Origin of the sequence: Streptomyces sp. RKAG290 (assembly GCF_023701695.1) — a bacterium.
Taxonomy (GTDB): Bacteria; Actinomycetota; Actinomycetes; order Streptomycetales; family Streptomycetaceae; genus Streptomyces.
In genome coordinates, this window is sequence record NZ_JAJOZC010000001.1 from 3,265,068 (window position 1) to 3,322,738 (window position 57,671).

Annotated in this window: 38 protein-coding genes, 8 tRNA genes, 1 other RNA gene and 10 pseudogenes (1 of these 57 only partly in view); 28 read left to right on the plus strand and 29 right to left on the minus strand. The window is 70.2% G+C overall.

The window, feature by feature from the left end; all coding sequences use genetic code 11:
- The 4 genes and pseudogenes from LNW71_RS14140 to LNW71_RS14155 form a co-directional block, all read right to left on the minus strand.
- Positions 1 to 2,225, minus strand: partial view of an FG-GAP-like repeat-containing protein gene (locus LNW71_RS14140; RefSeq protein ID WP_250968565.1) — the 5' portion only. Its footprint begins 826 nt before the window's first position; 2,225 of the gene's 3,051 nt are visible here — the first part of the coding sequence; it begins with the start codon at positions 2,223 to 2,225; its stop codon lies beyond the left edge, outside the window.
- A 187-nt stretch (positions 2,226 to 2,412) separates the two neighbouring features.
- Positions 2,413 to 4,643: pseudogene (locus LNW71_RS14145) on the minus strand (DEAD/DEAH box helicase).
- Between the two features lie 209 nt (positions 4,644 to 4,852).
- On the minus strand, positions 4,853 to 5,275 hold the full coding sequence (locus LNW71_RS14150) for a hypothetical protein (protein WP_308294486.1): 423 nt from the start codon (positions 5,273 to 5,275) through the stop codon (positions 4,853 to 4,855).
- A gap of 275 nt (positions 5,276 to 5,550) precedes the next feature.
- Complete coding sequence (locus LNW71_RS14155; RefSeq protein ID WP_250968566.1) at positions 5,551 to 5,901, minus strand: metallopeptidase family protein; 351 nt, start codon at positions 5,899 to 5,901, stop codon at positions 5,551 to 5,553.
- 85 nt (positions 5,902 to 5,986) lie between these two features.
- Between LNW71_RS14155 and LNW71_RS14160 the strand changes: the two genes are divergently transcribed.
- The 4 genes from LNW71_RS14160 (at position 5,987) to LNW71_RS14175 (ending at position 7,896) form a co-directional block, all read left to right on the plus strand.
- Complete coding sequence (locus LNW71_RS14160; RefSeq protein WP_250968567.1) at positions 5,987 to 7,534, plus strand: metallophosphoesterase; 1,548 nt, start codon at positions 5,987 to 5,989, stop codon at positions 7,532 to 7,534.
- Positions 7,535 to 7,614: 80 nt separating this feature from the next.
- A tRNA-Glu gene (locus LNW71_RS14165) sits at positions 7,615 to 7,687 on the plus strand.
- A gap of 38 nt (positions 7,688 to 7,725) precedes the next feature.
- Positions 7,726 to 7,800: transfer RNA gene (locus LNW71_RS14170), tRNA-Asp, on the plus strand.
- Between the two features lie 22 nt (positions 7,801 to 7,822).
- A tRNA-Phe gene (locus tag LNW71_RS14175) sits at positions 7,823 to 7,896 on the plus strand.
- Positions 7,897 to 7,966: 70 nt separating this feature from the next.
- Here the strand turns inward: LNW71_RS14175 and LNW71_RS36920 are convergent.
- From LNW71_RS36920 to LNW71_RS14185, 3 genes are all read right to left on the minus strand, one after another.
- Positions 7,967 to 8,434 carry a helix-turn-helix transcriptional regulator gene (locus tag LNW71_RS36920; RefSeq protein ID WP_374119410.1) on the minus strand — a complete coding sequence of 156 codons (468 nt, stop codon included), beginning with the start codon at positions 8,432 to 8,434 and terminating at the stop codon, positions 7,967 to 7,969.
- A gap of 80 nt (positions 8,435 to 8,514) precedes the next feature.
- Positions 8,515 to 9,477 (minus strand): hypothetical protein, encoded by a 963-nt coding sequence (locus tag LNW71_RS14180; RefSeq protein WP_250968568.1) that lies wholly within the window; start codon positions 9,475 to 9,477, stop codon positions 8,515 to 8,517.
- Positions 9,478 to 9,628: 151 nt separating this feature from the next.
- A complete protein-coding gene (locus tag LNW71_RS14185) occupies positions 9,629 to 10,075 on the minus strand; it encodes a hypothetical protein (RefSeq protein WP_250968569.1) in 447 nt (148 codons plus the stop codon).
- A 246-nt stretch (positions 10,076 to 10,321) separates the two neighbouring features.
- Here LNW71_RS14185 and LNW71_RS14190 point away from each other — a divergent pair, with 246 nt between their 5' ends.
- The 4 genes and pseudogenes from LNW71_RS14190 to LNW71_RS14205 all read left to right on the plus strand — a co-directional run bounded on the left by LNW71_RS14190 (position 10,322) and on the right by LNW71_RS14205 (position 14,254).
- On the plus strand, positions 10,322 to 10,813 hold the full coding sequence (locus tag LNW71_RS14190; RefSeq protein WP_250968570.1) for a hypothetical protein: 492 nt from the start codon (positions 10,322 to 10,324) through the stop codon (positions 10,811 to 10,813).
- A gap of 201 nt (positions 10,814 to 11,014) precedes the next feature.
- Entirely contained in the window at positions 11,015 to 12,331 is a 1,317-nt protein-coding gene (locus LNW71_RS14195; RefSeq protein WP_250968571.1) for a peptidoglycan-binding protein, read from the plus strand.
- The gene (locus LNW71_RS14200) at positions 12,328 to 13,011 is read left to right on the plus strand and encodes an ABC transporter ATP-binding protein (RefSeq protein ID WP_250968572.1); all 684 of its coding nucleotides are present in this window, start codon (positions 12,328 to 12,330) and stop codon (positions 13,009 to 13,011) included. The genes LNW71_RS14195 and LNW71_RS14200 overlap by 4 nt, the downstream gene beginning before the upstream one ends.
- A gap of 89 nt (positions 13,012 to 13,100) precedes the next feature.
- A pseudogene (locus LNW71_RS14205) lies at positions 13,101 to 14,254 on the plus strand (ABC transporter permease).
- Positions 14,255 to 14,425: 171 nt separating this feature from the next.
- On the opposite strand, the gene LNW71_RS14210 reads toward LNW71_RS14205, so the two are convergent.
- The 3 genes from LNW71_RS14210 to LNW71_RS14220 are packed head-to-tail and all read right to left on the minus strand — an operon-like array spanning position 14,426 to position 16,653.
- Entirely contained in the window at positions 14,426 to 15,292 is an 867-nt protein-coding gene (locus LNW71_RS14210; RefSeq protein WP_250968573.1) for a cytochrome c biogenesis CcdA family protein, read from the minus strand.
- Entirely contained in the window at positions 15,289 to 16,197 is a 909-nt protein-coding gene (locus LNW71_RS14215) for a DsbA family protein (protein WP_250968574.1), read from the minus strand. The genes LNW71_RS14210 and LNW71_RS14215 overlap by 4 nt, the downstream gene beginning before the upstream one ends.
- Before the next feature lie 60 nt (positions 16,198 to 16,257).
- A complete protein-coding gene (locus LNW71_RS14220) occupies positions 16,258 to 16,653 on the minus strand; it encodes a hypothetical protein (RefSeq protein WP_250968575.1) in 396 nt (131 codons plus the stop codon).
- Between the two features lie 169 nt (positions 16,654 to 16,822).
- On the opposite strand from LNW71_RS14220, the gene hrpA reads away from it, so the two are divergent.
- From hrpA to LNW71_RS36925, 3 genes are all read left to right on the plus strand, one after another.
- Positions 16,823 to 20,755 (plus strand): ATP-dependent RNA helicase HrpA, encoded by a 3,933-nt coding sequence (hrpA, locus tag LNW71_RS14225; protein WP_250968576.1) that lies wholly within the window; start codon positions 16,823 to 16,825, stop codon positions 20,753 to 20,755.
- A gap of 114 nt (positions 20,756 to 20,869) precedes the next feature.
- Positions 20,870 to 20,944, plus strand: a tRNA-Asp gene (locus tag LNW71_RS14230).
- A gap of 140 nt (positions 20,945 to 21,084) precedes the next feature.
- Positions 21,085 to 21,600 carry a DUF6274 family protein gene (locus tag LNW71_RS36925; protein WP_374119411.1) on the plus strand — a complete coding sequence of 172 codons (516 nt, stop codon included), beginning with the start codon at positions 21,085 to 21,087 and terminating at the stop codon, positions 21,598 to 21,600.
- 448 nt (positions 21,601 to 22,048) lie between these two features.
- On the opposite strand, the gene bldC is transcribed toward LNW71_RS36925, so the two are convergent.
- Together bldC and LNW71_RS14245 are read right to left on the minus strand one after the other, a co-directional pair.
- Positions 22,049 to 22,255 (minus strand): developmental transcriptional regulator BldC, encoded by a 207-nt coding sequence (gene bldC / locus LNW71_RS14240; protein WP_003949541.1) that lies wholly within the window; start codon positions 22,253 to 22,255, stop codon positions 22,049 to 22,051.
- 512 nt (positions 22,256 to 22,767) lie between these two features.
- Positions 22,768 to 23,613, minus strand: coding sequence for a hypothetical protein (locus LNW71_RS14245; protein ID WP_250968577.1), 846 nt, complete (start codon positions 23,611 to 23,613; stop codon positions 22,768 to 22,770).
- 183 nt (positions 23,614 to 23,796) lie between these two features.
- Between LNW71_RS14245 and LNW71_RS14250 the strand changes: the two are divergent.
- Both LNW71_RS14250 and LNW71_RS14255 read left to right on the plus strand, forming a co-directional pair.
- Positions 23,797 to 24,887: pseudogene (locus LNW71_RS14250) on the plus strand (Leu/Phe/Val dehydrogenase).
- Between the two features lie 316 nt (positions 24,888 to 25,203).
- Complete coding sequence (locus tag LNW71_RS14255) at positions 25,204 to 25,461, plus strand: DUF3073 domain-containing protein (RefSeq protein ID WP_250968578.1); 258 nt, start codon at positions 25,204 to 25,206, stop codon at positions 25,459 to 25,461.
- Between the two features lie 164 nt (positions 25,462 to 25,625).
- Here LNW71_RS14255 and purM read toward each other — a convergent pair whose 3' ends face one another.
- Together purM and purF are read right to left on the minus strand one after the other, a co-directional pair.
- Positions 25,626 to 26,699, minus strand: a complete 1,074-nt coding sequence (purM, locus tag LNW71_RS14260) for a phosphoribosylformylglycinamidine cyclo-ligase (protein ID WP_250968579.1) — start codon at positions 26,697 to 26,699, stop codon at positions 25,626 to 25,628.
- A gap of 60 nt (positions 26,700 to 26,759) precedes the next feature.
- Entirely contained in the window at positions 26,760 to 28,286 is a 1,527-nt protein-coding gene (purF, locus tag LNW71_RS14265) for an amidophosphoribosyltransferase (protein WP_250968580.1), read from the minus strand.
- A gap of 575 nt (positions 28,287 to 28,861) precedes the next feature.
- Between purF and LNW71_RS36930 the strand changes: the two genes are divergently transcribed.
- Positions 28,862 to 28,954 carry a putative leader peptide gene (locus LNW71_RS36930; RefSeq protein WP_365397685.1) on the plus strand — a complete coding sequence of 31 codons (93 nt, stop codon included), beginning with the start codon at positions 28,862 to 28,864 and terminating at the stop codon, positions 28,952 to 28,954.
- A gap of 452 nt (positions 28,955 to 29,406) precedes the next feature.
- The gene (locus LNW71_RS14270) at positions 29,407 to 30,852 is read left to right on the plus strand and encodes a sulfatase-like hydrolase/transferase (RefSeq protein WP_250968581.1); all 1,446 of its coding nucleotides are present in this window, start codon (positions 29,407 to 29,409) and stop codon (positions 30,850 to 30,852) included.
- Between the two features lie 46 nt (positions 30,853 to 30,898).
- Here LNW71_RS14270 and LNW71_RS36485 read toward each other — a convergent pair whose 3' ends face one another.
- The 4 genes and pseudogenes from LNW71_RS36485 to LNW71_RS14285 form a co-directional block, all read right to left on the minus strand.
- On the minus strand, positions 30,899 to 31,390 hold the full coding sequence (locus LNW71_RS36485) for an META domain-containing protein (RefSeq protein ID WP_308294566.1): 492 nt from the start codon (positions 31,388 to 31,390) through the stop codon (positions 30,899 to 30,901).
- Positions 31,330 to 31,713 (minus strand): annotated as a pseudogene (locus LNW71_RS36490) (META domain-containing protein); the annotation flags it as partial. The gene LNW71_RS36485 and the pseudogene LNW71_RS36490, both read right to left, overlap by 61 nt.
- Positions 31,714 to 31,744: 31 nt before the next feature.
- A complete protein-coding gene (locus tag LNW71_RS14280; protein ID WP_250968582.1) occupies positions 31,745 to 32,545 on the minus strand; it encodes a maleylpyruvate isomerase family mycothiol-dependent enzyme in 801 nt (266 codons plus the stop codon).
- A 311-nt stretch (positions 32,546 to 32,856) separates the two neighbouring features.
- Entirely contained in the window at positions 32,857 to 33,498 is a 642-nt protein-coding gene (locus LNW71_RS14285) for a TetR/AcrR family transcriptional regulator (protein WP_250968583.1), read from the minus strand.
- 119 nt (positions 33,499 to 33,617) lie between these two features.
- Between LNW71_RS14285 and LNW71_RS14290 the strand changes: the two are divergent.
- Positions 33,618 to 35,221 (plus strand): annotated as a pseudogene (locus LNW71_RS14290) (MFS transporter).
- Here the strand turns inward: LNW71_RS14290 and LNW71_RS14295 are convergent.
- From LNW71_RS14295 to purS, 5 genes and pseudogenes are all read right to left on the minus strand, one after another.
- The gene (locus LNW71_RS14295; protein WP_250968584.1) at positions 35,209 to 36,204 is read right to left on the minus strand and encodes a peptidoglycan DD-metalloendopeptidase family protein; all 996 of its coding nucleotides are present in this window, start codon (positions 36,202 to 36,204) and stop codon (positions 35,209 to 35,211) included. The pseudogene LNW71_RS14290 and the gene LNW71_RS14295 overlap by 13 nt on opposite strands.
- Positions 36,205 to 36,244: 40 nt before the next feature.
- Positions 36,245 to 36,807 (minus strand): annotated as a pseudogene (locus LNW71_RS14300) (ArsR/SmtB family transcription factor).
- Between the two features lie 164 nt (positions 36,808 to 36,971).
- Positions 36,972 to 39,236, minus strand: a complete 2,265-nt coding sequence (gene purL / locus LNW71_RS14305) for a phosphoribosylformylglycinamidine synthase subunit PurL (protein WP_250968585.1) — start codon at positions 39,234 to 39,236, stop codon at positions 36,972 to 36,974.
- On the minus strand, positions 39,233 to 39,913 hold the full coding sequence (gene purQ / locus LNW71_RS14310) for a phosphoribosylformylglycinamidine synthase subunit PurQ (RefSeq protein WP_250968586.1): 681 nt from the start codon (positions 39,911 to 39,913) through the stop codon (positions 39,233 to 39,235). The genes purL and purQ overlap by 4 nt, the downstream gene beginning before the upstream one ends.
- Positions 39,910 to 40,176, minus strand: a complete 267-nt coding sequence (gene purS, locus LNW71_RS14315) for a phosphoribosylformylglycinamidine synthase subunit PurS (RefSeq protein ID WP_308294487.1) — start codon at positions 40,174 to 40,176, stop codon at positions 39,910 to 39,912. The genes purQ and purS overlap by 4 nt, the downstream gene beginning before the upstream one ends.
- Before the next feature lie 377 nt (positions 40,177 to 40,553).
- Between purS and LNW71_RS14320 the strand changes: the two genes are divergently transcribed.
- From LNW71_RS14320 to LNW71_RS14355, 8 genes and pseudogenes are all read left to right on the plus strand, one after another.
- Complete coding sequence (locus tag LNW71_RS14320) at positions 40,554 to 40,889, plus strand: Lsr2 family protein (RefSeq protein WP_199884437.1); 336 nt, start codon at positions 40,554 to 40,556, stop codon at positions 40,887 to 40,889.
- Positions 40,890 to 41,053: 164 nt separating this feature from the next.
- Positions 41,054 to 41,125 (plus strand) — tRNA-Gly (locus LNW71_RS14325).
- A gap of 81 nt (positions 41,126 to 41,206) precedes the next feature.
- Positions 41,207 to 41,279 (plus strand) — tRNA-Gly (locus LNW71_RS14330).
- Positions 41,280 to 41,423: 144 nt separating this feature from the next.
- Positions 41,424 to 42,364, plus strand: a pseudogene (locus LNW71_RS14335) (ABC transporter ATP-binding protein).
- Entirely contained in the window at positions 42,364 to 43,176 is an 813-nt protein-coding gene (locus LNW71_RS14340) for an ABC transporter permease (RefSeq protein WP_250968588.1), read from the plus strand. The pseudogene LNW71_RS14335 and the gene LNW71_RS14340 overlap by 1 nt, the downstream one beginning before the upstream one ends.
- Positions 43,177 to 43,196: 20 nt before the next feature.
- On the plus strand, positions 43,197 to 44,486 hold the full coding sequence (locus LNW71_RS14345; RefSeq protein ID WP_250971998.1) for a histidine kinase: 1,290 nt from the start codon (positions 43,197 to 43,199) through the stop codon (positions 44,484 to 44,486).
- Positions 44,483 to 45,093, plus strand: a pseudogene (locus LNW71_RS14350) (response regulator). The gene LNW71_RS14345 and the pseudogene LNW71_RS14350 overlap by 4 nt, the downstream one beginning before the upstream one ends.
- A 22-nt stretch (positions 45,094 to 45,115) precedes the next feature.
- Positions 45,116 to 45,188, plus strand: a tRNA-Gly gene (locus tag LNW71_RS14355).
- Positions 45,189 to 45,248: 60 nt separating this feature from the next.
- Here LNW71_RS14355 and LNW71_RS14360 read toward each other — a convergent pair.
- The 6 genes and pseudogenes from LNW71_RS14360 to ffs form a co-directional block, all read right to left on the minus strand.
- The gene (locus LNW71_RS14360; RefSeq protein ID WP_250968589.1) at positions 45,249 to 46,163 is read right to left on the minus strand and encodes a phosphoribosylaminoimidazolesuccinocarboxamide synthase; all 915 of its coding nucleotides are present in this window, start codon (positions 46,161 to 46,163) and stop codon (positions 45,249 to 45,251) included.
- Between the two features lie 116 nt (positions 46,164 to 46,279).
- Positions 46,280 to 47,742: pseudogene (locus LNW71_RS14365) on the minus strand (N,N-dimethylformamidase beta subunit family domain-containing protein).
- Positions 47,743 to 47,977: 235 nt separating this feature from the next.
- On the minus strand, positions 47,978 to 49,702 hold the full coding sequence (locus LNW71_RS14370; RefSeq protein WP_250968590.1) for a hypothetical protein: 1,725 nt from the start codon (positions 49,700 to 49,702) through the stop codon (positions 47,978 to 47,980).
- A 293-nt stretch (positions 49,703 to 49,995) separates the two neighbouring features.
- Positions 49,996 to 51,246, minus strand: coding sequence for a phosphoribosylamine--glycine ligase (purD, locus tag LNW71_RS14375; protein ID WP_250968591.1), 1,251 nt, complete (start codon positions 51,244 to 51,246; stop codon positions 49,996 to 49,998).
- Between the two features lie 389 nt (positions 51,247 to 51,635).
- Entirely contained in the window at positions 51,636 to 53,816 is a 2,181-nt protein-coding gene (locus tag LNW71_RS14380) for a DNA polymerase III subunit gamma and tau (protein WP_250968592.1), read from the minus strand.
- A 128-nt stretch (positions 53,817 to 53,944) separates the two neighbouring features.
- Positions 53,945 to 54,041: signal recognition particle sRNA small type (gene ffs / locus LNW71_RS14385), an RNA gene on the minus strand.
- A 119-nt stretch (positions 54,042 to 54,160) separates the two neighbouring features.
- Between ffs and LNW71_RS14390 the strand changes: the two genes are divergently transcribed.
- The 4 genes and pseudogenes from LNW71_RS14390 to LNW71_RS36935 all read left to right on the plus strand — a co-directional run.
- Positions 54,161 to 54,248 (plus strand) — tRNA-Ser (locus LNW71_RS14390).
- Between the two features lie 483 nt (positions 54,249 to 54,731).
- On the plus strand, positions 54,732 to 55,523 hold the full coding sequence (locus LNW71_RS14395) for a hypothetical protein (protein ID WP_250968593.1): 792 nt from the start codon (positions 54,732 to 54,734) through the stop codon (positions 55,521 to 55,523).
- Entirely contained in the window at positions 55,520 to 56,806 is a 1,287-nt protein-coding gene (locus LNW71_RS14400; RefSeq protein WP_250968594.1) for a 7-cyano-7-deazaguanine synthase, read from the plus strand. The genes LNW71_RS14395 and LNW71_RS14400 overlap by 4 nt, the downstream gene beginning before the upstream one ends.
- Before the next feature lie 664 nt (positions 56,807 to 57,470).
- Positions 57,471 to 57,620 (plus strand): annotated as a pseudogene (locus LNW71_RS36935) (PaeR7I family type II restriction endonuclease); the annotation flags it as partial.
- Positions 57,621 to 57,671: the final 51 nt, after the last annotated feature.

A 57,671-nucleotide genomic window follows, 5' to 3' on the forward strand; every position in this document is an offset into this window, starting at 1 on the left:
TGGCCGTCGGCCGGCTTCGCGGTGAGGGTCCAGGTGTAGGCGCCGTTGGGCGCGTATCCACCGGCGGAGTTCTTCCCGTTCCAGGACGTCGATACCGTCCCGCCGCCTGCGCTCGGACTGCCGGCCAGGGTGCGTACGGCCGTCCCGGTGGCGCGGTTCCTGATGACGATCTGCCAGGAGGCCACCGGCTTGGACATCAGCCAGCGCGCGTTCCAACTGCCGTAGCCCACCTCGAAGGTGGTATCCACCTCGGTCTCGATGGGCGCGACCCGTTCCGTGGCCACTCCGCTCGGCACCAGATGAACACGCTGGTCGGCCGCGACATACGCAACGGGTCCGCCGAACTTGTCGACCGTCCAGTTCACGCCTCGCTCGTGCGCCGATGTACTCGGCAGGTCACCGATGGCGTGGGTGTCATCGGCCGTACCGTCGCGGAACCCGGTCAGCATCAGCTTTCCGGTCGCCTTGTCGTACCGGACCAGGTACCCGTCCCCGATCAGGGCCTCGCCGCTCGGGACGGAGATGTTCTTCCCGGCCGTTCGGTCCCAGACACCCGCGGGGCCGGTCGGACCACAGGACCAGTACAGCCAACGCCCGACCGCCTGGACCTCCTTGGCCACACAGGAGGAACCCGTCGTGACGGTGGAGAGGGTCTTCTGTGTTTCGACGTCAATCGCGGTCAGGACTCCGGGCGTCTTGGTGGAGGACCAGACCGTGTCATCCCAGACCGAGGCGCCTCTGATGGTGCGCGAGAAGGGGTGGGTGTCGTACGCGCCGAGATCACCCACGAACTGCATGTCCGGCCCGGTTCCGTTGAGAATCACGTACCGGCCGGTGAGGTCGACCAGGGAGCCCATCTCGGCGTCCATGCGGAACCAGCGCGGGTCCTCGACCTTCTCGATGGAGCCGACGCCCGTCTCGTTCACGTGATCGGTCTCCACATGAATCAGGTGACCGTCGCCCGACGACCAGAGGCCCTGCTCATCGGGGTAGACCCACCCCCGGTACACGGGATCACTCACCGCAAGGGCACCCGGCTTCGTCGTCACCGTGCGCTCGTAGTAGGACGGGAGGAACATGCTGTCCGGCTCGGTCGTCGCCATGACCCCGTTGGCGAGGGAGATCCGTGAGATACGTCCTGCGACGGCGGCCACGGGCGTCACGTCAGAGAGGGCAAGAGTGTCCGGCGCGACCTTCCGCAGCGCCCAGTGAGCGGAGTCCTCGCCGCCTGCGAAGACGAGACTGCCGTCGGGGGCGCCTGCCATCACCGAGGAGGAGTGCCTCAGCAAGGTGACCGGTTCTCCGCCCGCCGGCGGATAGGCCGTCAAACGGAATCCCGACTGGTCGGCCGAGTCGCCCGAATCGCTTCCGTCGTACCACGTGACCAACAGGGCGTTGCCCGCGGCAGCGATGACGGGAACCTCCCCGTACCGGGCCTGCAGAGCGATCGAGCCCGGGGTCGCCGTCGGACTCTTCCTGGGAACCCAGCGGGCCTCGCCTTTGCCGGGAAGCCAGTACAGCCGGTCGGCGGTCAGCACGATCTGCTTCACGGTGCTGAGAACCGCCGGGCCGGCCGTGAAGTGGCCGGTCGCGATGTCGATCATCCCGAGGTGGTAGCCCCCTCCCGCCTCGGCGTACCGCACCACCAGAGTCGACCCGTCCGCAGCGACTATGCCGTTCACCTGGGCGACTTCGGCCGGCAGGTCGAGCGGCGCCCGCGCTGCGGCCGTCTCCCCTCCGTCCCACTCGGCCAGTTGAAAGCCGTAGCTGCCGAAGGTGCCGGTCCGGGTCAGGAGGTGCGGGCCGGCCCAGGCCACCGCGGTGTGACCCGCCGGCAGTTGAAAGGCGCTCGACCGGCCGGTACTCAGATCCGTGCCGCGAAACTCGCCCGCGACATCGGTGATGATCGTGTCCGAGCCGGCCGGGAACCACTTGGGGCTCCCCAGCCTGTACGCCGCGTCGTACGTCGTGAGCGGGGCGGCGTCGGGCACGTCAACCGTCTTGGTGGTTCCGTGCCAGTCGGTCCACAGCAGTCCGGCGTGGCCCTCCTGCCGGTAGAGCACACCCGACGTTCCCGCCCCGTACGGGATCGTCACCCGCGGCACGTACTGACTGGCCGTGAAAGATACGGATCCGGGCGGCGGTTCCGTGCCCTCGGCCGTGGCCTGCCCCCCGGCAGCCAGTCCGAGCCCCGCTGCCAGTCCGATCGCCAGAGTGGCCGACATGGTTCTTCGGGCGCGACGACGCCTCATGTGCGATTCCCTCCCCAGGGCCCTCACGGGCAAGGAGCGGATCGTAGCAGCGCCCCCACCAGGAACGGAAGCATTATTCGAACCCGTTCAAAACAAAGCAGGGCCCGCACACCACCGAGGTGGTGTGCGGGCCCTGATCAGCAGTCAGGCGACCGGACGATCAGCCGTTGCGCTTCCAGCGCGGCTTGTCGTCGCGGCGGCCGAAGGAGCCGGTGCTCGTGCCGGTTCCGGTGGAACGGTGGTCGTCACGGCGACCGGTCGGGCGGTCGCTGCCGCCGCCGGAGCGGAAGCCGCCCGACGGGCGGTCGTCACGACGGTCACGGTTGAACGGACGGTCGCCGCCACCGGAGCGGAAGCCACCGGACGGACGCTCGTCACGACGGTCACGGTTGAACGCCGGACGGTCGTTGTCGCGGTTGAACGCCGGGCGGTCGTTGTCGCGACGCTCGAAGGAGCGGCCGCCACGGTCGCCGCCGCGGTCGTCACGACGGTCGTTGCCGCCGGAGCGGAAACCACCGGACGGACGGTCGTCGCGACGCTGGAAACCACCACGGTCGCCACCGCGGTCGTCACGACGGTCGTTGCCGCCGGAGCGGAAGCCGCCACCGACCGGACGGTCCTCACGACGGTCGTTGCTGCCGCGGAACGACGGGCGGTCGCTGCTGCCCCGGTAGCCGTTGCTGCCGGCGGGACGGCCACTGCGCTCGCCGGTACGGTCGTTGCCACCGCGGTAGCCACCACGGTCGCCGCCGCGGTTGTCCCGGCGCTCGTAGTTGCCGCGGTCGTCGCGGCGCTCCTCGCGCGCGGCCTGCTGCTCCGGCACGGAAGCGGCGGCCACGAGAGCGGCCTCCGCCTCGGCGGCGACCTCGGCCACTGCGGCCTCGGGTCGTCGCCCCGCTCGCGGGCGGCACGGGCGACCAGGCGGTCGGCCTCCTCGCGCAGCTCCACGGCACGGCGCTGGATGCGCTCCAGCTGCTTGGTCAGGTCGGCGGCCTCGCGCTCGGCCTGCTTGGCGGCGTTGTTCGCGGAGTCCGCCTGGACCTCGGTGAGCGAGCGGGCACCGGTGATCTCGGCGACCTCCGGCTCGAAGACGCCCGCGCCCTGCACGATGTGGCGCGAGGCGTCCACGCCCGCGTCCTCCATGAGGCGGAAGATCTGGCGACGCTGGTGCGGCAGCGCCAGCGAGACCACGACACCGGACTTGCCGGCCCGGGCGGTACGGCCCGAACGGTGCAGGTAGTCCTTGTGGTCACCGGCCGGGTCCACGTTCAGGACCAGGTCGATGCCGTCGACGTGGATACCGCGGGCGGCGACGTCGGTCGCGACCAGCGCGTTCACGTAACCCTTCTTGAAGTCCTCAAGAACGCGGGTACGGGCGCCCTGGGTCATGCCGCCGTGCAGTGCGTCCGCCTTGACGCCCGCCTCGACGAGCTGCTCGGCGATGCGGTCGGCGCCCAGCTGGGTGCGGACGAAGATGATCGTGCGGCCCTTGCGGGCGGCGATGGCGGAGGTGACCGGCGCCTTGTCCTTCGGCTTCACGACGAGGACGTGGTGCGACATGGTCGAGACGTTGCCCTGGGCGGAGTCGACCTCATGGGTGACCGGGTTGCTCAGGTAGCGCTTGACCAGGGTGCCGATCTCGTTCTCCATGGTGGCGGAGAAGAGCATGCGCTGGCCGCCACCGGGGATCTGGTCGAGCAGCTCGGTGACCTCGGGCAGGAAGCCCAGGTCGGACATCTGGTCGGCCTCGTCGAGGACGGCGACCTGGACGTTCTCCAGGGAGCAGGCGCCCCGGTTGATGATGTCGCGCAGCCGGCCCGGGGTGGCGACGAGGACGTCGACACCGCGCTCCAGCGCGTAGATCTGGTTGCCCATCGACGTACCGCCGCAGACGACCTTCATCTTCAGGCCGAGCACGTCGCCGTAGGGCTGCAGTGCGTCCGCGACCTGCATCGCGAGCTCACGGGTCGGGGTGAGGATGATCGCGCGGGGCTTCTTCTTCTCGGTGTGACCGCCGGCCAGCGAGGCCAGGGTCGGAAGACCGAAGGAGAGGGTCTTGCCGGAGCCGGTACGGCCACGGCCGAGGATGTCCTTGCCGGCCAGGGCGTCCGGGATGGTCGCTGCCTGGATCGGGAAGGGCGCGGTCACGCCGTTCTGCGCGAGCTTGCGGACGATGCCCTCGGGCAGGCCCAGGCTGGCGAAGGTGACGGTCGGCTCGGCGTCGGCGTCGGCCTCGACGGCGGCGGAGTCGGTGTCGGCCTGCTCGGCCTGGGGGGCGTCGGCCACGAGGGAGACGGCGGACTCGGCGACAACGGCCTCTGCGGCCTCGACGAGCTCGTTGTTCTCGATGTTCTCGGGCAGCACGGTGTGGTCAGAACTGGAAATTGACATGCGAAATGCGAAACCTTCCGGAGTCTCGGCACGCGCCCGTAACTCCGTGATTCGCAATTTCGACCGCCTCAATGCGGTCCAGCCACGGCAAGGGAGAGTACGCGCCACACGGCGCTCTTCTGTGTCGGCGCCGGGCAATGGATCAAACGATCTACTACCATACGCACTATCCCCCACATTGCGCAAGCGGCCCGCTGCCGGCGGCCTCGTCAAGCGGGTCCCACCTGCGGTGATGCCTGTGGAGTCCGCAGCGATTCCACCGCGTCCGGCGCACCGAGGGCTTGGTGACGAAGCTGAGCGGCGGGCGACGCCGAAGGCACCGGCGGCGGCTGTGAGGGTTCCGGATCGGGCACGGGCGGGGCCGGCGGCTCCGGCGTCTGGGGAGCGGACGGAGCGGGCGGATCCGGCTGCTGCGGAACCCCGGGGCCCGGCTGGGACAGCGTCGGCGTCGGCAGGTGGCCGGCCCGGTCCGGACCGGGCCTGTCGCCCTTCTTCTTGCCCGGGCGGCCGGAGGGGTCGGCCGAGGAGCTCGGGCCGCCGGACTTGCCGGCCTTCCGCTCGGAGTGCCCCTGGGACCCGCCCGTACGGGCCCGGCCGGTGCCGGCCACCGTGGAGTCGTCCGGCTCGGCCACCGCCCCTTGGACGCCGCGGACCGCGAGGGCGCAGGTTTCCCGCCGTCGTCGCCGATGCTCATGCAGCCTGTGGACGCGGCGATCGTCACTGCGGTGACGGCCGCCCAGCGGACGGGGACGGACAACTGGCGCACGGGGGCACCTCCGGGGGCGCGAAGGACGAGGCGGTACGGAAACGAGCCGGGGAGCGCTGTGCCCAACTCCCCTCGCCCCGGAAGGGACACGCCCGCGGGCCCGGCCCGCACACCTCATTCACACCTCGCGCCCGCGGCGCCTCACCCGTAACCCAGGGCGTGCAGCCTCTCGTCGTCGATGCCGAAATGGTGGGCGATCTCGTGCACCACGGTGATCTCCGTCTCGGCGACCACGTCCTCGCGCGACTCGCACATCCGCAGCGTCGGCCCGCGATAGATGGTGATCCGGTCCGGCAGGACTCCCGCGTACCACTCACCGCGCTCGGTCAGCGGTGTGCCCTCGTAGAGCCCGAGCAGTTCCGGATCCTCGGTTTCGGGCTCGTCCTCGACGAACACCGCGACGTTGTCCATCAGCCGGGTGAGTTCCGGCGGGATCCGGTCCAGGGCCTCGCCGACCAGTTCCTCGAACGCTTCCCGCGTCATCTCCAGCACCCCGCCATTGTCACGTACCGCCGCCGGATGCGCCGCGGAGCGGCCGGAGCGCATATCTCGCTCCCGACCGGGGCATAGGCGCCCAATGGCCCGCGACCCGTTCCGTGCCGCAACAGCCCGTGTCCGCCACCACCTCCGACCCCGGCCCCGCTCCGGCCTCATCGGCGCCGCGCCGGCCGGCGCGGCGCGCCCGTTCGTCCGGGCGCTCGGCCTGGTGACCGTCGTGCTGTTCGGCGCCTGGCTCGGCCTGCTGGTCGTCGGGAGCGTGCGTACGCCCGTCGGCCCGATGGACACGACGATGACCCTGCGCCCCTCCTTCAGCGGCGGCACCAAGATCAACGTTTCCCCGCTCGGCGCGCTGGAACTGGACTCGCACCACGCACCGGTCCGGCTCGACGTGGACGTCGACCGGCTCGACCCGGTCCGCTCCCAGGCCCTGGTCCAGCACCCCGAACGGCTGTCCGGCCTGGAGGACGAGGTCACCGGCGACGTCTCCACGGGCGCCCGCGAGCTCGCCGTGCGCTCCTGCGTCGCGGTCGTCTCCGGGGCCACCGCACTCGGCCTCGCCGTGTACCGCAGGCCCCGCCGCGCCTTGGCCGCCGGGGGGCTCGCACTCGCGCTGCTGGCCGCTTCCGGCGTCAGCGCGTACGCCACCTGGAACCCGGAGTCGGTCCTGGAGCCACGGTTCTCCGGCCTGCTCTCCAGCGCCCCGTCCGTCGTCGGTGACGCCCGCTCGATCGTCACGGACTTCGACGTCTACCAGCAGGAGCTGGCCCGGCTGGTCACCAACGTCACCAAGCTGTACGACGCCACCTCGACGCTCCCCGTCTACAGCCCGGACCCCGCCACGCTCCGCGTCCTGCACGTCTCCGACACCCACCTCAACCCCGCGGCCTGGCACATCATCGGCTCGCTCGTCGAGCAGTACGACATCGACGTGATCATCGATTCGGGCGACACGATGGACCACGGCGCCGCCGTCGAGAACAGCTTCCTCGACCCGGTCGCCGATCTGGGCGCGCCCTACGTCTGGGTCCGCGGCAACCACGACTCCGCGGTCACCCAGCGGTACCTGGAGAACTCCAAGCGGTTCAGGAACGTGCACGTGCTGGACGAGGGCCGGGCGGTGAACGTCGGCGGGCTGCGGGTGGCGGGCATCGGGGACCCCCAGTTCACCCCGGACCGCACCGGGCCCGAGCAGGCCGGGAGCGTCGAGCGGGCGGCAGGCCAACGGCTCGCCGCCGCCCTGCGCGTCCAGCGGCGGGCCGGCACCCCGGTCGACATCGCCGTCACCCATGAGCCGGAGGCGGCCCGCCAGACGGACGGTTCGGTCCCGCTCGTCCTCGCCGGCCACGTGCACCACCGGCAGAACCAGATGCTGAAACTGCGCACCCGGCTGATGGTCGAGGGCTCCACGGGCGGCGGCGGACTGCGGGCCGTGCAGAACAAGAAGCCGGAGCAGGTGCTCGCCTCGGTGCTCTATCTCGACCGCTCCACCCGCCGCCTGCAGGCCTGGGACGAGATCACCCTGGGCGGCCTCGGCCTGACGACGGCCGAGGTCAGCCGCCATCTCCCGGAGAAGAAGCCGGCCGGACCGACCCCGCCCGCGTCGCCGCCGACGGCGTCCCCGTAAACCGTTTTGGCGATAGCCGCTGCCATCCCATATGCTTCTGACGTCCCCGACGCGCTGGAAAGCGCGCAGGTGGGCCCTTAGCCCTCATCGTCTAGTGGCCCAGGACGCCGCCCTTTCAAGGCGGTAGCACGGGTTCGAATCCCGTTGGGGGCACGCTTTAACGTGTGCGAGACTCGTCTCGCACATTGCTTGGTCCTGTGGAGCAGTTTGGAGTGCTCGCCACCCTGTCAAGGTGGAGGCCGCGGGTTCAAATCCCGTCAGGACCGCTGCAGCCCTTGTGAGCTGCGTGGCTGGGTAGCTCAGTTGGTACGAGCGATCGCCTGAAAAGCGATAGGTCGCCGGTTCGATCCCGGCCCCAGCCACTGCGTTGAAAACGCCCCGGACATGCTGTCCGGGGCGTTTTCGTGCTGCCGCGCGGGCGGACGAGAGGTCCTAGGTGAGGAGTCCCACTCCTCCAGGGCCCGTGGCTCGTCGGGCCGGAGGGGGCCGGCGCCGCCGTGCACCGGCCGGTGACGGCGGCAGATGTCCATCGGCGCCGGATGTGTCGCACGCCGCGGACCCCGTCGTTCGCTTCTGACCGGTTGGTCCCACGGCGGTCCCAGCCGCCACAGGGTCCAGTCGGCGCAATGTGGCCAGCAGGCAGAGCTGGAGGCGGGAGAGCCCGCAGTGCTTCACCCGGAGGTTCGACACATGGAACTTCACCGTACGGGTCGTGATACCCAGGTGGGTGGCGATCTCCGCGTTGGTCGGCCCACCCCGCAACAGGTCGAGGATCTTCTCCTCGGTCTCGGTGAGAGGGGGATCGAGGGCGAGCGCGCGGAGGAGCAAGTCCGCCGCTGCCGCGGTACCACCGACCCCGTCCAGCAAACAGTCCCCGTCCACCTGATCAACAGAACGCATGAATCCCCCCGGGCTTCAATAGCCGCACGGCTCGTCAGAGCTCGCGCAATCCTGATGCGAGTGAATCGTAACTGATCGGGTCAGCCGTTGAGTTGGGCTGCGAGACGGAGCCGGTCCTGGGTCTGCTGCTGGAACAGGGCGAGGGTCTCGGCGTGCTCCTCCACCAGACGCTTCTCGTACGCGCTCTGCACGGCGTAGCGGATGCCGATGTAGTTGGCCTGGGTCTTGCAGGCGACGTCCGCCTTGGCGATGGTGATGGCCTCGGGGCTGGAGAGCGCGCCTTCCTTCAGGCCCAGGTCCGACTGGACGCTGTCGGGACTGGAGGTGGTGAAGCCGGAATCAGCCATGCACTGCGACCACTTGGTCGTGGCCTTCCGAACCCTGGAGTCCTCCAGCGCCCTGGACTCGGCCTCACCACCCAGATTGAAGACGAAGAGGATGTCGACGCTTCCCGGCTTCGGGGAGTACAGCTTCAGAGCCGACTCGCGACCGCAGCCGCCGACGGGCACTTCCTTGCCGTTGACGATGATGCCGCTGCCCGGCGCCTTCGCCGCCTCGGCCTGCGACATGGGTTCATCGGTGGGGGCAGCTGCCTTGCCCTTTGCCTTCGCCGCAGCCTCGGCAACGGGGTCCACCCCGTTGAGCACCGTCTGGCCGGTCCTGCTGAGAGCGGCCGGCGACTGTCTCTTGGCGGGTGCCGGGTCGGTTGCCTGGCTAGGGCTCGCGTAGCCGAACTGGGCGGCGTCCTTCGCGCTGGCCAGCCCGAAGACCCGTGATTTCGAGTCATTCCGGCTCGGAGGCGTCGGGGCGGGGAGGGCGTAATCGAAGCCGAAGCGCTTCATGCATTGCTCGATCAGGAGGTTCTGGGCCTTTTTCACCTGATACTGCTGATCGGAGGTGACCTCGTATGCCGCGACAGGGAACTCCAGGCCTTCGGTGCTGCTCATTTTCTCGACGCTGCCGATGGCCGGCTCCTTTCCCGCGCCGTCGGCTGCGGTCTCCTTGCCTGCGCAGCTGCTGAGGGTCAGCGCGGCAACGCTCACCAGACAGGTGGTAGCCAGGAGTCGGGCTGGCAGAGCCATGGCGGGGATCCTCGCGGTCGGTGCGGGTGGCGTGGGGGACCGCTGTCCCGCGCGGTAACGGCGAGCGGGACAGCGAGCAGTGAGAGGCCGGGCGTGTGCCGCCCGGTGCGGTCTAGTAGGGGGCGCAGTACTCGACCACCCAGCAGACCGACTCGATGTTGTTCTTGAAGTTGGCGGTCGCGTTACCGACGTAGTAGGCGGGAATCTCGCCGTGGTACGTACCTCCGCTGTTGGGGCCGGTATGGACGTACCAGTCGTCGCCGCTACGGTTCTTGTAGGAGGCGGTGTTGTTGCCGACGACCTGTCCCTTGCCGTTGCACGAGCCAGAGCTCGGGAAGGCCTTGAAATAGTCGTTGTTGAAGTTCTGGTCCTTGTCGAACAGGTCGAAGACGCAGCCGGCCTCGTCCGAGTTGTAGTAGAAGCCGATCTCCTCCGGGTCCAGGTAGCCGTCGTAGGCGACCTGCGCGGCGGATGCGGTGCCGGCAGTGGCCAGACCGAAGCCGCCGAGGGCGGAGACGGCCAGCGCGACTGTGGCTACGCGGCGGGTGAGGTGGGTCATGAGCAGAACTCCTCGCTGCAGAAGCGTTGTTGCGTACAGCTGTGCGATACGCCGTGTGATTACAGATCGTCAATTGACCGCTGTCTACTGGCCCTTGGGCCAGTAGACAGCGGTTGCCATCACGTGGTGGGGTCAATCGTGGCTGGACCCGTTCTGCGGCGGACGATCCCGGGGGAAGACGGCCGGGCGTGACGTGACGCAGAGCAACTACGCCGCCCCCCTTCCCACAGAATGCCGGAGTTGCCCATGCCCTCCCCCACTCGCGTCACGCAATCACTGTGCGCAGCACTGCTGGCAGCCGCTGTCCTGGCCGGATGCGGCGGTGCCGAGAAGGACAGCGCGGGCAGCGGGAGTGCTTCCGGCACGAAGCCCGCAGCGGGTGGGGCGTCCTCGTCGGCGAGTGACTCGGAGCGTGACTACTACGGGTGCCTGAAGGAGAACGGGGTCAAGATCGAGACCACCCCTGACGGTGAACTCCGTGTGGTCAAGGACGGTGGGAACGAGACGGCACTGACCAAGGCCGAGGGGAAGTGTGCGAATCTCCTGCCTGCGCAGGACACCGCCGAGGACAAGGGTGGGACAGCGAAGGCAGACCCGGCCTTCGTCGCATGCATGAAGGCCGAGGGCTTCACCACATACGACAGGTCCAAAAATGGCGATAACGACGCCCTCGCCGCGGCCCTGAAGAAGTGCAGCCCTGTCGGGAAGGATGACAAGGACATCACCGTCGGCGGCTGACCGACCCCGGTGGAACACGGTGAAGCAGGCCTGCAGGGCGCGACGAGGAAATGTGATCAAGTGACTGCGCAACCGGATGCGGGGAACGAACCCGACGCGAAGACGACGCACGAGGTCGGGGAGACTGCCGCCGCAGCCGGGGGTCCCGCCGGCGGGCTTGCGCGTAGGCGCCGTTGGATCGCCGCTGTCGCAGGTGGAGCGGTGTTGCTTGCGGGGGCCGGGGTGGTGGCTGCCACGCTGATCAAGTCGCCGGCGCAGGCGGCGGCGGAGGCGGGGCCGCCCGCGCGGTCGGTGCTGACGTCACCGGTGGAACATCGGGTGTTGACGTCGTCGGTGATCGTGCGCGGGCAGGTCGTTGCCGGACAGAGCGTGGATGTGGCGCCGCAGGTGGCCGGCGGGGAGGACGGTGCCGCACCCGTCGTGACCAAGTTGCCGGTCAAGCAGGGCGATCGGCTGAAGGCCGGGCAGGTGCTGCTCGAGGTCTCCGGGCGGCCGGTGTTCGTCCTGCCCGGGCGGATACCCGTCTACCGCGACCTCAAGCCCGGCGCGAAGGGCAACGACGTGAGGCAGCTGCAGGAGGCACTGCAAGAGCTGGGGCACGGCACGGGCGGCGATACCGCCGGGACCTTCGGAGCAGGGACCAAGACCGCCCTCAACGCCTTCTACGCCGCGATAGGTTACGACCCGCTGCCGGCTGTGGACGACAACGGGGCAGGGTTGAAGACGGCCGAGGGTGCGGTAACGGCGGCCGAGCGGGCGGTGGAGGAGGCCGGGGACGCCGAGGGCAAGGGATCGGCGCATGCGGTGCAGTACGCGCAGGATGATCTGGCTGAGGCGCAGGCTGATCTGGCGGCCGCGCAGGCCGCTTCGGGTCCTCGGCTGCCGGCCGGCGAAGTGGTCTTCCTGCAGGGCTTTCCCGCCCGGGTGGATGCGGTTCCGGGGCGGGTGGGTGCACCCGTGGACGGGACGATGCTGACGGTCTCCGGCGGGAAGCTCGCGGTACAGGCCTATCTGCAGGAGCATCAAAAGGGCCTGGTACGCAAGGGGCAGCGGGTGCAGATCTATTCAGAGCTCACCGGCATCGAGGCGCAGGCGAGGGTGGGTTCGCTGGCCGATTCGCTGACTGCGCCGGACAGCGGCAGCGGCGGTGGCGGCGGGAGTGGTGGCGGCGAGGACGAGCCGGGCGGTGGGGCGCCGGGGCAGAGCGGCTATCTCCTGCGGGTCGATCCGGACAAGACGTTGGATGCCCAGCTGGCCGGGCAGGATGTGCGGCTGACCATCGAGGCGGCCCGTACCGACGGCAAGGCGCTGGTCGTGCCGATCACCGCGCTGACCGCGGGCGCCGACGGCCGGACCACGGTCACGGTGCTCCAGCCGGACGGCGAGCAGCGTCGGGTGGAGGTGCGCACGGGCACCGCGGGCGACGGCTTCGTTGCCGTGGAGCCGGTGGGGGCTGCCCGGCTGGACAAGGGCGAGCAGGTCATCACGGGTGTGAAGAAGGGGGCGGCGGGGCAGTGACGCCGGTCATCGAGTTCCGCCAGGTCGGCCTCACCTATCCGGGGCCGCCGCCCGTGCCTGCCCTCAAGCCGTGTGAACTGCTCGTTGAGCCGGGGGATTTCGTCACCGTCGTCGGGCCTTCGGGCTCGGGCAAGTCCACCTTCCTCAACATAGCCGGGCTACTGGACGCCCCCACCCATGGCACGTACCTCCTCGACGGCTACGACACCGGCGCGCTGAGTGACGCCGATCGAACCGCGCTGCGCGGTCGTCGCATCGGCTTCGTCTTCCAGGCCTTCCATCTGCTGCCGCACCGCTCGGCGTTGGAGAACGTCACCCTGGCCATGGTCTACAACGGCGTCCCCCGCGCCGAGCGGGCACCGCGCGCTCGCGACGCCCTGGTCCGCGTGGGCCTCGGCCACCGGATCGACTCGCTGCCCACCCGGCTCTCCGGCGGTGAGCGCCAACGCGTCGCCATCGCCCGGGCGCTGGCCGCCGGCCCCTCTCTGCTGCTGTGCGACGAGCCCACCGGCAACCTCGACACCGCCAGCGCCGGGGCGGTCCTGGGGCTGCTGGACGAACTGCACGCCGATGGGATGACCATCTTGCTGATCACGCACGATCTGGAGGTGGCCGCCCGCGGTGCCCGCACCGTAGTCATCCGCGACGGTGTCCTTCGTGAGCAGCAGGTGGCCGCGTGAAGCTGCGCATCCGGCGTGGACGCGCCGCCGCCGGCGTCATACCCTCCACCTTCGCCCCCCGCGACCTGATCGCCGAGGCCACGGCCGGGATGCTGCAGCGGCCCGCCCGCTCCGCGCTGACCGCGCTCGGCACGGTGCTCGGCGTCGGCACGTTCGTGGCGATCCTCGGGCTGACCGCGACCACCTCGTCCCAGATCGACGCCCGGTTCAACGCGCTGACCGCCACCGAGGTGACGATCGAGGAGACGGTGAACGACGCCGACCAGCTCACCGGGCCAGCCTTCCCCGCGGACGCCGACGCCCGGATGCGCAGGGTGAACGGGGTCAAGGCCGCAGGGGTCTACTGGACCGTACGGGACGACCGGGCGGGCAGCGTCCGCTCCGCGCCCATCGGCGACAACGGCGGAGGCGAGCGGATCGATGTGGTCGCAGCCTCGCCCGGCGTCCTGAAGGCCGCCGTGCCGACCCTGGCCGAGGGGCGGCTGTACGACGACCGGATGGCCCAGGCCGGCCGGGTCGCCGTGATCGGCGCAGGAACCGCGAGCCGGCTGGGCATCACCACCCTGGAAACCCATCCCGCGCTGTTCATCGGCGAAGAGTCGTTCACCGTCGTCGGTATCGTCGACGATGTGGAGCGCAAGGCCGACCTGCTGCTTTCCGTCGTCGTCCCGCGCACCACCGCCGAGCAGATCTGGGGCGCCCCCGGCCCCACCGAGTCCGGCATGCTGATCGCCACCGAACTGGGTGCCGCCCAGCAGGTCGCCACCGAAGCGGCCACCGCGCTGCGCCCCGACCACCCCGAGTACTTCAAGGCGATCCCGCCCCGGACCCCAAGACCCTGCGCTCGACCGTGGGCTCCGACCTGAGTCAGCTCTTTTTGCTGCTGGCCGGGATCTGCCTGATCATCGGCGCGGTCGGCATCGCCAACACCACCCTGGTCGCGGTGCTGGAGCGGACCGGCGAGATCGGGCTGCGCCGCGCCCTGGGCGCCCGCGCCCGGCACATCACCGCCCAGTTCCTGGCCGAGTCCGGAGCCCTCGGCGCCCTCGGCGGCCTGGTGGGCACCAGCCTGGGCACCGTGACGGTGGTCGCCGTCGCTCTGGCCCGGGACTGGACGCCGGTCGTGCACCCCGCAACCGTCGCCGCCGCCCCGCTGATCGGGCTGGTCACCGGCGTGCTGGCCGGCCTCTATCCGGCCTGGCGGGCCTCGCGCATCCAGCCGGTGGAGGCCCTTCGGCGCTGACCGGTGAGGCCTGCGGAGCCTACCCAGAATGCCTACCGCGCCCCTGAAGGTTCTTCCTTTCAGGGGCGCGGCTTCTTTCCCGGCGCTCCTGGGTCACGCCGGCCCATGGCCGTCCCCAGATCAACGGACCCAGGTCTGCGGCTGCCTCCGTTGGACGGGGCCTTCGCCGTGTCAGGCGCCCTCCCCGTCGACGGTGTTCGGCGCCTCCGCGGTGGCCGCGCGGCGCTGCCGGCCGGCCCGTACCCCGAGCACCAGCAGCACCACTGCCACCACCGCGACCAGCAGCACCGCGTCCGGCACGCGCTCGCCGACGCCCTTGGCCCATTGCTCGACGGCGAACGACCGGTCCACGTCCAGCAGTCCGGGCAGCGCGGTCGTCCCGTCGTACGCCAGGAACATGGCACCGAGGCCGATGAAGAAGAGTCCCGACAGCAGCGTCGTGGTGTGCAGCTCGAACCGGCCGAGCCGCAGGACCCGCCCGCGCAGCCAGGCCCGGCGGCCCAGCTCGAAGCGTTCCCACAGGAGCGCGAGGAGGAAGAGCGGTACCGCCATGCCCAGGGCGTAGACGGCGAGGAGCAGTCCGCCGTACGCCGGGCTCCCGCTGACCGCCGCGACGGTGAGCACGCTCCCTAGGATCGGTCCGGCACAGAAGCCGGCCAGGCCGTAGACCGCACCGAGCGCGTAGACGGACGCGGCGGTGGTGGGGCGGATCCGGCCGCTGAGCGCCGTCATCCGGCGCGAGGCGAAGCCGAGCCCGACGATCTGGGCGGCGCCGAGCCCGATGACGAGCCAGCCGGCGCCGAGGACGAGGGCGTCACGGTGGCTGTAGAAGAGCCGCCCGGCGTACGAACCCGCCGCGCCCAGCGGGACGAGCGTCGTGGCCAGGCCCGCGTAGAAGATCCCGGTCCTGGCGAGCAGCCGTGACGTGGAGTCGATGGAGTACGCGAAGAAGGCGGGGAGCAGCAGGGCGCTGCACGGGCTGACCAGAGCCAGCAGTCCGCCGAGCAGCGCGGCGAAGTAGCCGATGTCCGCCGTCACTTCGCGGAGCCCTGGGGGTCCTGGGAGCGCGGAGAGCCCTGGGGGTCCTGGGTGCCTTGGGAGCTCTGCGGGTGCCCGGAGCCCTGCGAGCCCTCGGAGGGCTTGGCGTCCGCCGGGCCGCCGCCCGCGTTGCCGAGGTTCTTCGCCCGGTCCGCCGCCTGCTCGATGAGCTGGGCGAAGGTCTGCGCCGACTGGGCGCCGGCGATCGGACGGCCGTTGATCAGGAACGACGGGGTGGACGTCGCGCCGATGCCGTACCCCTGCTCCTGGTCCTTGCTCACCGCGGCCGCGGACGCCGCACCGTCCGTGTCGGCCACGAAGCGGTCCAGGTCGGCCACCCCGGCCTGTCGGGCGAGCGCCTTCAGCCGGTCCTTGCCGAACCCCTTCTCCTTGACCCCTTCGGCGTACGCGGCGTGCTGGAACTGCCAGAAGCGGCCCTGCTGACCCGCCGCCCAGGAGGCGCGCGCGGCGGCCTCGGACTCGGCGCCGAAGATGGGGAAATTGCGCCACTCGATGCGCAGGGTGCCGTTGTCGACGTACTTCTTCACCAGAGCGGGTTCGGTGTCGCGGGCGAACTTCGCGCAGTAGCCGCACTTGAAGTCGGCGTACTCGATGAGGACGACGGGCGCGTCCGCCCGACCCCGTGCCAGCCGGTCGCCGGCGTCGCGGCGGGCCAGCTTCGCCAGCTCGGGGTAGACACCGGCGTCGGGGTCCGCGGTGACATCGGCGACCACCGAGGAGCCGGAGCCGGCGGAATCGGGCGCGGTGGCCCGGTAGGAGACGTAGCCGAACAGTGCGGCGACGAGGACGATCCCGGCGCCGTAGGCGAGCGGCTTCCTGGACTTCGGGGAGGGCGACTGCGGGGAGGGCGACTGCGGGGACGGCTTGGACGTGGACCTGGGCATGCGGAACTCCGTGCTGGTGCTGCGGGAGAGGTGCGGGGACGGCCGAGGGGCGCGGGCCGTCTACACCCGTAGTACGGAGAGTTCCACCGGGGTCGGCGCGGCCGCGTCGGGCCCGCGCTGCGCCGTCGGAGCGGGCGGGCGGACCGGTCCCGGCCCGGTGGCGACGGGCAGGCCCCATTCGGCGAGGCCCGGCGCCTGGTCATGAGCCGCCCGGGCCCGCCCGGGAACTGCGGGCTCGGTCCCGTCGCGCTTCCCGCCCCTGCAGCCCGGCACCCCGTGTCCGCCGTCCGCGGCGGCGGCCGCGACCGGCGCCGGTGCGGGCTTCGCGGCCGCCGCCGGGGCTGCCGTCGGGACCGGCGTCGAGGCTGCCGTCGGGGCTGCCGTCGATGGTCCGCAGAAGAGTCCCAGGGCGACCGCGAGCGCCGCCACCAGGCAGCACCACTGCGAACGGGACACGGCTACGGGCCTTCCTGTGCTGCTCTGCGGCTGTCGCGCCGAGGGAGATCAACTGTCCGGAATGGTACGTGCTGTGACCGCGCCATCCCCCACCGTGCGGACGGAGTGACCGAGCCCGCGCGAAATAGGTTCGCCGTTCCTCGGGCCCGGGTGAGATCCTGGAACCCGTATGTCTACTTCCTTTGCCGATCTCCAGTCCCAGCTCGGGCAGCTCTCGCTGCGCGACGCCCACCGGCTCGGCCGTCGTCTCGAAGGCGCGCGCCGCATTCGTAAGCCCGAGGCCCAGCGAGGCGTGCTGGACGAGATCGCCGCCCAGGCCACGAAGGCAGCCGGGCGGCTCGCGCTGCGGGCCGGGCGGCTGCCTGCCCTCACGTACCCCGAACAGCTGCCGGTCAGCCAGAAGAAGGACGAGATCCTGGAGGCGATACGGGACCACCAGGTCGTGATCGTCGCCGGTGAGACCGGCTCCGGCAAGACCACCCAGATCCCCAAGATCTGTATGGAGCTGGGCCGTGGCGTCCGCGGCATGATCGGGCACACCCAGCCGCGCCGGATCGCGGCCCGCACGGTGGCCGAGCGCATCGCCGAGGAGCTGAAGACCCCGCTGGGCGAGGCGGTGGGCTGGAAGGTCCGCTTCACCGACCAGGTCAATCAGGACGCGACCTTCGTCAAGCTGATGACGGACGGCATCCTGCTCGCCGAGATCCAGACGGACCGCGAGCTGCTCGCGTACGACACGATCATCATCGACGAGGCCCACGAGCGTTCGCTGAACATCGACTTCCTGCTCGGCTACCTGGCCCGGCTGCTGCCCAAGCGCCCGGACCTGAAGGTCGTCATCACCTCGGCGACCATCGACCCCGAGCGCTTCGCCCGCCACTTCGGCGAGGCGCCGATCGTCGAGGTCAGCGGCCGTACCTATCCCGTCGACGTGCGCTACCGGCCGCTCCTCGAAGAGGACAGCGAGGACTCCGACCGCGACCAGATCACCGCGATCTGCGACGCCGTCGACGAGCTCCAGTCGGAGGGACCGGGCGATGTGCTGGTCTTCCTGTCCGGGGAGCGGGAGATCCGCGACACCGCGGACGCGCTGGGCAAACGCAACCTCAGACACACCGAGGTGCTCCCCCTCTACGCACGCCTGTCGCACGCCGAGCAGCACCGGGTGTTCCAGCGCCACACGGGACGCCGGGTCGTGCTCGCGACCAACGTCGCCGAGACCTCGCTGACCGTCCCCGGCATCAAGTACGTGATCGACCCGGGCAACGCCCGCATCTCCCGCTACAGCCACCGCACCAAGGTCCAGCGGCTGCCGATCGAGCGGATCTCGCAGGCCAGCGCCAACCAGCGCAAGGGCCGCTGCGGCCGTACCTCGGACGGCATCTGCATCCGGCTGTACTCCGAGGACGACTTCCTGACCCGCCCGGAGTTCACCGACCCGGAGATCCTGCGGACCAACCTGGCCTCCGTCATCCTGCAGATGACCGCGGCCGGCCTGGGCGACATCGAGAAGTTCCCCTTCATCGACCCGCCGGACCACCGCAACATCCGCGACGGCGTGCAGCTCCTCCAGGAACTGGGCGCGCTGGACCCGGAGGAGAAGGATCCGAAGAAGCGGCTCACCCCGCTCGGCCGGCAGCTCTCGCAGCTGCCGGTGGACCCGCGCCTCGCCCGGATGGTCATCGAGGCCGACCGCAACGGCTGCGTCCGCGAGGTCATGGTCATCGCCGCCGCGCTCTCCATCCAGGACCCGCGCGAGCGGCCGTCCGAGAAGCAGACGCAGGCCGATCAGCAGCACGCCAGGTTCAAGGACGAGACGTCCGACTTCCTGGCGTTCCTGAACCTGTGGCGCTACGTCCGCGAGCAGCAGAAGGAGCGCGGCTCCTCCAGCTTCCGCCGGATGTGCAAGCAGGAGTACCTGAACTTCCTGCGCATCCGCGAATGGCAGGACATCTACGCGCAGCTCCGTACGGTCGCCAAGCAGATGGGCCTCGATGTCGAGGAGTCCTCGACGGGTGCTGCCGCTCCCGAGCAGTCGGTGCACACCTCGCTGCTCGCCGGTCTGCTGTCGCACATCGGGCTGAAGGACACCGAGAAGAACGAGTACCTGGGCGCCCGCAGCGCCAAGTTCGCGATCTTCCCGGGCTCGGCGCTCTTCAAGAAGCAGCCGCGTTTCGTGATGTCGGCCGAGCTGGTGGAGACGTCCCGGCTGTGGGCGCGGGTCAATGCCCGGGTCGAGCCGGAGTGGATCGAACCGCTGGCCGCGCACCTCCTGAAGCGCACCTACAGCGAACCGCACTGGGAGAAGGACCAGGCGGCCGTGATGGCGTACGAGCGGGTCACGCTGTACGGCGTACCGATCGTGGCCCAGCGCAAGATCAATTTCGGCCGTATCGACCAGGAGACCTCACGGGACCTCTTCATCCGTAACGCCCTGGTCGAGGGCGACTGGCGCACGCACCACCAGTTCTTCCACGACAACCGCAAACTCCTCGGCGAGGTCGAGGAGCTGGAGCACCGCGCCCGGCGCCGCGACATCCTCGTGGACGACGAGACGCTCTTCGACTTCTACGACCAGCGGATCCCGGAGCACGTCGTCTCGGGTGCGCACTTCGACTCCTGGTGGAAGCACAAGCGCCGCGACGAGCCGGACGCGCTGGACTTCGAGCGCTCGATGCTCATCAACGAGAAGGCCGGGACCGTCACCAAGGACGACTACCCGGACTCCTGGCGGCAGGGCAAGCTCAAATTCCGGGTGACGTACCAGTTCGAACCCGGTGCGGACGCCGACGGCGTGACCGTCCACATCCCGCTCCAGGTGCTCAACCAGGTCACCTCGGAAGGCTTCGACTGGCAGATCCCGGGCCTGCGCGAGGAAGTGGTCACCGAGCTGATCCGCTCCCTGCCCAAGCCGATCCGCCGGCACTACGTCCCCGCACCCAACTACGCGGACAAGTTCCTGGACCGGGCCGTGCCCCTGCAGGAGCCACTGCCTTTCACCCTGGCGCGTGAGCTGCAGCGGATGGTCGGCGTCCCGGTCACGGCAGCCGACTTCGACCTGACCCGGATCCCGGACCACCTGAAGATCACCTTCCGGATCGTCGACGAACGCCGCCGCAAGGTCGCCGAGGACAAGGACCTGGAGGCGCTGAAGATCCAGCTGCGCCCCAAGGCCCGCCAGGCCCTCTCCAAGGCCGCCGCGGAGACCGCGGGGCCCTCGGGCGAGTCCATCGAACGTTCGGGCCTCACGGACTGGAAGATCGGCACGCTGGACCGGGTGTTCGAGACCCGGCGCGCGGGCCAGCCGGTGAAGGCGTACCCGGCCCTCGTGGACCAGGGCGAGACCGTGGCCGTACGGCTCTTCGACACCGAGGCCGAGCAGCAGCAGGCGATGTGGCGCGGCACCCGGAAGCTGATCCTGCTGAACATCCCGGTGAACCCGGCGAAGTTCGCCTCGGACAAGCTGACGAACCAGCAGAAGCTGGCCCTGTCCCGCAATCCGCACGGCTCCATCCAGGCGCTCTTCGACGACTGCGCGACCGCCGCCGCCGACCGCCTGATCGCCGCGCACGGCGGCCCCGCCTGGGACGAGGCGTCGTTCCGGAAGCTGTACGACAAAGTGCGCGCCGACCTGGTGGACCTCACTGTCCGCACGATCGGCCAGGTGCAGCAGATCCTGGCGGCCTGGCAGGCGTGCGAGCGACGGCTGAAGGCCACCAACAGCCTGGTGCTGATCAACAACGTCACCGATGCGCGGGAGCACCTCGCCCGTCTCGTGCCGCCCGGGTTCGTCACCGCGACCGGGCTGCGCAGGCTGCCCGACCTGATGCGCTACCTGGTGGCCGAGGACCGCCGGCTGCAGCAGATGCCGACGAACGTGCAGCGGGACACCACGCGCATGGAGAAGGTCCACGAGATGCAGGACGAGTACGCCTGGCTGCTGGAACAGCTGCCGCAGGGCAGGCCCGTTCCGCAGGAGGTCCTGGACATCCGCTGGATGCTCGAGGAGCTGCGCGTCAGCTATTTCGCGCACGCGCTGGGCACCGCGTTCCCCGTCTCCGACAAGCGGATCGTGAAGGCGATCGACGCTGCCGCCCCGTAGGCCGCCGCCGGTGGCTGCGTAACCGCTCAGCCACCGGAAGTGAGGTCGACCGCACCCTCTGACCTCCTGTACAGTCTGTCTTCGCAGCCAGCCGCAAGGCAGCCGCGAAAACGAGGTCCTGTGGAGCAGTTTGGAGTGCTCGCCACCCTGTCAAGGTGGAGGCCGCGGGTTCAAATCCCGTCAGGACCGCAGTAACGAAAGCCCGGATCCCCTGGATCCGGGCTTTCGCGCGTATTGACTCCGGTGTCTGCCGACGAGTACTCAGAAAACAGGGGCTACGCCTGTTTTCCCGGCTCGGGCCAGCGCACATCCACCAGGAGGTGGCGCGGATGACGGCATCCACGGACGAGGGTTCCCGGTCGGAGCAGGCCGGCCCCCGCGAGCCGGCCGCGGCGCACAGAAGGACGCCCCGGCACGAGATCCGTGCGCTGCTGCGCGCTCACCTGGCGGCCGCCACCGGCTACCGCCACCTCACCCGGCACTGCGCGGTCTGCGCCCGGCTGCTGCGGCTCGCCATGGAGCCCGTGACGCCCTCCCGGCCGCGGAACCGCCCAACGAGCCGTCCAGGGCGCCCGAACCGCCCACTGAGCCCTGGGAGGCCACTGCGGGGGCGCCGGTGGCGCGGCGCGGGCGTGCGCCGGCTCAAGCCGCACCGGACCTCGCAGCCCCCGCCGTGCGGTCCGGGCGCGACACCGCCCCCTCGGGAGGCCCAGGGCGGGTCCCGGACGACCGGCCCCGGGCCCGGCGCACGGAGGACGAAGGTCCCCCCGCCGCATGACCAATGGCGCGCCGCCGTCGTTCCATGCAGTGGCACGCTGGTACTTGGCAAGGGACATGCCGTGTGACGGGAGTCACTGAATCAGTTTTGAGAAGGGGGTACTTTACGCCCTTCCTACAACTGGCGAATTTAATATGTGCAATTGCACCACTCGGACGGGAGTCGCCCAGGAGCCCCCGAACCGTCTCGGCCCGCCTCCACGGGACGAGGGTGCACAGTCCCGCACAGACCCGAGCAAGCTCACACGAGACCCATCGTGAGCCAACCGCGCGTTCGGTTTTGACTGGCCGGAACGGGCAAGGAGGCACGCGGAGCGGCGGGAATCACCGCCGGTCATGGGTGCACAAAAAAAAGATCGCGCTGGACCCGGCGGAGTCCAACGCGATCTGACGACGTCACCCGTATGACACGGGTACGGCGTCCGTTGGGGCGGACGCCCGTCATGTGGAGCTATGGGTGGGCTGGATGGGTTGGGGGACCCAAAAGCCCAGTTGTGACGCGACGGCAGGGGTTTGTCAGGCCTCGCTGCGCTGCTGCGGAATACCCGCAAGCAGTGCGCGGACCTCTGCCTCGCGGTACCGGCGATGTCCACCGAGCGTGCGGATGGACGTGAGCTTGCCTGCCTTGGCCCAACGGGTAACCGTCTTCGGGTCCACGCGGAACATCGTGGCAACCTCAGCCGGGGTCAGCAGCGGCTCGGCATCAGGGGTGCGAGCGGTCATGAGCGGCCTCCTCGGGAGAACCGAACATTCTCGGTTCTTTCCTCTAAATTCTGCACCTTGACCCGCGTTGCCCGAAATGGCGGACGCGGGCCGAGTCGGTTATAGGACGAACGGCTTGTCCTCGGCACTACAACTACACCATCCGTCCAGCCACGTCGGCCAAACCGATGGAATTGCCCTCCCAGGTGTTCATCAGCGACGGAAGCCGATGGACCATGCCATAGCGGACAGTCACGCCACCGTGACGATCAGTCACAGAGCGATCAGGAGTCATCAGACCCCCCATAGAGTGCAATGCCGAGCATTCCGCCCATACATGGACGGACGGAGCCCTCCCCGGACTCCTTGTCCTATTTTGGCACGAGGAGTAGGTAAGGGCGCAAGGGCCCCGTAAGTGCTATCCATCACGCTTGAGGCAAAGGCCCGGTTCGGGACGTAGGTCCTAAGACCACAGCCGTACCGTTGCGCCCCTTCACCCTCACGTGTCACACAGGACGCAGGTTCATGGCTTGTCAGTTCGCGAACTGACGGTCCCTTACGGACTTCCAGCGCTCCGCGAGGCGCGCGTACGCCTCACCCGCACCGTCGGAGTCGCCGGCCTGCAGCGCGGAGACGCCCTCGGCCACATCGGCGGCGCTCCGGTCCTCGGCGAGGTGCTTCGCCGACAGGGCGTGCACCAGCCCGCCGTAGTCCAGCTCGACCAGCGCCCGCGGGTGGAACTCCTCCAGCCAGCGCCCGACATCCACCAGGCTCTCGGTCAGCGGCCCCTCGTCGACCGCCTCGCGCAACGTCTTCAGCGCCCGCGCCAGCCGGCGGCGCGCCTGGACCATCGGCGTCCGGTACCGCAGCACGGGCGGCTCACCGTCCTCACCCGCCTCCCGGTGCTCGCGCTCCTCGTCCGCGAAGAGGACGAACCAGCGCACCGGGACCTGCCACACCGCCGTCCTGATCCACGGCCGCGCGTCCGGATTGCGCTGCGACCACCGCTCGTGGTCGGCGAGGGCCTGCCCCCGCACCACCGGGGGCAGCGCCGCGTCGAGCACCGGCCCGGGGAACATGTCCGGCTGCTCCTCCAGCGCCAGCCAGCCCCGCAGCCGGGTCCGCCACGGACAGACGCACACCACACCGTCCACCTCGGCGACGAACGCGTCGGCGCTCTCGTGCGCCGGCACGCCGACCGGTGGGGTCGCCGCCAGATCGGCCAGCGAGCGGCGCAGTTCGTCCTGGGCCGTAGGGATCAGGGCGCGGCCCGCATAGCGGGCCCAGTGCGCACGTTCGGCCTCCGGGAAGGCCGCCAGTGGCTCGTACACCCGGAGGTAGGACGCGTAAGGGACGAGCACCGAAGACACCACCGACATGCAGCGATCGTGTCACGCCCGTACTCCTGTGGGGGGTGATCCCCGGCACGGATTCAGATCTACGGCCGTGCGGGACGCCCGGCCTTAAGCTCTTGCCCATCGGGCCGTCCGTGTCGGTCGGTCCGTGGCCCTCCCCACCTTCAGGAGGGTCTCTCCGCCGCTTCGTAATTGGGAGTCACCACAGTGACCGATGTGACCGGCGCGCCTGTCGACGTACTGCACACCCTGTTCCGTTCGGAGCAGGGGGCCACGAACAAGTCGTGCTCTGCCAGGACCGGGCCAGCGGCCTCAAGGCTGTCATCGCCCTCCACTCCACCGCCCTGGGCCCGGCCCTGGGCGGTACCCGTTTCTACCCGTACGCCTCCGAGGAGGCGGCCGTCGCCGATGCGCTGAACCTGGCGCGCGGCATGTCGTACAAGAACGCCATGGCCGGCCTCGACCACGGCGGCGGCAAGGCCGTCATCATCGGCGACCCGGAGCGGATCAAGAGCGAGGAACTGCTGCTGGCTTACGGCCGGTTCGTGGCCTCCCTCGGTGGTCGCTACGTGACGGCCTGCGACGTCGGCACGTACGTCGCCGACATGGACGTCGTCGCCCGCGAGTGCCGCTGGACCACCGGCCGCTCCCCCGGGAACGGCGGCGCGGGCGACTCCTCGGTACTCACCGCGTTCGGCGTCTTCCAGGGCATGCGGGCCTCGGCCCAGCACCTGTGGGGCGACCCGACGCTGCGTGGCCGGAAAGTGGGGGTCGCCGGAGTCGGCAAGGTCGGCCACCACCTCGTCGAGCACCTGCTGTCGGACGGCGCCGAGGTCGTGATCACCGATGTACGGGACGACTCCGTGCGGCGGATCACCGAGAAGCACCCGGAGGTCGCCGTGGCGGCGGACACCGGCGCGCTGATCCGTACCGACGGTCTGGACATCTACGCCCCGTGCGCGCTCGGCGGCGCCCTGAGTGACGAGACCGTTCCGGTGCTCACCGCCTCGGTGGTGTGCGGCGCGGCCAACAACCAGCTCGCGCACCCCGGCGTCGAGAAGGACCTGGCGGACCGTTCGATCCTGTACGCACCCGACTACGTGGTGAACGCGGGCGGTGTCATCCAGGTGGCCGACGAGCTCCACGGCTTCGACTTCGACCGGTGCAGGGCGAAGGCCGCGAAGATCTTCGACACGACGCTGGCCATATTCGCACGTGCGAAGGAAGACGGCATTCCGCCGGCCGCCGCGGCCGACCGGATCGCCGAGCAGCGGATGGCCGACGCCCGCCGCCGCTGACCGCCCCCGGGGTCCTTGCCGCGGTTCGTCTGCTGCGCACGGCCTGCTGTACCCCGCCGACCGGCGAGACATGCCTCACCCCGGTCGGCGGGTCGCACGCCCAGAAGAGGTTAAAATCGCAGTTGACCAGCGAGGACGGAGCTCTTCGCGGGTCCTCTTCCGGGGCACGTGATGCGGGCGGCGTACCGTATGGCCGCGGAAGCAGGTACCGTTAAAGCTCTACAGGCACGGTCTCTCTGCCGAGAGTCCGTCCTGAAACATGAACGCGTGTCAAGACTCTGGGGCCGTCGAGCCCCGTCACCGAGGGGGTCGAGCCATGGGGCGCGGCCGGGCAAAGGCCAAGCAGACCAAGGTCGCCCGCCAGCTGAAGTACAGCAGCGGCGGGACGGACCTGTCGCGTCTGGCCAATGAGCTGGGCGCATCGCCTCCGAGTCAGCCACCGAACGCAGAGCCGTTCGAGGACGACGACGAGGAAGATGACCCGTACGCACAGTACGCGGATCTGTACAACGACGACGATGACGAGGACGAGGACGGCCAGTCCGGTCCGTCGTCACAGCGCCGCGGCGCTTGACCTCGCGCTGACACATCAACCCGGTCCGGGCCTGCCCCGGACCGGGTTCTGTGCTGTCCCGGTCCTGGAGTGAGCCTTCACGGTCGGTGTGGTGCACTGTGCCCGGTGGCCGGGCGGACCTGTTCGGCCCGCCCGGTGACCTGGACCCTCGTCCGGGCCCGCGCTCAGCGCGCGTACCCGCCCACGAGCTCCGCGCCCGTCGCGTGCGCGCCACGGTCCGTGATCTCGCCCGCGATCCAGGAGTCGACCCCGCGGTCGGCCAGGGTCGTCAGGGCCGCGTCCGCCGATTCGGCCGGGACGATCGCGATCATGCCGACGCCCATGTTCAGCGTCTTCTCCAGCTCCAGCTGCTCGACCTGACCGGCCTTGCCCACCAGGTCGAAGACCGCGCCGGGCGTCCAGGTGGAGCGGTCCACCGTCGCGTGCAGGCCGTCCGGGATGACCCGGGCGAGGTTGTTGGCCAGGCCGCCGCCGGTGACGTGGCTGAAGCCGTGCACCTCGGTCGTACGCGTCAGTGCCAGGCAGTCCAGCGAGTAGATCCTGGTGGGCTCCAGCAGCTCCTCGCCGAGCGTCCGGCCGAACTCCTCGACCTCACGGTCCAGCGTCCAGCCGGCCCGGTCGAAGACGACGTGCCGGACGAGTGAGTACCCGTTGGAGTGAAGACCGGACGACGCCATCGCGATGACCGCGTCGCCCTTGCGGATGCGGTCCGGGCCCAGCAGGCGGTCGGCCTCCACCACGCCCGTACCGGCGCCGGCGACATCGAAGTCGTCCGGGCCGAGCAGACCGGGGTGTTCGGCGGTCTCGCCGCCGACCAAGGCGCAGCCGGCCAGCACACAGCCTTCGGCGATGCCCTTCACGATGGCCGCGACACGCTCGGGGTGCACCTTGCCGACGCAGATGTAGTCGGTCATGAAAAGCGGCTCGGCGCCGCAGACGACCAGGTCGTCCACGACCATGCCGACGAGGTCGTGGCCGATCGTGTCGTACACGCCCATCTGGCGGGCGAGGTCGACCTTGGTGCCGACGCCGTCCGTGGCGGAGGCGAGCAGCGGACGCTCGTAGCGCTTGAGGGCCGAGGCGTCGAAGAGTCCGGCGAAGCCGCCCAGGCCGCCGAGGCCCGCGACCTCGGGGCGCTGCGTCTTCTTCACCCACTCCTTCATCAGCTCGACGGCGCGGTCGCCGGCCTCGATGTCGACGCCCGCTGCCGCGTAGGAAGCACCTGTTGTCTCAGACATTGCCTGGGATCTTTCGTGTGGAAATACGGGGCTGGTGGGAAGGCTGCCGGACGGTCCGGGTCACGGACGCCGCAGCGCGTCGGCCGCGGCGGTCGCCGCAGGGCCTGCCGCCAGCTCGGTCTCCAGCAGCTGCTTGCCGAGCAGCTCCGGGTCCGGAAGGTCCATCGGGTACTCGCCGTCGAAGCAGGCGCGGCACAGGTTCGGCTTGTCGATCGTCGTCGCCTCGATCATCGCGTCGATCGAGATGTACGAGAGCGAGTCGGCCCCCATCGACTTGGCGATCTCGTCGACCGACATGCCGTTGGCGATCAGCTCGGCGCGGGTCGCGAAGTCGATGCCGAAGAAGCACGGCCACTTCACCGGCGGGGACGAGATCCGGATGTGGATCTCGGCGGCGCCTGCCTCGCGGAGCATCCGGACCAGCGCACGCTGGGTGTTGCCGCGGACGATCGAGTCGTCGACGACCACCAGGCGCTTGCCCTTGATGACTTCCTTGAGCGGGTTCAGCTTGAGCCGGATGCCCAGCTGCCGGATGGTCTGCGAAGGCTGGATGAAGGTCCGGCCGACGTAGGCGTTCTTGACCAGCCCGACGCCGAACGGGATTCCACTGGCCTCCGCGTAACCGACTGCGGCGGGGGTACCGGATTCCGGCGTCGCTATGACCAGATCGGCATCGACCGGGGCCTCCGCCGCCAGCTTGCGGCCCATCTCCACGCGGGAGAGGTAGACGTTCCGCCCGGCGATGTCGGTGTCGGGGCGGGCCAGGTACACGTACTCGAAGACGCAGCCCTTGGGCTTCGCTTCCGCGAACCGGGAGGTGCGCAGGCCGTTCTCGTCGATGGCGACGAGTTCGCCCGGCTCGATCTCGCGGACGAAGCTGGCGCCGCAGATGTCGAGGGCGGCGGACTCGGAGGCCACCACCCAGCCACGCTCCAGCCGGCCGAGCACCAGCGGGCGGATGCCCTGCGGGTCGCGGGCGGCGTAAAGGGTGTGCTCATCCATGAAGACGAGGGAGAAGGCTCCCTTCACCTCGGGGAGCACCGTTGTGGCGGCCTCCTCGATGGTGAGCGGCTTGCCGTCTTCATCGGTCTGGCCGGCGAGCAGCGCGGTCACCAGATCGGTGTCGTTGGTCGCGGCGACCTGAGTGGCACGGCCGTCCTTGCGCGGAAGGTCGGCGACCATCTCGGCGAGCTGAGCCGTGTTGACCAGGTTGCCGTTGTGACCCAGGGCGATCGAGCCGTGCGCGGTGGCACGGAACGTCGGCTGCGCGTTCTCCCACACCGAGGCACCGGTGGTGGAGTAGCGGGCATGACCGACCGCGATATGACCCTGGAGCGATCCCAGAGATGTTTCGTCGAAGACCTGCGAGACCAGTCCCATGTCCTTGAAGACCAGGATCTGGGACCCGTTGCTCACTGCGATGCCCGCGGACTCCTGTCCACGGTGCTGCAGGGCATACAGTCCGAAATAGGTGAGCTTGGCGACCTCTTCGCCCGGAGCCCAGACACCGAAGACGCCACAAGCGTCCTGGGGGCCTTTCTCTCCGGGGAGCAGGTCGTGGTTGAGTCGTCCATCACCACGAGGCACGCCACCGAGTGTAGGCGAGATCGACCACTGGTCCGAATGGGGACACCCGGCCGGAGCGCGGGGGAAGCGCCCTCGCAACGGCCTCCGGAAGTGGCTCGAACGATCACCCGGAGTGAACACCGCGCGGTGGCTGGCGGGACGCCACCATGGCCGCAGGGCAGTTGTCGCCCGGATCAGCGGCGGGTTACCGACTGGTTCCGGACACGGGGCCGCGACGCCGGCCGGCTGCCTGACGGCACTCGCTGAGCCGGGTCGCGGAGCGCGAGGCGGGCGTGGCCGAACGCTCGTTTCGTGGTGAGCCTCACACCGGAGCGACCGGTATGCGGCATCTCGTGGCGGCACGGAGCTTCCCCGACCCCGGCGGAACGGTTCCCAATCGTTCCCGCATCACGGCGACTGTCCCTGCTCGGCTGTACCTGCTTCCCGGCTGACCTGCTTCTCGGCTGACCGGCTTCTCGGTTGTACCTGCTTCTCGGGTGGCCTGCTCGGCCGGGCGTTCCCGCGCCCGCTTCCGGCCGTCCGCTCTGCGAGACCGGCGTTGACAGGCGCATGCCCCATTGGCAGGCTCCTGCCCCATGCAGCCCCTCGGTGACCGCACGGTCACGCTCGTGGAGCGCCGCCACGTCGATCTGGGACGTGTGTCGAGCGCCCTCTGTCGCCGCGCCTGATTTCGTCGGCGCGCCCGTGAGGGGCAGGGGCTTTGAGGGACTTTCTCTGTATCCGTTTCTCCTCAGCTCTCCGTTCTCTGCTCTTCTCTCGCCTCTCGTCTCCGATGGCTGATGGCTGACGGCTGACGGCTGACGGCTGCCGGATTCGGCCGGTGTCTGTCCTCCTGCGGCGCCTGTCCTCCTGATGCCGTTGACGCCTGCTGGGGGCTGGGGGCGGGGAGAGGGCTGGTGCCGGGTGCTGTTGCCGGGTGCTGGAGCGGAGGCCGTTGATACTGCCGGGTTTCGACGTCCTGGCAGCCCGCCGTCCCGGCCGCCCTGCCGTGCGGTGTTCCCCTCGCGTCCGACTCCCCCTCCTCCGTACCCGTAACCGGTCCGGGCTCGCGGCCACGGCCGGAGCCGGGTCACCTCGCCTTCGCCGGCCGTCCGCGGCCGAGCCCTGCCCTGGAGCAGCCATGCCTTCTCGCGACTCGAACAACGGTTCCGGAACTCCCCTGACGCGGCGCGCCTTCGGGACCGCCGTCGGGGCGACGGCCGCCACCGCCGCCGCGGGGCTGGCCGCCGCGGCCCCCGCCGCTGCCGCGCCCCCGGCGGACTCGGCCCGCGAGCAGCCCTTCCGGGCGGCCCGGGGCCGGCACTCCCGGCGGCCCAACATCCTCTTCATCCTCGGCGACGACCTCGGCTGGGCGGACCTCTCCTCGTACGGGTCGCCGGACATCCGCACCCCGAACCTGGACCGGCTCGGCCGGCAGGGTGTGCGGTTCACCGACGCCTACGCCGGATCCGCGACCTGCTCGCCGACCCGGTTCAGCCTGTACACCGGCCGCTACCCGGGCCGCACGAAGGGCGGTCTGGCCGAGCCCATCGCAGACCGCACGGTCGGTCTCGAACCCACCCACCCGACTCTCGCCTCGCTGCTGCGCGGCGCCGGGTACGCGACCGCGCTGATCGGTAAGTGGCACTGCGGCTACCTGCCGGACTACAGCCCGACGAAGTCCGGCTGGGACGAGTTCTTCGGCAACTTCGGCGGAGCTCTGGAGTACTACTCGAAGCTCGGTCTCGGCGGCGAGTACGACCTGTACGAGGGCGATGCCGAGTACAAGGACCTGCGCTACTACACCCGCATCCTCACGGAGCGGGCGAGCGAGTACGTACAGCGCGACCACGACAAGCCGTGGCTCCTGAACCTCAACTTCACCACCCCGCACTGGCCCTGGATCGCGGAAGGCGACACGGCCGAGAGCGCCGAGATCGTCCGCAAGATCAAGGAGGGCGGCCTCGGCGGCCTGTTCCACGCCGACGGGGGCTCGGTCGCCAAGTACAAGCAGATGGTCGAGGACCTGGACCGCTCGGTGGGCGAGGTGCTCAAGGCGCTGAAGCGGTCCGGTCAGGAGGAGGACACCCTGGTCTTCTTCGCCAGCGACAACGGCGGTGAGCGGTTCTCGTACCAGTGGCCCCTCTCCGGCAACAAGAGCTCGCTCCAGGAGGGCGGCATCCGGGTCCCGGCCGTGCTGCGCTGGCCCGCCAGGATCGATCAGCACCAGGTGAGCGACCTGCCGCTGTTCTCGCCGGACTGGACGGCGACGCTGCTGGAACTCGGCGGCGCCCGGCCGGACCCCGCATACCCGCTGGACGGCATCAGCCTCGCCGGATACCTGTTGCGGGGCGAGGAGCCGAAGGAGCGCGACCTGTTCTGGCGGGTGCGCGGGGAGCGTGCGCTGCGACGGGGCGACTGGAAGTACTACCGGGGCAAGGGCGGGGCCGACCAGCTGTTCCAGCTGGCGCACGACCAGCGGGAGCAGGCCGACCGGGCCGCCGCCGAACCTGAGCTGCTGGCCGAGCTGCGCACGTCGTGGGAGCGGACGAACGCCGGTCTGCTGAAGTACCCGACGACCTCCTGAGCGGGAGCCGGCACTCTGCCCACTCCGCCTGCCCCGCCCACTCCGCCTACTCCGCGGCCGAGGCGCCGAGTCCCTTGCCGCCCTGGGCGGTGAGGGACAGCGTGCGCCGGTCGATCCGGTAGGTCGTGTGCTTCCCGTCGAGCACCTGGCGCAGGGCGCGCTCCAGCCGCATCTCGGGGTCCGGGCACATCTTCCGGGTGGTGACGAGCGGGCCGAAAGTGACGGCGGAGCCGTTGACGGCCGCCTTGCCGCGGAAACTGTTGCAGCCGAGGGTGCCGTGGACGGTGCCGTCCCTGCCGAAGGCGATGCGGGCGGCCTTCTCCGTACCGGCGGGCAGGGAGGAGGCGGACGAGCCCGAGAGGAGCGTGGTGATCCGCCAGTCGGTGCCGGTGAGCGGGGCAGGGGCTGGGAGGTGAGGGCGATGGTGTCGCCCTTCGCGGTGGTCAGGGTGAGTTTCTTGTCCGTGGCGGCGGCGGTGAGCCTGCCGCTGAAGGCGCGGGACATCAGGGTCTCGAACCGCTGGATGTCCTTCTCGCAGCCTATTTCGGTGGTCGTGCCCGGTTCGACGGTGAGTGCGTCGCCGTCGATGCGGACTTCTGCGGTGAACCGGTTGCAGCCGTAGCTGCCGCTCGCCCGGCCCTTGGTGCCGATCTCGACATGGGCACCTGCCGGGGCGGCGGACCGATTCCCGCCGACCGTCACCGAGTCGACACCCCAGCGGACGCCGGTGACGGGTGGAGTGCTCCGTACGGTGCCGCTGCCGTCGCCGGAGCCGGATCCGGAACCCGACTCCGTGCCGCAGGCGGCGAGGGTGAGGAGGGTCAGGACACTGACAGCCATACGTTGTCGGTACATGGCCATGAGACGGGTGCCATGGCAGATCCGGTTCCCTTCACCCCATCAGGGGCAGCAGCGCGGCGAGGTCCGCCCGCTCGCCGCTGGCGCTGACCTTCGCCGCGTCGAGCGCCTGCGCCCACTGCGTACGCCCCGTGGCCAGCCGGAGCCAGGTGACCGGATCGGTCTCGACGACATTGGGCGGGGTGCCGCGGGTGTGTTTCGGGCCTTGGACGCACTGGACGACGGCGAACGGCGGGACCCGCACCTCGACCGACCCGCCCGGCGCCTTCTCCGCCAGCGCGTCGGCGAGCAACCGGGTACAGGCGGCGAGCGCCTGCCGGTCGTACGGGATGTCCAGCCCGGCCGCCTCATTGAGGTCGTACGTGTGGACGACGAGCTCCACGGTGCGGGTGACCAGGAAGTCCCCGAGCCTCATCGCGCCGACCCGGGTGGTGAGCAGCCGGTCCTCGGAGGCCGCCGCGACGAGGGCCTCGAAGCGGTCGGCGACCTCCCCGTACAGCGCGTCCACATCGGGGCACCCGGCGGCCAGCGCGGCGGTGTCGTCCGCGATCCGGGCGGCCCGCCCGGCAGTCGAGAACGGCCACTCCAGGAGCGTCACCTCGGGCTTGGCCAGGGCCGGTTCGGGAAGCTCCAGATTCCGGCTGACATGTGAGAGCGCCATGGTCAGGTGGACGGCCAGCTCACGCACCGTCCAGCCGCCGAGCCCGCTCGGCCCGTCGAGCTGCTGGGGCGTCAGGGCGCCCACCGCTTTACGGACATGAGAGAACTGCGCCAGAACCGCGGTGCGGGTCCTGACCGGGTCGTAGCGGCGGGCGCGCTTCTGGGACGGCGGCATGACGGCGAGCCTACGGTGTCGCACCCGACGCCCGCTGGGACGGCTGCAGGTGTGAGGGGAGCCGGAGAGCAGAGCCCTTCCCTTCGGGACCACAGGCCCGAGATGGGCGTGCAGCCCCGGAGGGCGTACAGCCTCCCCATGGGGCGGGCGGCCCGCCGACTGGGCGTGCGGCCCCGGAGAGGCGTGCAGCCCACAAACTGGGCGGGCGGCCCACCGAAGGCGTTAGGCCCACCGAAGGGGCGGGCGGCCCACTGAAGCGTTAAGCCCCCGATGGGGCATGCGGCCCGCCGGAGCGCGGGCCGGGCGCGCGGTCAGGCGGCCTTGGTCGCGTAGTCGCCCAGCCCTTTTTCGAGCAGGCCGAACCCCCGCTCGGCGAGCACGACGGCGTCCGCCGCGATCGCGTCGGCCGATTCGCCGGCCAGCAGGCGCCGGTGGTTCTCCGTGATCAGGGCGTTGCGGGTGCCGATGAGCTGGGCGGCCGCGATGCGCGCGATGGCCGGCTCCTCGCCCTCCTCGACCAGAACATCGGTGAGCTGGTCGAAGGAGCGGACGAAGAAGGCGTGAGCCCGGGTCAGCAGCGTCGGCGTCTGCTGAATCAGCTGAAGCAGCCCGAGCGCCACCGACGAACCGCTCATGCCCACCGAGGCGTCCCGTCCCTCGATGGCGGACAGGAAGTGGCGCCGCACGCCGGCCACCGCGGACTCACCGGGCGCCCGGTCCCGCACCACCCGCGCGACGTCGCCGATGTGCTCCTCCATCGGCGCGAAGACCAGATCCTCTTTGCTGTCGAAGTAGTTGAAGACAGTCATCTTCGACACGTCGGCCGCCTCGGCGATCTCCGCGACCGAGACCTGGTCGAAGCCGCGCTCGGTGAAGAGCTTCATGGCCTCCGCCAGCAGACGGTGTCGCGTCTGGACCTTCTTGCGCTCGCGCAGGCTCATCCCCTCGATCATGACATCACTGTACCAGGATGAAACTTTTCCTTGGATTAAAACTTGACTGGGTACATTTATGTCGGGAGAGTAGGGCCGACCACAGCGGCGTCACGCCGCTCCGGAGGGGGAGCCCAGCCATGCCCGAAACGATGACCACGTCCCGGTCCACAGCCGCCACCGAGCAACCGACCAGCCGGAGCCGCACCATCGGCTTCGTCCTCTGCATCACCACGATCCTGCTGGGGGTGCTCGACTCGAACATCGTTTCCTCGGCGACCGTGCCGATCGTCCACGACCTCGATCCGGTCCACGGTCTCGACCGGATCCCCTGGCTGATCGCGGCCTATCAACTCGCCGCGACCGCCGCGCTCCCGTTGTACGGGAAGCTCTGCGACTCGCTCGGATCGAAGAACGTCTTCATCGCGGCGATCGCCACCTTCCTGGCCGGATCGGCCCTGTGCGGAATGGCCCAGTCCATGGGAGAACTGATCGCCGCTCGCGCCCTCCAGGGCATCGGCGGCGGCGGCCTGATGAGCGTCACGATGGTCGTTCTGCGCGAGCTCGCCACCCCCAGGGGACAGGCCGACGGCAAGAACGGCGGCCCGGGCACCACCTCCGACAGCGCCAAGAGCGGCGCAGGCGTCAACGGCGCAGGCGTCAGCGGCGGCAAAGGCAGCGGCAGCGGCAGCCAAGGCGGCGGCAACTTGGGCGGGATCATCGCCGGCGCGGGTATGGCGCTCGGCCCTGGATCGGCGGAACCCTCTCCGACCACGCGGGGTGGCGGTGGATCTTCTACGTGAACCTGCCGGTCGGCATCGCGGTACTGGCCGGAGCCGTCACCCTGCTGAAGCTCCCCGCCCACACCACGCGCCACCGCATCGACTTCCTCGGCGCCGGTCTCGCCGCCGCCTTCTCCACCTCACTGCTCCTGGTCACCGAGTGGGGCGGTCAGGACCACGCCTGGTCCTCCCCGCTGATCATCGCTCTGCTCGCCACCGTCGCCGTCACCCTCGGGCTCTTCCTCCGGCGTCAGGCGACCGCGGCCGAACCGATCCTCCCGCTCTCCCTGTTCACCGTCCGGTCGATGCGGACCGGCTTCGCCATCCAAGGGCTGGTCGGTGCCGCCATGATGGGGTCGATCGTCTACGTCATGATCTATCTCCAGGTCGTCCGAGGCGTCGCCGCCTCCTCCGCCGGACTCTTCCTGATCCCGATGGCACTCGGCATGACGGCGGTCGGTCTCGCCTCGGGGCGCCTCGTTGCGGCCGGCTGGTCGCAGAAGACCTTCGTCGTCAGCGGCACGGTCTGCGCCTCCGCCGCCCTCGCCCTGCTGGCCACCCTCTCGACGGACACCAGCCTGTGGACCGTGCGCGCCGCGATGCTGATGATGGGACTGGGCTTCGGCCAGCTGGTCGGGCAGCTCATCGAGCTGATCCAGGACACTGCCCCGGCCCACCAGCTGGGCGTGGCCACCACCGGGGTCCGCTTCTTCCAGACCCTCGGCAGCGCGCTGGGCGCGTCCGTCTTCGGCACCGTCCTGAGCCGGGTGTACGCGGCCCGCGGACCGGGCGGATCGGCCGGCGGCATCGGTGAACTGACCGGCGCTGCCCACCAGCAGGCGCTGCACGCCTTCGTCTCCTCGACCGACGTGGTCTTCTACTGCGCCACCGGCGTCATGATCCTCGCCGCACTCCTGGCCACCCGGCTGCCGGGGGCGGCGGCCCGGGCTCAGAAAGCCTGAGCCCCTCCCTGCCGCGTACCGGCACTTCCATGAACACCTTCGGCGACAGTGAATGCGTCGCCGTTCGCCGGAACACCTATCCCTCGCCAGGTGAACGGAATTCCGACCGCCACATCCAGGTCCGGGTCGTCCATCAGCTGGAAATGCACATGTGGTTCGGTGGAATTCCCGGAGTTTCCGCACTCGGCGAGGGGCTGCCCGGCCCGGACGGCGTCCCCCGCCCGCACCTTGAGCGAGCCGCGCCGCAGATGGGCGTACATGGCATACGTACCGTCGCCCAGGTCGAGCACGATGTGGTTCCCGACGATGGCGCCTGCCCCGAGCACGTCCCGCACGGATGCCTCGATCAGCATCAGGTAGACGAGCGCGGGCAGGGAATTCCGGCTGAGGTGGTCGCGCCGGCCGTCCGAGGCGTGCACCACCGTGCCGTCGGCCACCGCGAGCAGCGGAGCCCCGAAGGCCGGGAAGTGGTGGTTGCGCAGGGCCACGGGCCACAGGCTGCGGAACTTCGGACGCGCCAGCCCGGCCGCCCCCTCGTGCCCCGCCCCGGCAGCACCACCTGGTCCATCCGCAGCGGTAGCGGAACCGGCTCCAGCACCGGCACCGGCACCGGGAACAGCACCGGAAGCGGCTCCACCTCCAGCACCAGCACCCGCACCGGTGGCGGGATCGGCCACGACGTCGATCGCGTACGTCTGCCCGTAGGCGTGTACCCCGTGGCTCGGCACCTTGTCCGCCGGGCTGTTCAACGCGCTCCAGCGCCCCGTCACCGGTGGCTCGACCTCCACCGCGGCCCGCGGGTTCGCCGCCGCGGCCCGGCCCCTGCGGCCCGCAGTCAGGGCGAGGGCGACCGCGACGCCCGCAGGCACCCAGGTCAGCCAGTACGGGAACGGCGGCCGGGTGAGGACGCTGATGACCACCATCACGAAAAAGATGATCCAGGAGACCCGGTACAGCACCATGCGAGCTTTGCGGACGGACATGACTTCCCCCTGATGTGTGTCGGTTTCGTCGCAGAAGTCCTCAGGGCCTGGCCGCCGTGAGGGCCACCAGCAGTGGCACCACCCGGGCACCGGGGACCTCGTACCGCCCCGCCCCGTCGTGTGCAGCCAGCCCGCGCCGGTCAGTTGACGCAGATGGTGGTAGATCTGCCCTGTGGTGCCGGTCTCGTCGAGCGCGGCGAGCTCCGCGGCCGTGCGCCGGCCGCCGAGGATCTCCCGGAGCAGCCGCAACCGCACCGGATGGCCGAGCGCGGCGAACGACTCGGCGGCGTCCGACCAGTCGGCGCCCGCACCGCCACCCGCAGCGCCCTCAGCGCCCTCAGCGCCCTCGCCAACCGGTATCCCGGGATCCAGCAGCTGCTCGGTCAGTGCGCCGTACTGCCACTCGTACCGCTCACCCGTCGGCAGCCGTACCGCGCCCGTGTACAGCACTCCGCCGTCCACGACCCCCGCTCCGCCGAGCTGCTGTTTCAGCCCGTCCAGGGCCCAGAAGTCACCCTCGGTCGGACTCGGCGCATCCTGGCCGTCGCGCACGAGCGCCGCCAGCCGCCGCTCCAGCTCCGAGACCCGCTGCTCCAGTTCCATTCCGCCAGATTACGTAATTACGTAATCCAGTTCAAGGGCTGTGGACGAACAAGCACGTGAAAGCCCCGCCCGGCACGGACCGGACCCGGCCCCGCACGCATCAGCCCCCGCCCGGTCGGACCGGGCGGGGGCTGATGACAAGCGGTACGGATGTACCTGCCGGGTTATGCGAGCAGCGCGGGGATGGTTGCCTCGTGCGCCGTGCGCAGCTCGCTCAGCGGAATGCTGAACTCGCCCTGAATCTCGATCTCGGCGCCGTCCGTCTCCACGCCGTCCACGACACCGATCCGGGCCACGGGCAGACCGCGCGCCCCGCACATGTCGTTGAAGCGGAGCTCCTCGCTGCGCGGGATCGAGACGATCGCGCGTCCCGCCGACTCGGAGAACAGGAAGGTGAACGCGTCCAGTCCGTCCGGCACGACCAGCCGGGCACCCTTCCCGCCGCGCAGGCAGGACTCGGTGACCGCCTGGATCAGACCGCCGTCGGACAGGTCGTGCGCCGCGTCGATCATGCCGTCGCGGGAGGCCGAGATCAGGATCTCGCCCAGCAGCTTCTCGCGGCCCAGGTCGACCTTGGGCGGCATGCCGCCGAGGTGGTTGTGGACGACCTCGGACCAGGCCGAGCCGCCGAACTCCTCGTGCGTGTCGCCGAGCAGGTAGAGGAGCTGGCCCTCTTCCGCGAAGGCGACCGGCGTGCGCCGCGTGACGTCGTCGATCACACCGAGGACGGCCACGACCGGCGTCGGGTGGATCGCCGTCTCACCGGTCTGGTTGTACAGCGAGACGTTGCCGCCGGTGACCGGGGTGCCGAGCTCCAGGCAGCCGTCCGCCAGGCCGCGGGTGGCCTCGGCGAACTGCCACATGACGTCCGGGTCCTCGGGCGAACCGAAGTTCAGGCAGTCCGAGATGGCGAGCGGCTTGGCGCCGGAGGCGGCGACGTTGCGGTACGACTCCGCCAGCGCGAGCTGAGCGCCGGTGTACGGGTCGAGCTTCGCGTACCGGCCGTTGCCGTCGGTCGCCATGGCCACGCCGAGGTTGGTGTTCTCGTCGATCCGGACCATGCCGGCGTCCTCGGGCATCGCGAGCACGGTGTTGCCCTGCACGAACCGGTCGTACTGGTCCGTGATCCAGGACTTGGACGCCTGGTTCGGGGAGGAGACCAGCCGCAGGACCTGCTCGCGCAGCTCGGCGCCGTTCGCCGGACGGGCCAGCCTGCCGGCGTCGTCGGCCTGCAGCGCGTCCTGCCAGGACGGGCGGGCGAACGGGCGGTGGTAGGTCGGGCCCTCGTGGGCGACGGACCGCGGCGGCACGTCGACGATCTGCTCGCCGTGCCAGAAGATCTCCAGCTGCGAACCCTCGGTCACCTCACCGATGACGGTGGCGATGACGTCCCACTTCTCGCAGATCTCCAGGAAGCGGTCCACGTGCTGCGGCTCGACGATCGCGCACATGCGCTCCTGCGACTCGCTCATGAGGATTTCCTCGGGCGAGAGGGAGGAGTCGCGCAGCGGCACCGTGTCCAGCTCGACGCGCATCCCGCCGGAACCGGCCGAGGCCAGCTCGGAGGTGGCACAGGAGAGCCCGGCGCCGCCGAGGTCCTGGATGCCCGCGACGAGCTTCTCCTTGAAGATCTCCAGGGTGCACTCGATGAGGAGCTTCTCCTGGAACGGGTCGCCGACCTGGACGGCCGGGCGCTTGGCCGGGCCGGTCGACTCGAAGGTCTCCGAGGCCAGCACCGAGACGCCGCCGATGCCGTCGCCACCGGTGCGGGCACCGTAAAGGATCACCTTGTTGCCGGGGCCGGAGGCCTGGGCCAGGTGGATGTCCTCGTGCTTCATCACGCCGATGCAGCCGGCGTTGACGAGCGGGTTGCCCTGGTAGCAGGCGTCGAAGACGACCTCGCCGCCGATGTTCGGCAGCCCCAGGCAGTTGCCGTAGCCGCCGATTCCCGCGACGACGCCGGGCAGGACGCGCTTGGTGTCGGGGTGGTCGGCCGCACCGAAGCGCAGCGGGTCGACGACCGCGACCGGGCGGGCACCCATGGCGAGGATGTCGCGGACGATGCCGCCGACGCCGGTGGCCGCGCCCTGGTAGGGCTCGATGTACGAGGGGTGGTTGTGCGACTCGACCTTGAAGGTCACCGCGTAACCCTGGCCGACGTCGACCACACCGGCGTTCTCGCCGATGCCGACGAGCATCGCGTCGTTCTCCGGGACCTTCTCGCCGAACTGCTTGAGGTGGACCTTGCTGCTCTTGTAGGAGCAGTGCTCGGACCACATCACGGAGTACATGGCGAGCTCGGCGCCGGTGGGACGGCGGTCCAGGATCTCGCGGATCCGGGCGTACTCGTCCTCCTTGAGGCCGAGTTCCTTCCAGGGCTGCTCGTCGTCCGGGGTTTCGGCCGCGTGCTTGACCGTGTCCAGGCTCATGCGTTGACCAGCTTCTTGATGATCGAGGTGAAGAAACCGAGGCCGTCGGTACGACCGGTGCCGATCAGGGGCTCGACAGCGTGCTCCGGGTGCGGCATCAGGCCGACGACATTGCCCGCGGCGTTGGTGATGCCGGCGATGTCGCGCAGCGAGCCGTTGGGGTTCACGTCGACGTAGCGGAACGCGACGCGCCCCTCCGCCTCCAGCTCGTCGAGCGTGTGCTCGTCGGCGGTGTAGCGGCCGTCCACGTTCTTCAGCGGCACGGAGATTTCCTGGCCCGCGGAGTAGTCCGCGGTCCAGGCGGTCTCCGCGTTCTCGACGCGGAGCTTCTGGTCGCGGCAGATGAAGTGCAGGTGGTTGTTGCGCAGCATCGCGCCGGGCAGCAGATGTGCCTCGGTCAGGATCTGGAAGCCGTTGCAGATGCCGAGAACCGGCATGCCCGCCTTCGCCTGCTCGATCACGGTCTCCATGACCGGCGAGAAGCGGGAGATGGCTCCGGCCCGCAGATAGTCGCCGTAGGAGAAACCGCCCGCCAGGATCACCGCGTCGACCTGGTGCAGGTCCTTGTCGCGGTGCCACAGCGATACGGGTTCGGCGCCCGCGATCCGGACGGCCCGCAGGCTGTCCTGATCATCGAGGGTGCCCGGAAAGGTGACGACTCCGATACGAGCAGTCACTTCGACTCCTCGGCCTTCTCCACCTTCACGGTGAAGTCCTCGATGACGGTGTTGGCGAGGAACGTCTCGGCCATCGCGTGAATACGGGTGAGGGCGGCCTCGTCGACCGGCCCCTCGACCTCCAGCTCGAAACGCTTTCCCTGACGTACGTCCGCGATTCCTTCGAAGCCGAGACGGGGCAGTGCGCGCTGCACCGCCTGTCCCTGCGGGTCGAGGATCTCGGGCTTGAGCATGACGTCGACTACGACGCGTGCCACGGGCACTCCCGGTGTGGTGGTGTGGTGCGGCTGTTTCTCCGGGGGTTCCCCAGGACCCCGCGGGTCCACTCAGCGTACCTGGCCAGAAATTCTACGCGGGTAGATATCGAACGGCCCAGATCACGCCGAGATATCGGCCGCAACAACGGATGGGGAAAATCCTGCGAAAAAACCTCACCGGCAGCGCACATAGCAGGCTGACACGCGCAGGTAATTGGGTGGGCTTCACAATGCGGTGCCCACCGCTGTACAAATGATTACCAGGGAAAGCAACATTGCCCTAAAACAGCCGACACCGGTCGGCCCACATCCGCGCTCACAGCCGGAAGGCCGGCATCCGCGCATGTCAGACGCGCCGATGCCGTAAGAAAGGACCGATATCCGTGGCTCAGCGCGTAGTGGTCACGCTCTCCGACGACATCGACGGGGGAGCAGCAGCGGAAACGGTCACCTTCGCCCTGGACGGGAAGTCGTACGAGATCGACCTCAATCCGTCCAATGCAAAGAAACTGCGCAAGGCCCTCGCGCCGTACGTGGCAGCCGGCCGTAAGCAGACAAATGCCAGTAAGCACGGCAAGGTTCCCGTCTCGTACCGGCACACCTCGCTCGCACCCGATCCGGCGGCCGTGCGCGCCTGGGCCAGGTCTCACCGGATGGAGGTGCCGGCCCGCGGCCGGATTCCCAAGAAGGTCTACGAGGCGTTCCAAGAAGCCAGTTGAGCGGACCGGGCCGACGGACGGGCGTGACGGGCACACCGGACCGCCCGTCACGGCCCCTCTCGACGACACCCCGTGGGAGCCGACTTGCGCGACACCCCTGCAGGTCGGCTAGAGTCTGGAGCACGCCGAGGGGCAAGGCCGAAAAGCCGGGCCTCACGCAGCGTGCGGGTGTAGTTCAGTAGTAGAACATCCCCCTTCCAGGGGGAAGGCGCAGTGTGCAATTCCTGTCACCCGCTCTGCATCACTCTTCCTCAACCACTCAAGTGGATCAGGTAGAGTAGTGCTCGCTCCACCGGTGAAAGCCGAGTGGTTGCAATGCGGACGTAGCTCAGTTGGTAGAGCGCAACCTTGCCAAGGTTGAGGTCGCCAGTTCGAACCTGGTCGTCCGCTCTTGATCGAAGGCCCCGGTCGATTTCGACCGGGGCCTTCGTCGTATTCGATTCCGGTCATATCCGCGTCGCTCATGACGTTTGTCATGAGCAGTGATGACAGCGCGCACTGCTCCCGGCCCCGTCCGGCCGGAAGCCTGGAGTCATGACCAGCGACGAAGTTTTCCATGGACCGGTGATCGAGGCCGCCGGCGTGCGGCGCAGTTACGCGGGCGGCTTCGAGGCCGTAACGGGTGTCTCCTTCTCCGTGGCGCGCGGCGAGCTGTTCGCCCTGCTCGGTACGAACGGAGCCGGCAAGACCTCGACCGTCGAGCTGCTGGAGGGCCTGGCCCGTCCCGACGGCGGCACGGTACGGGTGCTCGGCCACGACCCCTACGCCGAACGCGCCGCCGTACGCCCCCGGATCGGGGTGATGCTCCAGGAGGGCGGCTTCCCGTCCGACCTGACGGCCGCCGAGACCGTACGGATGTGGGCGGGCTGCACCAGCGGGGCCCGGCCGACCGCCGAGGCGCTGGATCTGGTGGGGCTCGGGCACCGGGCGGGCGTCCGGGTCAAACAGCTCTCCGGTGGTGAGCGGCGGCGGCTGGACCTGGCCCTGGCCCTCCTCGGCCGGCCCGAGGTGCTCTTCCTCGACGAGCCGACCACCGGTCTCGACGCCGAAGGCCGGCGCGACACCTGGGAACTGGTGCGCCGGCTCCAGGAGGGCGGCATCACCGTGCTGCTCACCACGCACTACCTGGAGGAGGCCGAGGCGCTCGCCGACCGGCTGGCGATCATGCACCGGGGCGGATCGTGACCTCGGGGACCACCGCGGAGGTGACGGCCACCCGCCCGTCCCGGATCCGGTTCCAGCTGCCCGACGGGACCGCGCCGGCGCAGCTGCCGCTGAGTCTGCGCGCGGCGGCCGACGGCCCGCGGATCGAGATCCGCACCCACCGGCTGCAGGAGTCGCTGGGCGAACTGCTGCGCTGGGCGGCGGAGTCGGACGTACAGCTGATCGGGCTCGATGCCCGTTCCGCCTCGCTCGAAGAGGCATTCCTCGACATCGCGAAGTCCGCGACGGAGACCGAGAAGGTGGCTGCGTGATGACGACCGCGACAACCCCTGCGCCCATCGGCACGACCGGGACCCGCACCACGACCGTCCGGGGCCGGCTGACCGCCCTGGGACGGGCCGAGCTGACACTGCTCGCCCGCAACAGGACAGCGGTCTTCGTCGCGCTGCTGATGCCCGCCGCCATGGTCACGGCCATGAAGTCGACGTTCGAGCAGGTGGATCTCGGCGGCACCGGGCTGACGGTCGCCGGAGCGGCCCTGACCGGCGGCATCGGAACGGTACTGATCCAGGCCGTCTACATGAATCTGGTCGCCGCCTACGTGGCGCGGCGCGAGGAACTGGTCCTGAAGCGGCTGCGTACCGGCGAGGTCACCGACGGGGAGATCCTGACCGGAACGGCCCTGCCGTCCGCCGCACTGGCCCTGGCGCAGACCCTGGTGATCGTCGCGGCCGGAACCGCCTTCTTCGGCCTCGGCGCACCCGAGCACCCGGAGTTGCTCCTCGCGGGTCTGCTGCTGGGCGTGGTCCTGCTGACGGCGCTGGCCGCGGCCACCGCCGTGTTCACCCGCACCGTGCAGACGGCGCAGCTCACCACCCTCCCGCTCTTCTTCACCTCGATGATGGGCTCGGGGCTCTTCATACCGCTGGAGATCCTTCCGGACCGGCTGGCGAAGATGTGTGAACTCCTGCCGCTGACCGGGGTGATGACGCTCGTACGGGCGGGCTGGCTGGGCGGCGTCGACGGCTCTGACCTGCTCGTGGCCGCAGTCACCGGGCTGGTCTGGACGGCGCTCGGGGTGTTTGCTGTGCAGCGGTGGTTCCGCTGGGATCCGCGACGCTGAGGGATGTGGTTTCCGTGTTGATGCGCGTACGTGGCTGGCGCCGCGGCTGGCAGGACCACAGCAAGATGGACCGGATCGACCTGTACTCGCGGCTGACCGTGTCGGTGATCCCCTGGATATTCACCCTGTCGTGGCAGCTGGCCCCCTTCAACACGGACATCCCGCACCGGCCGCTCCCGCTGGCGCTCGGCTCGGCACTGCTGCTGGTGAGCCTGGCGCAGTGCCTGCTGAGCAACCGCAACGTGAAGGCGTCGTACGCCCACTACCTCGGAACCTCCGTCTTCCCCCGGCGGCGGATGGTCGCGCCCTCGGCCCTGCTCCTGACGGGACTGGCGCTGCTCGCGACGCTGGCCGCCGTGGACGGCATCGAGGGCGCGGGACTGCTGATCATGGCCATGAACGCACCGGTGGCGTTCGTGATCACGCAGGTCCTGCTGGTCCCGGCCCGCACCTTCCTGATCCAGTCGCTCGCCCTCGCCGCCCTGTCCACCGGCGTACTCGCCGCGGCCGGGGTCCGGGGCGGCATCCTGGCCGGCGTGGTGCCTGCCACGCTCTTCGGCTGTCTGCTCGTCCTGATCTCCGTACGGCCGAGTGTCTGGAGCCTGGGCGTGATGTGGCAGGCCGAGGAGGCCCGGGACCTGCAGGCACGGCTCGCGGTCGCCGAGGAGCGGCTGCGGTTCGGGCGCGACCTGCACGACGTGATGGGCCGGAATCTCGCCGTGATCGCGCTCAAGAGCGAGCTCGCGGTGGAGCTGGCGCAGCGCGGCAGGCCCCAGGCCGTGGACCAGATGGTCGAGGTGCAGCGGATCGCCCGCGCCTCCCAGCAGGAGGTGCGCGATGTCGTACGGGGCTACCGGGAGGCCGATCTGAGGACGGAACTTGCCGGGGCCCGAGGCGTGTTGAGGGCGGCCGGCATCGAGTGCGCGGTGCTGGGCGACGGCGGCGGCGAGCTGCCCGCACCCGTGCAGTCGGCCCTGGGCTGGGTGGTGCGCGAGGCCGCCACCAATGTGCTGCGGCACGGCGATCCGCGACGCTGCACGATCCGGCTGACCGCATCGGCGGACGAAGCGGTGCTGCACGTGGAGAATGACGGGGTACCCGCGTCCGCGACCGGCGGGAGCGGCTCCGGTCTGGCCGGACTGCGCGAGCGGCTCGACGTGCTCGGCGGCTCGCTGGACGCGGGGGCGGCGGGCGACGGGCTGTTCCGGCTGACGGCGAGAATCCCGCTGCCCGGCCCCCGACCGCCCGGGGCCCTCGGCGACACGGCGCGTACGGCATCCCGTGCCCGCCTTCTGGAGGAGCGACGATGACTGCGGTGCGGGTGCTGCTCGCCGACGACGAGCACCTGATCCGGGGCGCGCTGGCCGCCCTGCTCGCGCTGGAGGACGACCTGGTGGTGGTCGCGGAGGCGGCGACCGGTCCCGAGGCGCTCGCCATGGCCCGCGCGCACCGCCCCGATGTGGCGGTCCTGGACCTGGAGATGCCGGGGGCGGACGGTGTGAGCGTCGCCACATCCCTGCGGTCCGAACTCCCGGACTGCCGCACCATGATCGTGACCAGTCACGGCAGGCCGGGGCATCTGAAGCGGGCACTCTCGGCGGGCGTGCGGGGGTTCGTGCCGAAGACCGTCAGCGCCCGCCAGCTGGCCGTGATCATCCGTGCCGTGCATGCCGGGAACCGTTATGTGGACCCGGAGTTGGCGGCCGACGCGATTGCCGCCGGGGACTCGCCGCTGACCGTGCGCGAGGCCGAGGTGCTGGAACTGGCGGCGGACGGGGCACCGGTCGCGGAGATCGCGCAGCGGGCTTCGCTGTCGCAGGGGACCGTACGGAACTACCTGTCCTCCGCGGCCTCGAAGCTCGGGCGGAGAACCGTCACTCGGCGGTGCGTCTCGCACGCGAGCGGGGTTGGGTATAGTGGTCCTCGCGCTTCGGCGCTTGCGGACGTAGCTCAGTTGGTAGAGCGCAACCTTGCCAAGGTTGAGGTCGCCAGTTCGAACCTGGTCGTCCGCTCGGTTCAGCAAGAAGCCCCCGGCCTTTCGGCCGGGGGCTTCTTCGTGTTCCGGGCGACTGCTACTGCCAGGGCATACCGGTGAGGAGTTCGTACGCCTCCAGGTACTTGGCGCGGGTCGCGTCCACGATCTCCTGCGGCAGCGCGGGCGGCGGCTGTTCGCTCCTGCGGTCCCAGCCGGAGGCCGGCGAGGTCAGCCAGTCGCGCACGAACTGCTTGTCGTACGACGGCTGGGCGTGGCCGGGCTCCCACTCGGCGGCCGGCCAGAAGCGCGAGGAGTCCGGCGTCAGCACCTCGTCCGCGAGGATCAGTTCCTCGCCGCCGTCGGCGGTGGGCGCGAACCCGAACTCGAACTTCGTGTCCGCGAGGATGATCCCGCGCTCGCGCGCGACGTCACGGGCCCGGCCGTATACGTCCAGCGTCGTCCGGCGCAGCTGCGAAGCGGTCTCGGCACCGACCTGGCGGGCCACTTCCTCGTAGCTCACGTTCTCGTCGTGGTCGCCGACGGCCGCCTTGGTGGCGGGAGTGAAGATCGGCGCGGGAAGCTCGGAGCCGTCGACGAGGCCCTCGGGAAGGCCGAGACCGCAGACGGTGCGCGAGGCCTCGTACTCGACCAGGCCGGAGCCGGTCAGGTAGCCGCGGGCGACACACTCGACCGGGACCATCCCCAGCGACTTGCAGATCGTCGTACGACCGGCCCAGTCCGCGGGAGCGCCCGCGGGCAGCTCCGTGGACAGGACGTGGTTCGGTACGAGATCGGCGAGCTGGTCGAACCACCACAGCGAGAGCTGCGTCAGGACGCGGCCCTTGTCCGGGATCTCGGTGGGCAGGACCCAGTCGTACGCGGACATCCGGTCGCTGGCGACCATCACGAGGTCGCCCGCCTCGTTCCGGTACAGGTCGCGGACCTTGCCCGTGTGCAGGTGGGTGAGGCCCGGAACCTGCACAGGCTCGGGCTTTTCTACAAATCCGGACACGCTGCCTCCGCGTAGGTTGATCCAGGAGTCGTTCCGATTGTCCCGTATCCGGATGCGGACGGCAGCGGAGGGGGTGGCCGGTGCGTCCTCGGAGGCGCGCGGGGCCTGGGTGGCTCTCAGCCGCGCTTGCAGATGCGGTCGAGGAGATTGGCGGTGGCCCGCTGGATACGCGGGTCCACATGGCCGGGCCGGTCCAGGGCCGGGGACCAGGCGAAGGTGCCGGAGGCGAAGACGAGCGCGCCGGACGGGGCCTGGTACAGGGACGTCTCCTGGTGGCGCGTCACACCCTCGCTGTCCTGGTACGGCGAGTGGGCGAGCAGGATGCGGTTGTCGTGCTCGGGGAGCGTGGTGCGCGGGAAGTAGCGGTCGGCCTCGCCCGCGACCAGGCCGTCGATCTCGTCGCCCTCGCCCGCGCCGGTCGCGTCCCAGAGCCAGTGCTCGGCGTTGCGCACGACCAGGGGGTGGGGATCGGGGACCCGGCCCGCGTACTGGATGCCGAGAAGCTGCTGCTCGGCGCGGTCGACCTCGCGCCAGAGCGCCGGTTTCCCCGGGCCGCGGCGCTTGCGGCAGGTGAGCAGCCGGTCGGCGACGCCGGACGGCGACGGCGCGAGGCTGACCTGCCAGTACATGGTGTTGGCGGAGAGGAAGACCAGGGAGGTGCCGTTGTCGCGGGCGCGCTCCGTGGTGCGGCGCATGGGCACCGACCAGTACTCGTCGTGGCCGGGGAAGACCAGGCCGCGGTACCGGCTCGGGTCGACCCGGCCCGCGTGCAGGTCGCGGGTGTCGGCGTAGGCGATGTCGTAGCCGTAGCGCTCGGCCCAGCGGATGAAGTCGTAGGCATGGCCGACGTGCAGCGGCAGGCCGGCGCCCGCGTAGGGGCGGTCGAAGGAGACGGTGACCGCCGCGTCCTCCTCGCCCAGCAGCCGGCCCTGTTCGTCCCAGGCGTGGTAGAGGCTGGCGCCGGTGCGGCCGTCCTCCGGGTAGAGGTTGTACGCCTGCCAGGTGATGTCCGGGAGGACCAGCAGCAGGTCGGCCGGGTGGTTGTCACGGACCGTGAACGGGATGTGGGAACGGTGGCCGTCGACCGTGGTGAGCACGGCGACGTACGCGCCGACCGACCAGTAGGAGGGGATCTGCAGCCGCCAGGACTGCCACCAGTGGTGGCAGGAGACCGTGCGGTCGGCGGCGAGGGGAGCCGGCTGGACGATGCCGGAGAGCCGCGGGCTCGTGGTGATCTTGGCGGCGCCGTCGCCCCCGTAGTGACCGATGCGGTAGATGTCCACGGAGAACTGCTGGGGCGGGTCCACGGTGATGTGGAAGTCCATCGCCTCACCGGGGGCCGCGGCACCAGTGGAGCTGAAGCCCTTGATCTGGCGGTGCACGTCGTCCGCGGTGCGGGTACCGCCGCCGGTGGAGCCGCGGGGCAGCGTGGGGTCGGCGTACCAGGGGACGACCTGGCCGGTGTCGTCGAAATAGTTCTCGCTGCCGCGCAGCCAGGGGAGGGGCCCTGCCCGAAGGGGTCGGTGACGGCGTGCGCGAGGGCACCTGATTCCCAACGACGAATATGCTCCGCCCCCATAACGCTCCCCTCCCTAAGGCCCCGGGACAACAGTGGTGCACCCACTGTCAGTGCCGGTCCCCAGCACATCACATTACGCATGCACTCCGTCACCGTTCGTCGCGAATTGACGTGAACGGAACCTGAGGTTCCGTTTGTTGGTGACTACGCGCTTTGTTGGTGGCTCCAAGCTTTGTTAGTAGCTGCGCGCTTCGTTGGCGGCTGTGGCTCCGCGCTTCGTCGGTGGCTACCCGCTTCAGACGAGACGGACGGGTTTGTCGGTACGCACTCCGACCGAGGCCAGCCAGGAGCGCAGGGGGCCGGCGTCCCCGTCCTCGACGAGACTGAGGACCGGACTGCCGAGATCGGCCCGGCGTTCGCCGTCGACCAGCAGCGCGGGGCCGTCGAGCCAGTCCAGGCCGGGGGCCGCGCCCGCCGTGTCGACGGCGGCGCAGCAGACCATCGCCGCGACATGATCGGCGAGCAGCTCGGTCCCGGTACGGGGCGGCTGGAGCGGGAACAGCGGGAGGGGGTCGGGGCCCCAGAGGTCCAGCACATCCCCGCCCGCACCGCCCGGCACCGGCTGCGGGCTCCGGAGCTGGGTCCGGGCCTCGTCGCGGGCCACCGCGGCGCTGATCCCTGCCGCGAGCTCCTCACCACTGCCGTTGCCCGCGCCGAGATACTCGACGACGCGCGCCAGCGTGGGAACGCCGGCATCCGCGACGTCACCACCGCCGGTGGCGGACGTGGGCGGCACACCCATGGTGTCCAGAACCTGGTGCAGCCGCGCCGCCTCGGTGCGCCACTTCCGGTCGACGACCTCTTCCGGATACTGCTGCCAGTCCACCGGCGCCCAGTCGGGCCCGGTCTCCGCGGGCCCGCCGTGGAAGAGCCGGGCGGCCAGCAGGGACGCCGCCTCGTCGGCCGCTCCCGGCTCCTCCAGGAGGTCGCAGGCGGGCCGCTCGCCGAGCCGGGAGGTGAATCCGTCGGCCAGCCGGTCACGCCGGGAGAGCTCGGTGAGCGCGGAGACGACACCGGCGTCGAGCTGGGACGGCCAGCGCCCCATCCGCCAAGCGGGCAGCGCGACCCGGGTGAGCAGCCGGTCCCAGCCCGCGTAGGCGAGGCCGACCTGCTCCTGGGCGACGATGCGCAGCCCGTAGTCGACCGCCTGCGCGCGGGTGGACGCGGCAGCGGCGACGCCGCGCTCCATCTCCGTGGCGTGGCTGTGACAGCTGCGCAGCAGCAGCCGGGCGATCCTGCCGACGAAGGCATGCGGCAGCCGCAGAACCTTGCCCACCGGCCCCCTGGCGGGTGCGGCCGCGTCGGCGACGGCTCCGTCCAGCCCTCGGACGAAGCGCCGGGCCGCGGCTATGTCGGGATGGGCGGAGGGTCCCGTGCCGGCGACGACCGGGGCGAGCACCGCACGCAGCTCCGCGACCCGCATCCACCACAGGAACGGCGAACCGATCACCAGCACGGGCGCCGCCTGCGGCCGGCGTCGGCCCGGACCGTCCGCCGGAGCACCCGGGTCCCGGCGCGCGGCTTCCTTCGCCGCGCGGTCGGCTGCCGGGTGGGTACGGTCCTCCAGCCAGCTGTCGCAGTCGGGGGTCAGCGCTATGGCCGAGGGCGCGGGCACATCGAGGCGCTCGGCCAGGTCACGGACCAGCCGGTAGAGATCCGGGGCCGCCTTCTCGCTGAGCGGCACGGTCGGGCTGACTGCCGGCTTCGCCCGTACCACCGTGATCGCAACGGCTGCCGCAACCAGCAGCACGACGACGGCGCAGGCCGTCACGGCCCAGCGCACCGCGTCCCAGCCGCCGCCTACGGCGAAACCCTGCGCGCCTGCGGCGAACAGCACGACGGCCACCGCTGCGGGCAGCAGTGCCACTGCCGTCGCCCTGCTGCGGATGCGCAGCAGCGCAAGAGCCCGGGCGCGCGCAGCCTGCGCACCCAACTCTTCACCTGTACCGGTACCGGACACGGCCGGATGTCACCCCCTCTGCCCTCGCGACGGTGTTGCTCACTCCCCCACTGTGGCACCCGTCACTGACATCGCAATGCCGGTGGGGCCAAGTGCCGGAATGCTTGCGCCGCACCCTAGTTGGGGCTTCGGCAGCCGTCATCCGGATGGCTCAGCCGTCACTCGATGGAATGGCTTTGGGCAAAGCTGCTGACGCGCCGCTGCCCATGGGGCAACGGCGCATCGACGGAGGTCGGACAGCGAGCGGGGCGGTACGGCTCAGGGAGCCGCGCCCTGCTCGACGGCGGTGCGGCTCAGGCCTCCGCGGCCTTCTTCGCGATGTCGGTGCGGAGCTGGGAGCCGTCGAGACGGATGCGGGCCGCCGCCGCGTAGGCGCGCTCACGCGCACCCGCGAGGTCCTTGGCGGTCGCGGTCACGGAGAGCACCCGGCCGCCCGCGCTGACGACCGTGTCGCCGTCCCGCCTGGTCCCGGCGTGCAGGACGTACGCATGCGGGGCATCCTGTGCCGCGACCTCTTCGAGGCCCTCGATCGGATCACCCGTTCGCGGGGTGTCCGGGTAGTTGTGGGAGGCGATGACCACGGTGACGGCGGCGTCGTCGCGCCACTTCAGCCCGGGCAGCGCGTCGAGGGTGCCGTTGGCGGAGCCCAGCAGGACAGCGGCCAGCGGGGTCTTCAGCCGGGCCAGGACCACCTGGGTCTCCGGGTCGCCGAAGCGGGCGTTGAACTCGATGACCCGTACGCCGCGTGAGGTGATCGCGAGACCCGCGTACAGCAGCCCGGAGAAGGGCGTACCGCGGCGGCGGAGCTCGTCGACGGTCGGCTGGAGGACGGACTGCATGACCTCGTCGACCAGCTTGGGGTCGGCCCACGGCAGCGGGGAGTACGCGCCCATGCCGCCGGTGTTCGGGCCCTCGTCGTTGTCGAGGGCCCGCTTGAAGTCCTGGGCGGGCTGGAGCGGCAGGACGGTGGTGCCGTCCGTGATCGCGAAGAGGCTCACCTCGGGGCCGTCGAGGAACTCCTCGATGACCACGCGGTCGCAGGCCAGCGCGTGTGTACGGGCCGCGTCGATGTCGTCGGTGACGACGACGCCCTTGCCGGCCGCGAGACCGTCGTCCTTGACGACGTACGGAGCGCCGAACGCGTCGAGGGCCGTGTCGATCTCGGCGGCGGTGGTGCAGACGTAGCTGCGGGCGGTCGGGACGCCTGCCCCGGCCATCACGTCCTTGGCGAACGCCTTGGAGCCCTCCAGCTGGGCAGCCTTGCCGGACGGGCCGAAGCAGGGGATGCCGGCGGCGCGCACGGCGTCGGCGACCCCGGCGACAAGCGGTGCCTCCGGGCCGACGACCACCAGCTCGGCGCCCAGTTCGGTGGCGAGGCGCGCGACGGCAGCGCCGTCGAGGGCGTCGACCGGGTGCAGTTCGGCCACCTCTGCGATGCCGGCGTTGCCGGGGGCGCAGTACAGAGCGGTGACGTCGGGGTCGAGGGACAGAGAGCGGCACAGGGCGTGTTCGCGGGCGCCGCCGCCGATGACGAGGACCTTCACGGGGTGCAGCCTATCCGCCGGGGCCCGGCGGTCTTGACGGCCGCCGATCCGTGGACACGGTGGGGTGGGGCGGGGGGCACTGCGGGCGGTCGGGACGATGGCCTCTGGCGGGCGCCGATCCGTGCGCACCGCGGGAGGGGCGGGGTGTGCTGCGGGCGGTCTGGACGATGGCCTCGACGGGCGCACATCCGTGGACACCTCGGAAGGGGCGGGCCGGCGGGCCGGGCCTGGGCGCGGCGCCATTCTACGGACACCGCCCCGTGAACGGCACGGGGCCACCGGACCGGCCAGGCCGACGGCAGCGCTGCCTGCGCTGAGCCCGGCAGCCGCATGCACCGCCGAGCGCTGGGCACCGCGGTCCGGCCTGCTCGGCCCACTCGGCCTGCTCGCTACTCGTTGGTGAACTCCTCGACGACCGTGGCGCCCAGCTCGCGGACGATCAGGTCGTGGCCGGAGAGGGCCGAGTCGACCAGGTCCGGGTCGTCGGCTTCGGCGGTGTCGTCCTCGGGGGCGACCGAACGCGGCGGCTCAGGAGCCGTGTACGAGGGCGAGGGGGACTCCGCAGCGGGTCCGTTGCCGCCGGTCTGCTGCTGACGCTCCGGGGCGGGCCGGGACTCGTACTGCTGCGGAGCGGGCGCCGCCGGGCGCTGTGGCGCGGCCGGGGCGGGGGGTCGGCCGCCGCCGGTCTGCGGGGGCTGTCCGCCGCCGCCCGACGGGTCGACGATCGCCTCGATCTTCCACTGGGCATTGAAGCGCTCGGCCAGTGCCTGCTTCAGCACGTCCTCGCTGCCGCTGCTCGTGAAGTTGTCGCGGGCGCCCGCGTTGAGGAAGCCGATCTGCAGCGTGGCACCGTCGAAACCGGTGACCTGGGCGTTCTGGCTGAGCAGGATCCAGGTGAACCGCCGGCGGTTCTTGACCGCTTCCAGGATGTCGGGCCACATGTTGCGCACCTGTCCGGCGCCCTGCGTCATGCCCGGGGCCGGCTCCGGGGCGGCGGGCACCGGCGCGGGTGCCGAGGCGGGAGCTGCGGCCGGCACGGGGGCGGCCTGCGGGGCCGGTGCCTGGCCGGGAGCGGAGGCGGTGGGCCAGCCACCGGGCCTGCGCCCCTGCTCGGGCGCGGCCGCGGCGGGCCAGCTGCCGGGCCGCTGGCCGGCCGGGGGAGCCGCCGCGGGGGGCGGCTGCACGGGCTCGGCCGGCGGAGCTGCCTGCGCCGGAGCGGGCGACGGCACGTCCCCGCGCGCCGCCGCCCGCGCCGCAGCGGGCCCCGCCCCTGCGTCGGGCTGCGCGACGGCAGCGGGGACGGGGGCGGGGGCGGATGCCTGCGGAGCCTGAGGAGCGACGGGGGCGTGGGCCAGGGCCTCGGGCCCCGGGACGTAACCCATGGCGGGCCCGGGGCCGGTGGTGGCGAAGGACGCACCCCGCTCCAGCCGGTCCAGCCGGGCCTGCAGCGAACGCTCGTCGTCGAAGGCCGCGGGCAGCAGCACCCGGGCGCAGATCAGCTCGACCTGGAGCCGCGGCGAGGTGGCACCGCGCATCTCCGTGAGCCCCTCGTTGACCAGGTCGGCGGCGCGGCTCAGCTCGGCGGCGCCGAAGACGGATGCCTGGGCCTGCATCCGCTCGACGACATCGGCCGGTGCGTCGATGAGCCCCTTCTCCCCGGCGTCCGGCACCGCGGCCAGGATCACCAGGTCACGCAGCCGCTCCAGCAGGTCGGCGACGAAGCGCCGCGGGTCGTTGCCGCCCTCGACCACCCGGTCGACGACCTCGAAGGCCGCGGCCCCGTCGCCCGAGGCGAAAGCGTCGACGACGGAGTCGAGCAGCGAGCCGTCCGTGTAGCCGAGGAGCGACGTCGCCATGGCATACGTCACACCCTCGTCGGCGGCACCGGCCAGCAGCTGGTCCATGACCGACATCGAGTCACGCACGGACCCCGCGCCGGCCCGCACCACCAGGGGCAGCACCCCGTCCTCGACGTAGCTGTTCTCCTTGCCGCACACCTCGGCGAGGTATTCGCGCAGCGTCCCCGGCGGCACCAGCCGGAACGGGTAGTGGTGGGTGCGCGACCGGATGGTGCCGATGACCTTCTCGGGCTCCGTGGTCGCGAAGATGAACTTGAGGTGCTCCGGCGGCTCCTCGACCACCTTCAGCAGGGCGTTGAACCCCGCCGATGTGACCATGTGCGCCTCGTCGATGATGTAGATCTTGTAACGACTCGACGCCGGCCCGAAGAACGCTTTCTCCCGCAGATCACGGGCATCGTCCACGCCACCGTGCGAAGCGGCGTCGATCTCGATCACATCGATCGATCCCGGCCCGTTGCGCGCGAGGTCCTGGCAGGACTGGCACTCCCCGCACGGCGTGGGCGTGGGCCCCTGCTCACAGTTCAGGCAGCGGGCGAGAATCCGCGCGCTGGTCGTCTTGCCGCAGCCACGCGGACCACTGAACAGGTACGCGTGATTGACCCGGTTGTTCCGCAGGGCCTGCTGCAGCGGGTCAGTGACATGCTCCTGACCGATGACCTCGGCGAACGACTCGGGGCGATAGCGGCGGTACAGCGCAAGGGACGACACACATACGAGGTTATCGGGGCGGACCGACAACCGGTCCCGGACCGGGCACACCACCGGTCCCGAGACCCTCGCCACCGCGGAAACCGCAGGAACCGCGGAAGTCGGACCCCCGCCGGACGGCCCGGAAACGTAAGGACCCCCCACGCACCCGCCAGAGCCAACCTACCCTTGCTGCCTTCCGGCCCTGGGGGAGTTCAGTCAGATAGCGCCACGTGAGGGGCTGACGCCCACCTTAGCCGATCCTCGCCCCCGCAAGTCCACCTCCCCGTCCCGGAACCCCGCCGGGGACAGTCGACGGGGAACGGGTTCGCGAGCACTCCTCAACGTCTTGTATTGTTTGCCGCGGAGGATTCGCCTAGTGGCCTAGGGCGCACGCTTGGAAAGCGTGTTGGGGGCAACCCCTCACGAGTTCGAATCTCGTATCCTCCGCCATTGCTCTCACCGGGCAATACGTCGAAGGCCCCCGCAGCTCGCTGCGGGGGCCTTCGACGTTGGTGGTCTCAGTTGGTCTGCACGGGCTCCTGCCGCCAGGACAGCAGGTGACGAGATCAGTTCGCTGCCACTCGGTTAGGAGCCAGCCCAGTGCCCATCGCCGGTGGGCCTGGACAGCAATGCTCACCAATCGGTTCCGCGGCCCACAGCGTCGAGCCAGACCAGTGCCACTGCACGGGGTGCCGCGTGCGGCCATCCCGCCGGCCCCTCGGACTCGACCTCGCAAGGGGCCCAAAGCGCGCGAATCATGCTCGGCAGGGTGATGCGATGCGGCCGAGGAACACCTGAGCTCCGTGGCCCAAGACAGCGGCCGAGATGAGCCCCCTGAACCGGCCACGAGCGTGGCTGAGTTGCGTTCTATCTGCGCCCTTGTGTTCCTGCTCCCATAGCAAGGGGACACCGTCAAGCCGATGGGTGGTTGGCATGGGCACATCCACACGCTGGTTGGGGCCGGGGGGCCGGTCAGGTACGGCAGCCGAGTGGAGCGCCTTAAGCAGTCGGCTGTCCAGATGGAACAGCGAAGGGCCGCAGGCCGAACGGCTTCTCGACAAGATCTTCGATGACTATCTGGATGTACTGCACCGAACCATGCGCGAAGACCAGTCCGCCTTTGGCCTCGTCGACGCCGCGACCGAGGCCGGCTACCGCCTTGCCGACGCGATGTCCGCGATGGCTCACGCCGGCCCAACGGCTGCGGACGACTTCCTGGCCCGTTTCACCGACGAAGTAGGCGGGAGTGGCAGCACGATCACCGACGCAGCGATACGTCGGGCCGCGACGGACACTGCCGAGCGGCTTTTGGAGCGACAGAACGCAGAAGCTGGCGGAGGCGAAGCAGCGGGCGGAGGTCTCACCGGGGATCTGCTGTGCCAGCTGTACCAGTGGTTCTTCGCGGACATCGTGACCGAGTTCCTACGGTCGGTCATTGCCGAAAAGGTCAAGCTCGTCGTGCCTGTCCTGCACGTTCTCAACCCTGGTGACCACGTGGCCGAATGGGCCGCCGACAAGGTCCTCTCGCTGGTGCCGAATCCCTGCGAGGAGGCGGCTGAACTGGCGGAGGAGGCCGAGTCCGCGGAGTCGGTGATCGCGGACCCGGTCGGCTCCCTGCCCGACATCGCCCGGAGTCTGGTCCCCGGCACGGTGGGCAAAGTGCTGGGTCTGGTCGTCAAGGACGTTCTGGAACACCAGTTAGGCGCCCGGGAGGCATCCCCATGACGCCTACCTACCGCCCCTTCTTCTGGATCGAGCCCGGCGGGGCAAAGTCACCCGCCGGATGGCAGCCTCTGAGCGACCATAACTACTGGGAGGCAAAGTCCCGTGCTCCGCAGTGGCAGTCCTTCCTGGCCCCTGCTCCTCCTTGGGCGGACGACCTGCACCGACTCGGCCGTGCGGTCTTCGCCGCGGACAAACACGCCCGCCGTCGCGCCTCCTTCGACCGCTGGACCCGCCACATGCGGCTCTCCATACCCGTCGCCGAGTACGAGCGCTGGCAGTCCATCCGACCGCTCCTCGCTTCCCTGCTGCGAACCATGACCGCCGACCGCTGGGATGTGGAATTCCGTGAAGCCCGCTTGGCCACCAACGCGCCCTTCACGTTCGACCCGGACTCCCGGGCCGGCGAGGTCGCCCTGTTCTCCGGAGGTCTGGACTCCCTGAGCTGGGCGGCTCAGCGCGCCTCTTTCCGTACATCCGAAGAGCTGTTGCTCATCTCTTTCGGTGAACAGAACTTCGGGCACCTTCAGGACTCTGTATATGACGGCATCTACCAGCGCCGGGCTCGCCCGGTCCGCCGCATCACCCTGAGCCAGAACGTACGCATCAAGGACAAGGAAAAGGGGGATCCGGACCCGGAGCGCACCACTCGCTCTCGTGGGTTCCTCTACGCGACCACCGCTGTCCGCGCAGCAGCCGCCGAGGGCGCCCCCTTCGCACATATTCCCGAGAACGGCCAGCTCTCCATCAATCCGCCCCTGACCCCAGCCCGTGCCGCCGCCTGCTCCACGCGATCCGTCCACCCCTGGACCCTGCACCTGCTGAACCGGCTGATCGGCGCCATCGCCGACGGCTTTGTCGTACGCCTCCAAAACCCGCTCGCCAACCTCACTAAGCGCCAGGTCTGCCACTCCGCACTCGACGCCGGCCTCACCCCCGCCGACCTCGCCGAGACCCTGAGCTGCGGCATCCCTCCCAAGCAACACCCGCACAGCTCCGGCCTCGCCAACTGCGGTCTCTGCTACCCCTGCCTGGTACGCCGCGCGGGCCTGCTCGGCATGGACCACACTCCCTACGACTCCGACCCCTGGGATCCGCGTCTCAGCTGGGACCAAGCGGAACACTGGCAGGCCTTGCTGAGCTGGCTCGACGCCTCCTACTCCCTCCGAGACCTGATCGCCGACACCCCGCTACCTCCGGGGGCGGATCCGCAAGCCACGCTGGCCGTTATCAAGCGGGGGCGCGAGGAGCTGTCAGAATTGCGGGAGGTCGAGGGCAAGGTTTGATGCCGGCGCCGATCCCGCACTGCGTGGTCTTCGTGATCGCCATCGCGTCGGTGACCAACTGCTTACAAGGGGCGTAATTCGCGCTCTTCACCAAGGGCACCGACCTGTGAGGTGAGGTCGGTGCCCCAGGTCGCGGACGGGTGGTGCGCTACTGGCAAAGCAACCCGCCCCACTGGCAAGGCAGTTCCTTTCGATCTCCCATTCGGTGAAGGTGGGTGTCCTCTGCCATATTTGGCACCTACCTCAGCTCAGGGCTGCTACGGCCTCGGCCGTCCGCGGTGCTTCCGACGCGGCCAACCGACGCAGTCGCACGGCTCATCCTGGTGTCAGATCCGGTCTGCAGTCTGGCTGATGGTCGCGATCAACGCTGAACGGGGGGCTATGGCCGAGCTAGTGAAGGAAGCAGCTCGATTGTATTGGGCTGCGCGCGAGAGACGCATGTAAGGAGCCATTCGCCGGGACGCCACTACCAATGGACTCTCAGCGATAAGAACAGGCGGCAGGTTCGATGACCTAGTGACAGCTTTGGTCGACACCCTTGCTGAAAGCGGAATCGGCCAATCTGGATTCGGGTCGGTCAAGCTGCCGAATTCCCGGGCTCTTACGGTCTCGGTCGTTCGGCATGGAACGTAGCCATATTCAGGGATGACAGCCCCTCGCCGCCATCACCATCAAATCGCTCAGCGGCCCCAGCTACGGAAATAATTTCAACAATCGCATCCAAGAGCTGACGTCAAACGCTTTCGCAGTCAGGCAGCACGACGGCCAGAGGATCGAGAGATTTCACCCATACCTCGGCATCTTCTTCCTTCCAGAAGAGGGAAAAGGCGTAAATACCCCCTACGGATACCCCAGGGAATCTCCT

What these genes read in the sequence shown, in the direction of transcription:
- LNW71_RS14400 (WP_250968594.1), top strand. Translation starts at nt 55,520, where the DNA reads ATGACGCCTACCTACCGCCCCTTCTTCTGGATCGAGCCCGGCGGGGCA.
- LNW71_RS14215 (WP_250968574.1), bottom strand. Translation starts at nt 16,197, where the DNA reads ATGCCCAGGTCCACGTCCAAGCCGTCCCCGCAGTCGCCCTCCCCGCAG.
- LNW71_RS36930 (WP_365397685.1), top strand. Translation starts at nt 28,862, where the DNA reads ATGCAGCCCCTCGGTGACCGCACGGTCACGCTCGTGGAGCGCCGCCAC.
- LNW71_RS14340 (WP_250968588.1), top strand. Translation starts at nt 42,364, where the DNA reads ATGACGACCGCGACAACCCCTGCGCCCATCGGCACGACCGGGACCCGC.
- LNW71_RS14255 (WP_250968578.1), top strand. Translation starts at nt 25,204, where the DNA reads ATGGGGCGCGGCCGGGCAAAGGCCAAGCAGACCAAGGTCGCCCGCCAG.
- hrpA (WP_250968576.1), top strand. Translation starts at nt 16,823, where the DNA reads ATGTCTACTTCCTTTGCCGATCTCCAGTCCCAGCTCGGGCAGCTCTCG.
- LNW71_RS14270 (WP_250968581.1), top strand. Translation starts at nt 29,407, where the DNA reads ATGCCTTCTCGCGACTCGAACAACGGTTCCGGAACTCCCCTGACGCGG.
- purM (WP_250968579.1), bottom strand. Translation starts at nt 26,699, where the DNA reads ATGTCTGAGACAACAGGTGCTTCCTACGCGGCAGCGGGCGTCGACATC.
- purL (WP_250968585.1), bottom strand. Translation starts at nt 39,236, where the DNA reads ATGAGCCTGGACACGGTCAAGCACGCGGCCGAAACCCCGGACGACGAG.
- LNW71_RS14280 (WP_250968582.1), bottom strand. Translation starts at nt 32,545, where the DNA reads ATGCCGCCGTCCCAGAAGCGCGCCCGCCGCTACGACCCGGTCAGGACC.
- LNW71_RS14395 (WP_250968593.1), top strand. Translation starts at nt 54,732, where the DNA reads ATGGGCACATCCACACGCTGGTTGGGGCCGGGGGGCCGGTCAGGTACG.
- bldC (WP_003949541.1), bottom strand. Translation starts at nt 22,255, where the DNA reads ATGACCGCTCGCACCCCTGATGCCGAGCCGCTGCTGACCCCGGCTGAG.
- LNW71_RS14295 (WP_250968584.1), bottom strand. Translation starts at nt 36,204, where the DNA reads ATGTCCGTCCGCAAAGCTCGCATGGTGCTGTACCGGGTCTCCTGGATC.
- LNW71_RS36925 (WP_374119411.1), top strand. Translation starts at nt 21,085, where the DNA reads ATGACGGCATCCACGGACGAGGGTTCCCGGTCGGAGCAGGCCGGCCCC.
- LNW71_RS14285 (WP_250968583.1), bottom strand. Translation starts at nt 33,498, where the DNA reads ATGATCGAGGGGATGAGCCTGCGCGAGCGCAAGAAGGTCCAGACGCGA.
- LNW71_RS14160 (WP_250968567.1), top strand. Translation starts at nt 5,987, where the DNA reads ATGGCCCGCGACCCGTTCCGTGCCGCAACAGCCCGTGTCCGCCACCAC.
- LNW71_RS14345 (WP_250971998.1), top strand. Translation starts at nt 43,197, where the DNA reads ATGCGCGTACGTGGCTGGCGCCGCGGCTGGCAGGACCACAGCAAGATG.
- LNW71_RS14190 (WP_250968570.1), top strand. Translation starts at nt 10,322, where the DNA reads ATGCCCTCCCCCACTCGCGTCACGCAATCACTGTGCGCAGCACTGCTG.
- LNW71_RS36920 (WP_374119410.1), bottom strand. Translation starts at nt 8,434, where the DNA reads ATGCGTTCTGTTGATCAGGTGGACGGGGACTGTTTGCTGGACGGGGTC.
- LNW71_RS14245 (WP_250968577.1), bottom strand. Translation starts at nt 23,613, where the DNA reads ATGTCGGTGGTGTCTTCGGTGCTCGTCCCTTACGCGTCCTACCTCCGG.
- LNW71_RS14185 (WP_250968569.1), bottom strand. Translation starts at nt 10,075, where the DNA reads ATGACCCACCTCACCCGCCGCGTAGCCACAGTCGCGCTGGCCGTCTCC.